General features: G+C 43.3%; 51 protein-coding genes and 1 pseudogene (2 of these 52 cut by a window edge). 43 read left to right on the top strand and 9 right to left on the bottom strand.

Translation table 11 applies throughout. The annotated features are described in order from the left end of the window. Nucleotides 1–1,176, top strand: the 3' portion of a protein-coding gene (locus tag NYE25_RS15780; RefSeq protein ID WP_341146348.1) for an extracellular solute-binding protein. 471 nt of this gene lie to the left of the window's left edge; 1,176 of the gene's 1,647 nt are visible here — the last part of the coding sequence; its start codon lies off the left edge, out of view; it ends in the stop codon at nt 1,174–1,176. Beyond that, a complete protein-coding gene (locus NYE25_RS15775) occupies nt 1,148–2,929 on the top strand; it encodes a family 10 glycosylhydrolase (protein ID WP_341146347.1) in 1,782 nt (593 codons plus the stop codon). The genes NYE25_RS15780 and NYE25_RS15775 overlap by 29 nt, the downstream gene beginning before the upstream one ends. Before the next feature lie 258 nt (nt 2,930–3,187). Here the strand turns inward: NYE25_RS15775 and NYE25_RS15770 are convergent, their stop codons facing one another. Next, on the bottom strand, nt 3,188–3,508 hold the full coding sequence (locus tag NYE25_RS15770) for a hypothetical protein (RefSeq protein WP_042191436.1): 321 nt from the start codon (nt 3,506–3,508) through the stop codon (nt 3,188–3,190). A 234-nt stretch (nt 3,509–3,742) separates the two neighbouring features. On the opposite strand from NYE25_RS15770, the gene NYE25_RS15765 reads away from it, so the two are divergent. From NYE25_RS15765 to NYE25_RS15750, 4 genes are all read left to right on the top strand, one after another. Then, nucleotides 3,743–4,057 carry a hypothetical protein gene (locus NYE25_RS15765; RefSeq protein WP_042191434.1) on the top strand — a complete coding sequence of 105 codons (315 nt, stop codon included), beginning with the start codon at nt 3,743–3,745 and terminating at the stop codon, nt 4,055–4,057. 258 nt (nt 4,058–4,315) lie between these two features. After that, on the top strand, nt 4,316–5,341 hold the full coding sequence (locus NYE25_RS15760; protein ID WP_149644956.1) for a helix-turn-helix transcriptional regulator: 1,026 nt from the start codon (nt 4,316–4,318) through the stop codon (nt 5,339–5,341). A gap of 171 nt (nt 5,342–5,512) precedes the next feature. After that, nucleotides 5,513–7,294: an ABC transporter ATP-binding protein gene (locus NYE25_RS15755; protein ID WP_341147735.1), complete on the top strand. Its 1,782-nt coding sequence runs from the start codon at nt 5,513–5,515 to the stop codon at nt 7,292–7,294. After that, complete coding sequence (locus tag NYE25_RS15750) at nt 7,291–9,030, top strand: ABC transporter ATP-binding protein (RefSeq protein WP_341146346.1); 1,740 nt, start codon at nt 7,291–7,293, stop codon at nt 9,028–9,030. The genes NYE25_RS15755 and NYE25_RS15750 overlap by 4 nt, the downstream gene beginning before the upstream one ends. A gap of 235 nt (nt 9,031–9,265) precedes the next feature. Here the strand turns inward: NYE25_RS15750 and NYE25_RS15745 are convergent, their stop codons facing one another. From NYE25_RS15745 to NYE25_RS15735, 3 genes are all read right to left on the bottom strand, one after another. After that, entirely contained in the window at nt 9,266–10,435 is a 1,170-nt protein-coding gene (locus NYE25_RS15745; protein ID WP_341146345.1) for a DUF4179 domain-containing protein, read from the bottom strand. Further along, nucleotides 10,422–10,955: an RNA polymerase sigma factor gene (locus NYE25_RS15740; RefSeq protein WP_076119439.1), complete on the bottom strand. Its 534-nt coding sequence runs from the start codon at nt 10,953–10,955 to the stop codon at nt 10,422–10,424. Before NYE25_RS15740 ends, NYE25_RS15745 begins: the two co-directional genes overlap by 14 nt. 283 nt (nt 10,956–11,238) lie before the next feature. Then, nucleotides 11,239–12,282, bottom strand: coding sequence for a helix-turn-helix domain-containing protein (locus NYE25_RS15735; protein ID WP_341146344.1), 1,044 nt, complete (start codon nt 12,280–12,282; stop codon nt 11,239–11,241). Between the two features lie 271 nt (nt 12,283–12,553). Between NYE25_RS15735 and NYE25_RS15730 the strand changes: the two are divergent. The 5 genes and pseudogenes from NYE25_RS15730 to NYE25_RS15710 form a co-directional block, all read left to right on the top strand. Further along, nucleotides 12,554–12,741: pseudogene (locus NYE25_RS15730) on the top strand (alpha/beta hydrolase); the annotation flags it as partial. A gap of 591 nt (nt 12,742–13,332) precedes the next feature. Beyond that, complete coding sequence (locus tag NYE25_RS15725; protein WP_341146343.1) at nt 13,333–13,977, top strand: hypothetical protein; 645 nt, start codon at nt 13,333–13,335, stop codon at nt 13,975–13,977. A gap of 150 nt (nt 13,978–14,127) precedes the next feature. Beyond that, nucleotides 14,128–14,685 (top strand): RNA polymerase sigma factor, encoded by a 558-nt coding sequence (locus NYE25_RS15720; RefSeq protein ID WP_341146342.1) that lies wholly within the window; start codon nt 14,128–14,130, stop codon nt 14,683–14,685. After that, the gene (locus tag NYE25_RS15715; protein WP_341146341.1) at nt 14,682–15,629 is read left to right on the top strand and encodes a hypothetical protein; all 948 of its coding nucleotides are present in this window, start codon (nt 14,682–14,684) and stop codon (nt 15,627–15,629) included. The genes NYE25_RS15720 and NYE25_RS15715 overlap by 4 nt, the downstream gene beginning before the upstream one ends. 103 nt (nt 15,630–15,732) lie before the next feature. Continuing rightward, nucleotides 15,733–16,056: a hypothetical protein gene (locus NYE25_RS15710; protein ID WP_076300430.1), complete on the top strand. Its 324-nt coding sequence runs from the start codon at nt 15,733–15,735 to the stop codon at nt 16,054–16,056. An 89-nt stretch (nt 16,057–16,145) separates the two neighbouring features. Here the strand turns inward: NYE25_RS15710 and NYE25_RS15705 are convergent, their stop codons facing one another. Further along, entirely contained in the window at nt 16,146–16,844 is a 699-nt protein-coding gene (locus tag NYE25_RS15705) for a YheC/YheD family protein (protein WP_341146340.1), read from the bottom strand. Nucleotides 16,845–17,105: 261 nt separating this feature from the next. Here NYE25_RS15705 and NYE25_RS15700 point away from each other — a divergent pair, with 261 nt between their 5' ends. Next, entirely contained in the window at nt 17,106–17,507 is a 402-nt protein-coding gene (locus NYE25_RS15700) for a collagen-like protein (RefSeq protein ID WP_339243375.1), read from the top strand. A gap of 50 nt (nt 17,508–17,557) precedes the next feature. Here the strand turns inward: NYE25_RS15700 and NYE25_RS15695 are convergent, their stop codons facing one another. Beyond that, nucleotides 17,558–18,250, bottom strand: a complete 693-nt coding sequence (locus tag NYE25_RS15695) for a DUF421 domain-containing protein (RefSeq protein WP_341147734.1) — start codon at nt 18,248–18,250, stop codon at nt 17,558–17,560. Between the two features lie 547 nt (nt 18,251–18,797). Here NYE25_RS15695 and NYE25_RS15690 point away from each other — a divergent pair. The 7 genes from NYE25_RS15690 (at nt 18,798) to NYE25_RS15660 (ending at nt 30,483) form a co-directional block, all read left to right on the top strand. Next, the gene (locus NYE25_RS15690; RefSeq protein ID WP_076286012.1) at nt 18,798–19,178 is read left to right on the top strand and encodes a FlxA-like family protein; all 381 of its coding nucleotides are present in this window, start codon (nt 18,798–18,800) and stop codon (nt 19,176–19,178) included. Between the two features lie 188 nt (nt 19,179–19,366). Further along, nucleotides 19,367–20,239: an AraC family transcriptional regulator gene (locus NYE25_RS15685; protein ID WP_341146339.1), complete on the top strand. Its 873-nt coding sequence runs from the start codon at nt 19,367–19,369 to the stop codon at nt 20,237–20,239. A 602-nt stretch (nt 20,240–20,841) separates the two neighbouring features. After that, on the top strand, nt 20,842–22,134 hold the full coding sequence (gene ltrA / locus NYE25_RS15680) for a group II intron reverse transcriptase/maturase (RefSeq protein WP_341144791.1): 1,293 nt from the start codon (nt 20,842–20,844) through the stop codon (nt 22,132–22,134). Between the two features lie 189 nt (nt 22,135–22,323). Continuing rightward, on the top strand, nt 22,324–23,718 hold the full coding sequence (locus NYE25_RS15675; RefSeq protein WP_341146338.1) for a hypothetical protein: 1,395 nt from the start codon (nt 22,324–22,326) through the stop codon (nt 23,716–23,718). 38 nt (nt 23,719–23,756) lie between these two features. Continuing rightward, entirely contained in the window at nt 23,757–24,965 is a 1,209-nt protein-coding gene (locus NYE25_RS15670; protein WP_341147733.1) for a hypothetical protein, read from the top strand. Between the two features lie 92 nt (nt 24,966–25,057). Beyond that, on the top strand, nt 25,058–25,195 hold the full coding sequence (locus NYE25_RS15665; RefSeq protein ID WP_341146337.1) for a hypothetical protein: 138 nt from the start codon (nt 25,058–25,060) through the stop codon (nt 25,193–25,195). Between the two features lie 383 nt (nt 25,196–25,578). Next, a complete protein-coding gene (locus tag NYE25_RS15660; protein WP_341146336.1) occupies nt 25,579–30,483 on the top strand; it encodes an RCC1 domain-containing protein in 4,905 nt (1,634 codons plus the stop codon). 263 nt (nt 30,484–30,746) lie between these two features. Here NYE25_RS15660 and pdxR read toward each other — a convergent pair whose 3' ends face one another. After that, nucleotides 30,747–32,177 (bottom strand): MocR-like pyridoxine biosynthesis transcription factor PdxR, encoded by a 1,431-nt coding sequence (pdxR, locus tag NYE25_RS15655; protein WP_341146335.1) that lies wholly within the window; start codon nt 32,175–32,177, stop codon nt 30,747–30,749. A gap of 172 nt (nt 32,178–32,349) precedes the next feature. Between pdxR and NYE25_RS15650 the strand changes: the two genes are divergently transcribed. From NYE25_RS15650 to NYE25_RS15635, 4 genes are all read left to right on the top strand, one after another. Then, entirely contained in the window at nt 32,350–32,898 is a 549-nt protein-coding gene (locus tag NYE25_RS15650) for a pyridoxamine 5'-phosphate oxidase family protein (RefSeq protein WP_341051943.1), read from the top strand. A gap of 326 nt (nt 32,899–33,224) precedes the next feature. Beyond that, the gene (locus NYE25_RS15645) at nt 33,225–33,623 is read left to right on the top strand and encodes a hypothetical protein (protein WP_341146334.1); all 399 of its coding nucleotides are present in this window, start codon (nt 33,225–33,227) and stop codon (nt 33,621–33,623) included. A 15-nt stretch (nt 33,624–33,638) separates the two neighbouring features. After that, nucleotides 33,639–33,842 (top strand): helix-turn-helix transcriptional regulator, encoded by a 204-nt coding sequence (locus NYE25_RS15640; protein WP_076286019.1) that lies wholly within the window; start codon nt 33,639–33,641, stop codon nt 33,840–33,842. Nucleotides 33,843–33,947: 105 nt separating this feature from the next. Continuing rightward, nucleotides 33,948–34,097: a hypothetical protein gene (locus tag NYE25_RS15635; RefSeq protein WP_445667134.1), complete on the top strand. Its 150-nt coding sequence runs from the start codon at nt 33,948–33,950 to the stop codon at nt 34,095–34,097. Nucleotides 34,098–34,213: 116 nt separating this feature from the next. Here NYE25_RS15635 and NYE25_RS15630 read toward each other — a convergent pair whose 3' ends face one another. Continuing rightward, on the bottom strand, nt 34,214–34,957 hold the full coding sequence (locus NYE25_RS15630) for a MerR family transcriptional regulator (protein WP_341146333.1): 744 nt from the start codon (nt 34,955–34,957) through the stop codon (nt 34,214–34,216). Between the two features lie 92 nt (nt 34,958–35,049). Here NYE25_RS15630 and NYE25_RS15625 point away from each other — a divergent pair, with 92 nt between their 5' ends. From NYE25_RS15625 to NYE25_RS15590, 8 genes are all read left to right on the top strand, one after another. Next, nucleotides 35,050–35,751 carry a CPBP family intramembrane glutamic endopeptidase gene (locus NYE25_RS15625; RefSeq protein WP_341146332.1) on the top strand — a complete coding sequence of 234 codons (702 nt, stop codon included), beginning with the start codon at nt 35,050–35,052 and terminating at the stop codon, nt 35,749–35,751. A 314-nt stretch (nt 35,752–36,065) separates the two neighbouring features. Further along, on the top strand, nt 36,066–36,995 hold the full coding sequence (locus tag NYE25_RS15620) for a phosphotransferase (RefSeq protein WP_341147732.1): 930 nt from the start codon (nt 36,066–36,068) through the stop codon (nt 36,993–36,995). Between the two features lie 285 nt (nt 36,996–37,280). Further along, nucleotides 37,281–38,945 (top strand): extracellular solute-binding protein, encoded by a 1,665-nt coding sequence (locus NYE25_RS15615; RefSeq protein WP_341051948.1) that lies wholly within the window; start codon nt 37,281–37,283, stop codon nt 38,943–38,945. 89 nt (nt 38,946–39,034) lie between these two features. Beyond that, on the top strand, nt 39,035–39,940 hold the full coding sequence (locus NYE25_RS15610; RefSeq protein WP_341146331.1) for an ABC transporter permease: 906 nt from the start codon (nt 39,035–39,037) through the stop codon (nt 39,938–39,940). A 33-nt stretch (nt 39,941–39,973) separates the two neighbouring features. Then, entirely contained in the window at nt 39,974–40,858 is an 885-nt protein-coding gene (locus NYE25_RS15605) for a carbohydrate ABC transporter permease (protein WP_042191389.1), read from the top strand. Nucleotides 40,859–40,903: 45 nt separating this feature from the next. Next, nucleotides 40,904–42,637: a sensor histidine kinase gene (locus NYE25_RS15600; protein ID WP_341146330.1), complete on the top strand. Its 1,734-nt coding sequence runs from the start codon at nt 40,904–40,906 to the stop codon at nt 42,635–42,637. A 13-nt stretch (nt 42,638–42,650) separates the two neighbouring features. Further along, nucleotides 42,651–44,333 carry a response regulator gene (locus NYE25_RS15595; protein WP_076286025.1) on the top strand — a complete coding sequence of 561 codons (1,683 nt, stop codon included), beginning with the start codon at nt 42,651–42,653 and terminating at the stop codon, nt 44,331–44,333. A gap of 92 nt (nt 44,334–44,425) precedes the next feature. After that, nucleotides 44,426–45,700, top strand: a complete 1,275-nt coding sequence (locus NYE25_RS15590; protein WP_341051955.1) for a Gfo/Idh/MocA family protein — start codon at nt 44,426–44,428, stop codon at nt 45,698–45,700. 227 nt (nt 45,701–45,927) lie between these two features. On the opposite strand, the gene NYE25_RS15585 is transcribed toward NYE25_RS15590, so the two are convergent. Next, nucleotides 45,928–46,113 (bottom strand): hypothetical protein, encoded by a 186-nt coding sequence (locus NYE25_RS15585; protein ID WP_042130754.1) that lies wholly within the window; start codon nt 46,111–46,113, stop codon nt 45,928–45,930. Nucleotides 46,114–46,638: 525 nt separating this feature from the next. Between NYE25_RS15585 and NYE25_RS15580 the strand changes: the two genes are divergently transcribed. From NYE25_RS15580 to dagF, 12 genes are all read left to right on the top strand, one after another. After that, complete coding sequence (locus NYE25_RS15580) at nt 46,639–47,550, top strand: dihydrodipicolinate synthase family protein (protein ID WP_341146329.1); 912 nt, start codon at nt 46,639–46,641, stop codon at nt 47,548–47,550. A gap of 4 nt (nt 47,551–47,554) precedes the next feature. Beyond that, nucleotides 47,555–48,196, top strand: a complete 642-nt coding sequence (locus tag NYE25_RS15575; RefSeq protein WP_341146328.1) for an SGNH/GDSL hydrolase family protein — start codon at nt 47,555–47,557, stop codon at nt 48,194–48,196. Nucleotides 48,197–48,209: 13 nt separating this feature from the next. Continuing rightward, on the top strand, nt 48,210–49,616 hold the full coding sequence (locus tag NYE25_RS15570) for an ABC transporter substrate-binding protein (protein WP_341146327.1): 1,407 nt from the start codon (nt 48,210–48,212) through the stop codon (nt 49,614–49,616). An 85-nt stretch (nt 49,617–49,701) separates the two neighbouring features. Beyond that, on the top strand, nt 49,702–50,577 hold the full coding sequence (locus NYE25_RS15565; RefSeq protein WP_341146326.1) for a carbohydrate ABC transporter permease: 876 nt from the start codon (nt 49,702–49,704) through the stop codon (nt 50,575–50,577). A 13-nt stretch (nt 50,578–50,590) separates the two neighbouring features. Next, nucleotides 50,591–51,433, top strand: coding sequence for a carbohydrate ABC transporter permease (locus NYE25_RS15560; protein ID WP_081390001.1), 843 nt, complete (start codon nt 50,591–50,593; stop codon nt 51,431–51,433). Between the two features lie 24 nt (nt 51,434–51,457). After that, a complete protein-coding gene (locus tag NYE25_RS15555) occupies nt 51,458–52,147 on the top strand; it encodes an N-acetylmannosamine-6-phosphate 2-epimerase (protein ID WP_341146325.1) in 690 nt (229 codons plus the stop codon). Between the two features lie 23 nt (nt 52,148–52,170). Further along, complete coding sequence (locus NYE25_RS15550) at nt 52,171–53,043, top strand: ROK family protein (RefSeq protein ID WP_341146324.1); 873 nt, start codon at nt 52,171–52,173, stop codon at nt 53,041–53,043. A 23-nt stretch (nt 53,044–53,066) separates the two neighbouring features. Further along, on the top strand, nt 53,067–53,921 hold the full coding sequence (locus NYE25_RS15545) for a MurR/RpiR family transcriptional regulator (RefSeq protein ID WP_076300453.1): 855 nt from the start codon (nt 53,067–53,069) through the stop codon (nt 53,919–53,921). A gap of 214 nt (nt 53,922–54,135) precedes the next feature. Then, on the top strand, nt 54,136–54,609 hold the full coding sequence (locus tag NYE25_RS15540; protein WP_341146323.1) for a YhcH/YjgK/YiaL family protein: 474 nt from the start codon (nt 54,136–54,138) through the stop codon (nt 54,607–54,609). A 437-nt stretch (nt 54,610–55,046) separates the two neighbouring features. Then, nucleotides 55,047–56,159 (top strand): amidohydrolase/deacetylase family metallohydrolase, encoded by a 1,113-nt coding sequence (locus NYE25_RS15535; protein ID WP_076286033.1) that lies wholly within the window; start codon nt 55,047–55,049, stop codon nt 56,157–56,159. Then, nucleotides 56,125–57,228 carry a DgaE family pyridoxal phosphate-dependent ammonia lyase gene (locus NYE25_RS15530; RefSeq protein ID WP_076286034.1) on the top strand — a complete coding sequence of 368 codons (1,104 nt, stop codon included), beginning with the start codon at nt 56,125–56,127 and terminating at the stop codon, nt 57,226–57,228. The genes NYE25_RS15535 and NYE25_RS15530 overlap by 35 nt, the downstream gene beginning before the upstream one ends. 1 nt (nt 57,229) lies before the next feature. Then, nucleotides 57,230–57,671: the 5' portion of a 2-dehydro-3-deoxy-phosphogluconate aldolase gene (dagF, locus tag NYE25_RS15525; protein WP_341146322.1), read on the top strand. 311 nt of this gene lie beyond the right edge of the window; 442 of the gene's 753 nt are visible here — the first part of the coding sequence; the start codon lies at nt 57,230–57,232; its stop codon lies off the right edge, out of view.

Raw genomic sequence — 57,671 nt, 5'->3', positions numbered from 1 at the left:
GATGACGGAAAAATCTATCAAATCCCCAACTGGTATACATCCGGGCAATTCGGCAACGGCGGATGGATGGTGAATAAAGATATTTATAATGAGCTCGGCAGACCGGCGCTGGAGACCTTTGATGATTTGTATCAATATTTACGCATGGTGCAAGAGAAGTATCCGGATGTTGTACCTCTGGAGGTTGGCGAGAAGGGGGCAGGTCTGGAAATTATGTATGGCGGTTTTAAGGAGAACTCCACCAGTAAGTTCATTTCACTCATGGGATATCCGGAAGGCGACAAGCTGTCATCTATCTTGGACGATCCCGCTTACGAGGAGATGGTGCTGTATATCAATAAGCTCTATCGTGAACGGCTGATTACGCAGGATGCACTGCAGCAAACCCAGGATGCGGTCAAAGAAAAGGTCAATACCAGCCGGGTAGCGGTCATGGTCGAATCCAATATCACTACGTATGGAGCCGAGGGACACCGTGCACTGACTGCGAACAATCCGGACAGCGGTTATGAAATTATTTGGCCGATTCATAAAGCCGGACTAGACAAAACACAAGTGTTTGTAAGCGGTTTCGAGACGCTGGGTTGGAACGTCAGTGTCATTACAAAAAAGGCCAAGGATCCGGAGGCCATCTTCGCTTACTTTGACTGGATTACGGGTCCGGAGGGACAGAAGGTGCTTTTCTTCGGTCCTAAAGGCTTGTACTGGGATGAGGAGGACGCAGACGGAGCACCAATTCCGAACGAGAAATACAAGACGACTCCTGCTAACGAGCGTACCGAAACGATGAGAAAATTCGAGGACTTTAACTGGGCGGGTAATACGACCTTTATTGATACGGCGAAAATGAGCTTAGAGGCGCTGCTTTCCGCGAACCAGAAATCATGGGAGACAGTGGCGCAGTCCACGGTGACCTGGAAAACCGCGCTGGACATTACGGAATTTGTGAATACCGATCCGCTACCGGATACGGAGATTGGCATCATCGCACAGAATGTAGGGGATATTTATACCCTTGCTTACGCACAAATGGTTCAGGCGAAGTCGGATGAAGAGGTATTGTCAGCACTGGAGACAGCCAAAAAGAACACCCAAAAAGCGGGGCTGGATAAGCTGCTTGAGTTCAGAACCGAAAAATGGCAGGAGAATGTCAAGAAAATCAACGCTACGAAATAAGATTATTGGAGGCGAGATTATGGCATTTGCGCTGAGATCGAGATTCATAGCAATGTTAAGCTTCGTGTTGGTTTCTTCGATAATGGGTGGTTCCGTTCCGGTTATGGCGGAGGAGGAGAGTAATCCCCCTTTCGAAACGGAAGTTATTGTACGGACCGTAAACCAGTTTAAGAACACGGCGGATGTCCAGAATTTCATCCAGCTGTCCACAAGCTACGGTGTCGATGTCATCAGCATGAACGTGAAGCAGGATGAAGATGATGAGGTTCCGTCTGGAAGTGTATTTTATCAGAGTGATATCGCTCCGATCGCGCAAGGCTACGAGAATTTCGATGCTCTGCAGGCTGTCATTACAGCAGCTCATGCTGCAGGAATTAAGGTTCATGCCTGGATTCCCCAGTTCCATGATCAGCAAGCCTTCCTTGCTAACGATGAGTGGCAGATGCAAGCGCTGGTTAATGGGGTTCAGACTCCGTTCACAGGTTCTAACGGCAACGAATACTTCGTCAATCCGATTCACCACGAAGTGCAGCAGTATGAGCGTTCCATCATTCAGGAAGTGATCGAGAATTATGCTGTTGACGGTGTTGTGCTAGACTGGATCCGCTTTGACAATTACAACATGGACGTCAGTGATTACACGGCCCTGAAGTATCAGGCGCAGTTCGGGTATTCCCCGCTCAGCATTGACTTCGATACGGATTCGCCTCAGCGTGAGCAGTGGAATGAATGGAGAACTGAACAAATTGGGCAGTATGTGGGCGATATTCGTCAGGATATCACCCAGTCCTCGAAGCCGTATGTGAAGCTCGGCGTGTATATTTTGCCGCCGGAATTTACAGAGGTTGGACAGAATGTAGCCAAATTCAAGGATGATATCGACTTTGTCGCACCGATGGCGTACTTTGATGACTGGGAGTTCAATAGTGATTGGGTATACAGCACTTCCTACGGCATTCTGAAGGATACGAGCGACCGGATCAGCGGCAGTGACGTGGAGATTGTAGCCACACTGGATAATGACTGGACTGATGATCAATATCAGGAGATTTACAAGGGAATCCGCGAGAATTATCCGGACGTGAAGCGCCTGTCGTTCTTTGCCTACGGGGCCTGGCCAGAAGATGAATTGGCCAATATCAAGGAACGTGAAACCTGGCCGACGCCAGGCTGGACGCCTCCGGTAGAACAAGACTATCCGGCTCAATTACCAGCAGGATGGAAGGCTCGAAATATCGGTTCTATGCCGGGAAACGTTACCTACAATTCATCCAATAAGCAATATACACTCAGCAGCAGCTCTACGGATATTTGGGGAAATGGAGATCAACTGAATTATATATACCAGTCCGTGAGCGGCAATGCGGAGATTATTGTTAAAGTGCAGTCCACTAGCCGATTGGACGGCTGGGCCAAGGCCGGCATTATGATTCGGGAATCGCTGGGTCATAATTCGAAGCACGCAGATATGATGCTTACCCCTGAGAATGGGGCAACCTTCCAGTATCGTGCAGAGACCGCGGGCAATATGGTCGACCATACTGCGGCTGCCTCGGCTCCAAGATGGCTAAAGCTGACCAGAAGCGGAAATACCTTCAAAGGGGCTATTTCGACGAACGGGAATAACTGGCAGACGGTTGGAACTGTTCAGATCCCGATGAATCGCAAGGTGTATATTGGCATAGCGCTCAGCAATCCGGGGGATGATTCGAGGAATAAGGCCGTATTTGGAAATGTGAAAATTACGGATTAAGACTAATACAATTACAACTATACATCATCATTCGCTTTATTTTCTATGGGCAAAGCAAAGATATCAGAGGCTTGATTTGTATTTAGACCTCCTGGAAAGCACCCGAAGCCTGGGGATTTGCTGTCAGGGAGAGAAAGAACGGATACCGGCTGACTTTGGAATCTGAGGATGTAATATAATCGGCAGAACACAGTGCAAAGCAGATTGGGTTAGAAGACATTCATCTCCGAAATACGGGTGAATGTCTTCTTTCTTTGCTCATAGTGTTCTGAAAATGTCATTTATCGTGTAATACAAAGCATTAAGTTCTTCCATATAAACTGTTTTTATTTTGGTTTTATCAGGATTGTCACTTATCATTTCCATAAAGACATCCGGATCATTAATGATACCATTAAGACTTGCGCGCTTTAACAATTCTGCATCGGAAATATCATCCTTAAACGACAGTCTTAAGATTTCCATAGTGTCGTTTACTATACCTTTGAAATTCTCTTCTTCCCCAAAGAAAGTTGCAATCTTATTCAAAAAGTCTGCATATTTATCTGGTATTTTTGAATTTTCTGAAAAAAATATCATTTATATCTTCTCCCTATATTAATCGAATTTTTAAATAGTTTTAAGTAATTGGCCAGTCTGAAATCATCTAATTATAGTCAGAAACATTATAATTGGATTTGGAACAATTGGCGGTTAAAAATGATACAGTAGTACTGTTTACACAGATTAAGTGAGTACGATATATCGGAAATTCTAACTTGTTTCATAGAGTTAAGTTATAGTTGACCAATTCGAAAGCGGCGGAGGCTGGGGATGCTAAAGACAGTATCAGTTATTTTTAATGAGCGACCAAAAAGGTGGGGATTAAGAGGGGATCCATATCTTTGGGATGAGCTAGAGAGGTACTTTCAGGAAGTGAATTATCCATGTACAGGTGAGGAGTTTGCAGAGATATTCAAATACGCATTTGAGGAATTAACAGGAAGTAGCTTAGGTGATTTAGATAAACAAATCTATTGTGAGAAATACAGTCATGGTGGTATGTCCAGTGGGCATGTTTGTCTGGAGTTTTGGATTGAAGTAGCGATTCCATTGCTAATTGAACGATTGGAGGGATTAGCAATTTAAATTGGTGAACAATCGGATGCATCTCACCTTCCCCCCACCACCAATGTAATGTAAAAACGAAACGTTAAAGGCCGTTCACAGGTGGTTATGGAGCTGAAAATATAGCTGGCCATGTCTTCAGAAGTGACGCGTTTAAGCCTTCTTCACCTTTAGGGGTGGGAAGGTTTTTTGTTGTTTATGCATATTTGCTAAAAGAACATTCAATTGATAATCATTCTCAATACATATATAATTAATCCAAAGTAAGGGGAAGTAGGGATGAGCATGAAGCGTAGCGATGGTCTGAATGAAGCGGAAACGATTGATGCCCATAAGACGCTTAGATGCGAAGGGTTTAGTATTACTTACCAGTTGGACGGAAGCCACTTTGAGATAAAACCACCGGTCGAGTTAGGGGAGGGCAGCTGCCGGAGCCTGCTTACTCAGCGTTATCTTCAGATGACGGATTTTGATCTCCAATTTAATCGGGATATCGAAGCGAAGGGCGAGTTTAGAACACCTCGTACGGAGCTGATATTCTGTATGGGACATGGAATTGAATGGGGGACCTCGCTGAAGCAGGACTATTTTGCCATAGATACAGGAGAAAGTGTGCTGCTTCACGGCGGAGTAAGAAGTGAAAATTGTATATACCTTAGCGGAGCGGGCTACAGATTCCTCAGCATAGATATGAGTCCGGCACAATTTGAGCGGATGACCAGCGGACTGACCGAGGATACACGGCTCCAAGCCGGAGGAGGAGCTGGGTTGTTTTTTGGCAAAAACGCTATCACACCATCTATCCGACTTATTCTGTCTCAAATTGCGGATTGTTCCTATAGTCAGGGTATGCGGGAACTCTATCTGGAGGGGAAAATGCTGGAGCTAATGGCTGTCTATCTCAATGAATCTTTATTTGAAGCTGATCGGATTTCCCACACGGTCAAGCTATCTAGAGATGATATGGAGAGCCTGCGACTAGCCAAGGAAATTCTGCAACGTGATTATTTACATCCACCGACGCTAGCAGGGCTCTCTCGCATTATTTGCCTCAATGAGTTCAAATTGAAGAAGGGCTTTAAGGAAATATTCGGTTATACTGTCCATGCCTATGTGATCGAACAACGGATGCAAAGGGCACAGCAGCTGCTAGAACATGGAAATATGACGGTAAGTGAAGCAGCATCCAGAGTCGGATACGTGAATGTCAGCCATTTCTCAGCAGCCTTTCGTAAAAAATTCGGTGTGCGTCCTGGAGAGTATCTGATCAGTGGTAGACAGCGTTCTTTAGGAACAAGGATGTAAGCTCGCATCGAAAACAGATGCTCCTGATTTGGTTGATTATAATCCCGGAAACGGTAGCAACCAGGAAGAGCGTTCCTATACACTAGTGCACAGAGAATCATTCTCAGTGCACTTTTTTTGTGCGTAATTATAAAGAGTGGGGGAACAGCTGTGAGTAAAACCAAAACTGGCATGTCGAGACTGTTGGAGATTGCCGGAGAGAAGCGAGGCCTGCTGATCCTGTCTGGTGTATTGTCATCGGTCAGCGCCGTGCTAATGCTGGTACCATTTTTATCAGTTTATTTCATCTTGGCCGAGCTACTGCGGCATGCAGCATCTCCTGGACAGGTTGACGGTGATGCAATGATCCGCTGGGGATGGATTGCACTCGGCGGCTTGGTTGGAGGGTTGGTGACCTCATATTGCGGTATTATGTGTTCGCATATTGCGGCTTTTCGTATTCAATATAATCTGCGTGTGCGAATGACCGAACATCTAGGCAGATTGCCGCTCGGCTTCCTGAATGGAACTTCGACCGGCGCAGTGAAGAAGACGCTGGAACAGAATGTTGACAAGGTGGAAAATTTCGTAGCGCATCAGCTCCCTGATCTGGTCAGCGCGCTGGCGTCTACGGTGCTGATGATTGTGGCGATGTTCTGGCTGAGTCCGCCGTTAGCTGTTGCCTGTCTTCTACCGATCCTCATAGGAATGGTTGTGCAGTCAGCACTTATGATGAGCAGTAAGGGAAAAACCAGTGTGAAGCAGTATCATGATTCTTTGGAGCAGATCAATGCTTCGGCGGTGCAGTATGTGCGGGGGATGCCAGCGGTGAAGGTGTTCGGGCAGACGGTGCATTCCTTCCGAAAGTTCTACAGTGATATGACCAGATACCGTGATTATTGTCTGGAGTTTACGGACCGTTATCAGTCAGGTTATGTTCTATTCAAAACATTGCTGGCCTCCTCGTTTACCTTTATTTTACCGGTGGGTGTTTTTATGCTAAGCGGTCAGCCGGATTCCATGTCCTTTGCGCTTGTGTTGCTGTTCTTTCTAATTATGGCACCAGGCGTATCATCTCCGCTCTATAAGCTACTTATGCTGGCTTCGAGCACCCGGGATATCGGCGAAGGCGTAGAGCGGATGGATCGTCTTTTGGCACAGCAGCCTGTACCAGAAATAGCAAAGCCGCTATCACCGCAAGCTTTCGACGTTGAATTTATGGACGTAACCTTCTCCTACAGTGAAGAAGAGGGGGCTGCGGCTGCGCTTAGCGAGGTCTCTTTCCGGGCAGTACAAGGGAAGGTTACAGCGCTGGTTGGACCGTCAGGATCAGGTAAATCGACGGTGGCCAGCTTGGTGCCGCGGTTCTGGGACCCGCAAGAGGGTGCGATCCGTATCGGTGGAGTGGATATCCGTCATATGGCGATTCATGAACTGATGAATACAGTTGCCTTTGTATTTCAGGAGACCTTCCTGTTCTATGACACTTTGTATGAGAATATTGCCGTCGGCAAACCGGGAGCCACGCTGGGTGAAGTCCAGGCTGCAGCAAGAGCTGCGCAATGCGACGAGTTCATCTCTCGGCTTCCGCAGGGATACGATACGTTAATCGGTGAAGGTGGCGTCTATCTCTCCGGTGGTGAAGAGCAGCGTATTGCGGTAGCCCGGGCTATCCTCAAAAATGCACCGGTACTTGTACTCGACGAAGCGACTGCTTTTGCCGACCCGGAAAATGAGCATCACATGCAGCTGGCACTAACGGAGCTTATGCGCGGGAAGACGGTTATTGTTATTGCTCACAGACTCTCCTCTATTCGTGAAGCCGCACAAATTCTGGTACTGCGAGATGGGCAAATCGTGGAGCGCGGAGATCACGATAGTTTAATTGATCTCGATGGACTTTACACTCAAATGTGGCATGCCTACAGTGACGCTGGAGATTGGCATTTGGAAAAAGGAGGGGAACAGCTATGAAGGTATTGCACAATATTACTGCTGGCAAACCGCAGCAGCTGCTGAAGCCTGTACTTTTTTCCTTACTGGCTAACATAGTTAGTGTGCTTCCGTTTGCGCTTGTAATTGAGGCGGTGAGGTTGATTTTTGCTCCTTATATTACGGTGGGTGCAGAGCTTCAGATAGAACGGCTTTGGTGGATTTGCGCGGGACTAGCCGCTGTTATGGTGCTGATGTTCCTGAGTGAGATCCCCGCATACCGCACTGCATACCGCGGGGCTTACAATGTTGCGGCACAGGGACGGGCGGAATTAGCAGAACATCTGCGTAAGCTTCCGCTAGGCTACCTGACGCGCCGGGATCCTGGTGATTTGGCCAATATGATGATGGGCGATTTCACGCTGGTTGAGACAGGAATTTCACATCTGCTGCCACAGCTTGCAGGGGCTTTTGTACTGCCGATATTCGCACTTGCGGGTTTACTATTCCTCGACTGGCGGATGGCGCTTTCCATGTTCGTGGCACTGCCGGTTGCCCTCCTAATTATGTACCTGTCAGGCAGACTGCGGCGCAGATTAGGGACGAATCATATGAAAGCTAAACTGAACGCCGCGAATCGGCTACAGGAGTATTTGAATGGTATTCGGGTGATGAAAGCCTACAACCTGACGGGAGAACGCTTTGTCCGTCTGGATAGCTCTTTTCGAACTTTGATGAAGGAAAGTGTGAAGCTTGAAGGGATATTCGGACCGGTCATTCTAACGGCTATGGCTCTTCTTCGTGCGGGTCTGACCTTGATGGTATACGTAGGTGTGCATCTATTGTTAGGCGGGGAGCTCGGTATTTTGCAGCTGGCGGTATTCCTTATTGTCGGCACACGCATCTATGATCCACTGACGACGGCGCTCGCCAACTATGCTGAATTCCGGTACAACGAACAAGCGGGTGAACGCATCGTAGACCTGCTTCGCCAGCCGGTAATGACAGGGACTACAGCTCCACTTCCCGAGAGCAGTACCATCCGCTTTGACAAAGTTACCTTCAGCTATGGAGGTGAGCCTGTTCTCAAACAATTAAGCATAGAAATGCCGCAAGGTTCATTAACTGCAATCGTGGGTCCCTCCGGCAGCGGAAAGAGTACAGTGCTGCGTTTGATCTCGCGTTTCTATGATCCTGACGAAGGAAGTGTTCTGCTAGGCGGACGCAATATTAAAGATATTGATCCAGAACATTTGCTAGGGTCTGTGTCGGTTGTGTTTCAGGATGTGTACCTGTTCCAAGATACCATTGGAAACAACATTGCCTTTGGACGGCCGGGCGCGTCGCAGCAGGATATTCAACAAGCAGCAGAAATGGCCCGTTGCCATGATTTCATTATGAAATTACCGCTAGGTTATGACACGCCGGTAGGCGAGGGTGGCAGTACGCTTTCCGGAGGGGAGAAGCAGCGGATCTCTATTGCTCGTGCGATTCTTAAGAACGCTCCGATTGTATTGCTGGATGAGGCTACTGCATCGCTTGACCCGCAGAATGAAGCCGAAATCCAGAAGGGAATTGATGCGCTGATTACGGGCAGAACCGTTATTGTTATCGCGCATCGGCTGAAAACCATACGAGGTGCAGACAACATTATTGTGCTGGAAGATGGCCGACTGGTGGAGCAGGGACGGCATGAAGCTTTACTACTACGAGGCGGATTGTACGACCGTCTCTGGAAGCTGCAGCAGCAATCCGTCGGATTCCGCATCACATCATAGGAAATGTCATTCACATTTTTAGGAGGGCAAACGTATGGCTATCACAAAGGATGAATCTAACTGGCCGATTATAAGCCTAAGTCTGAGAGTGATAAGGAAATGAGCCGTGCGGACAAAATATCGCAGCTGGCTTCAGCTAAATAAATTACAAAAGACGAAGCCCATTATGGCTTCGTCTTTTGTAGTTTTGCATACCCTTTTCATCCTAGAAAATAAGGTCCCTTTTACAAATGAACTATTGCACCGAAAATACAGTCTCCAGCTCAGGGATATATTCCTTGACCATATTGTTGTCTTCCCACAGTCCTTCAGTCCCAGCCGGGGCTTGACCTTCGGAAACGACTAAGTACGGTTTGATGGTTACGGTACTCGGTATAGTCTTGAAGGGTTCAAAACGAACATTATAAGATTCGCTTACGGGGTGAGCACCGATAGGCTTCAGTTGAACACCACGTTCATCCACAATGTCAAACTGAAGAGCGATGACGCCCCCGTTAGCACCCTTATATTTCGAAGGAATAGAAGCGAGCATTTCTTCTTTGCTCTGGCCCGGTTTGGTTTTGTACTCAATGGATAACTGCGTTGTGATTGGGGTGATTTCCACCTTACTGATCTGCAAGTTAATGTTATCGTGATGCTTGGTCTCCTCTGAAGTTAGTGCGGTAACGGGCGTTGATCTTGTAACAGGCAGAACGAATTGGAACGGGACATCGTAACCCTTTAACGTTACATTTACAGTCAAGTCAAACTGATCAGGGAACTGGACAGTCTGTATTGTTGTGCTCGGCTCATAATAAGTGTTCAAAACCTGAACCATTATGCTGGAAGCAGTCTCACCGTCCATATGTTCGTAACTCCAGAGCAGAGGTTGGCCTTTATAGAGAACCTCAAACTTATCCACCGCTCCTTTATTGGCATCTGAAGGCGGCGAATTGGGCTCCGAAGCCAGACTGTTTCCAGGAGTGGTTATGTTCATAAGAATTCGGGTCCCGTCAAATAACAATGTTGGAATATTCATAGTCACATCCCCATGGGTCACGCTTTGGTTTATGTTTGTGATTAAATCCTCGGCTTGTTGAACACCGGGATCTCCGTTGTTTTCGCCCCATAATGAATAGATTTGTCCCAAAACCGGAATTTGCTTGAGTGCATCAGCCATTGCGGGCGATACAAAGCCGGAAGCAAGGACTGTAACTCCAAGAATTGCAGCGGCTGCAGTGGAAATCAACCATTTATTAAAAGTTTTAGATACATTTTTCTTTTTCTGAACGGGGGAAATGGAATTATCGGTTTCCCTGATGATTTGGTAAGTCTCATTCAGTTTGGAGCGGGCAATATCCGATAACTGATCGGGAAGCAGGCTTTGGCAGTTTTTTAATTGTTCTTCTAACTTAGTGTTTACCATGTCGCAACTCCATTTCTTGATTGAATTGAGATAAATGCTTTAGCTTTTTGCGGGCGCGATGCAGCCGGGTCTTCACGGCTACCGTAGAAATTTCGAGAATGTCGGAAATTTGACTGATCGGCATGTCCTGTAGGTAATGAAGGTGAATGACAATCCGTAGATTCTCCTCAAGATGTTGAACGGCATCCCATATTTCGATTTTCTCATAATCCTTGGAAATGGAAGGGACTTCGGGAAGCTCTCCATAAGGGAGGGCTCTTGAGTTGTTTTTGATCATTTTGTTGCATTCATTAATCAGAATCCGGAAGATCCACGTTTTGAAAAAAGCGGGCTCTCTGAGTGTATGGATGGACCTAAAGGCTTTAAGCATCGTCTCTTGCAGGGCATCTGCACAATCTTCTTCTTTGTTGACGATGGACCTTGCAGTTCTATACAGAGGTAACTCTATCTCTTGCATCAACTGCACGAATGCTTCAGAGTCCCCAGCTTTGGCTTTGACGACAATAGGATTAATATGCAAAGATTTACCTGCTTTCTTGACTAAAAGTCTTAGGATGTTCGTAACGTTACTTAAATATTAGATCGGGTAGGTAGCTAGAAGGTTACAACGAAAGTAAACCTAAGATATCTGAGGATTGCACCGCTTGGGAAAATCAGCACACACGGGATTCTCCAAGCATTCTGGGTTTACAAAAATAATGTAGTATCTGGTGGGGCAGTTTTGCTTACTAAAAGCAAAAGCCCCCTCCGCCGTTTTGGCGGAAAGGACCAGTCGTACATGTTATTTGGTATTTTTAATAATGTTAGGTTTGTTTATTCAGCATTATCTTTAAATTTTCTATTTCTCTCTTATAAAAATCAACGGTCTTACCCTCTGTGACTCTCCAGTCCCTTTCTAGTAGCTCAATTATTTCGTGATGCTTTTCAATAGACTTATCATATTCCCCTTTTATTATATATATATGAGAAATAGCTTCAAATGCATCTGTATACTTTGGACTTGGCTGTAGTTCGTAACCTTTGGAATAGTATTCTATAGCTTCGTCGTACCTGCAAAGTTTAGCCATACAGTCTCCTCTGGAGGACCATGCAAGCCAATCCTCAGGATACAAATCAGTCATTTGCTCCCAGAGAGCCAGCGCCTGAGAAAGGTTACCCTCTTCCTTGCATATCAGCCCTCCATATTTTTGATATAAATGACCAGGATGGATTTGGTTCAATTGTTCCAGAATTTCTTTTGCTTCAATACATCTGCCGTCTGCGATTAAGTAGTTCATAAGCCAAACATAAGCCTGCCAGTAATCCGGGTGATTTGGCACGAAATTCTTATAATACGCAATGAGTTTATGGTGATTTGAAAAGTTCCAATCAAAAATGATTCCATTCTCCGCATCTCGCAAAGCATTATGATTACTTTTGCTGTCCGGAGCTAGTAGCAGTGCATCCTTGGCATAATGGGAAGCCAATTCACGGTGCTCATCTGAACGATGAATGTGTAACTGAGCTAGCAGGGTGAGACATGAGGACTTTTTTTGCGCATCATTTAGTTTTCCTTTTAAAAATTGATCAGCATAGTTAAAGTCGTCTTCAGATATAAAATGTTCAGTACTAATCATATTTCCAATTCGTTCTAAATGGATATCATCGGTTAATGCAAATAATTCATCAATTGTAACACCAAAAATCACGGATAAATCAGGAAGAATTTGAATATCAGGCATGGTTACATTATTTTCCCACTTAGATACTGCTTGGGATGACAGATTTAGTTTTGCTGCAAGTTCTTCCTGAGTTAGTCCTTTTTGTAATCGTAGTGTTTTGATTTTTTTTCCTATCTCAATATTCATTTGGATAACCTCCAATTTGTATCATTTCGACTAGTCAATTGAATTATAACTTTTAGTATAAAATATCCTCAATGACCGCTTGGTTAAGCGAATTAACCTATCAGGTTACCTTGGTAGGACGTTGGTTCAATTTATAAGAAGGGCCATCCTTTGACGGATGGCCCTAAAACTTACCGATATAGACAGTGCGGTGAATCGTATCATAAGTATCATCAGCTTAATAACGTGAGGCCATCACGATATTCTTCTCCAGTAATTCTCCCACCTGTTCATTGTAGGTGATAAACAAGGTGCATTTGGTTCATACAAAGATGGTCAGGAGCTGTATAATAGAGCGGCGTCAACGAAAAAGGACTTGTTCATTCTTGAAAATGTAAGCACTATGACCTATACGATCAACCAGAACCAGTTAGACAAGCTGTTGAAAAACTGAATGCCTTTTATAATGAAAATCTTTAAAAATAAATGAAACAAAGTAAACACCTTACGTTGAAGTACGGGTATTATATACCTTTAAATCAACGTGGAGGTGTTTTCTCTCGTTATGCCATTGCTTTTCAAATAAAATAGGTGATGAAATATACGGTATAAGCAGGAAAAATAAAGCCTATTTGTCGATCAAATATTTTCATTTGAAGAAGCTCAAAAGGTGATGGAGTATTCTGAATCGGGAAATAAAAGTCTCATAGAAGTTACGCAATCATTGTAGAGGATCATTAAAGACACTTCTATTAGAAATATTAAATAGTAAAATATACCATATGTAAACAATGACTGTTGGATGTGATTATACTGGAAAAGATAAGACTGCGCGCTGCTGTCTTATTCATTTGAAAAGGGTTCTATTTCACTAGTTAAGTTTGAGAACGATAATCTTGATGGTGTGCATTATACGCTAATAGGACTACCAACGCGTAGAATATAACTACTTGTGCCAAGAAAGGAGAATATCGATGTGTTTTCACTGTTATAGGAAGATAAGAATCCGCCACCTCTCCGAAACCAACGTGTTAAAGTAAGATACTACACAAAACATATGGGGTGTACCGGATGAAGATAAATAATAATTATTTGAAGGAACAATTAAAACATGTTTACTGGCTTAATGGGGGGCCTTGTGCTGGGAAGACTACCATGACCAAGAAATTTGTAGAGGAGCTAGGCTTTCAAACATTGGGGGATGATGTCTTAAAATACAGACCATTCACTAGTCCTGTTGAATACCCTGCCCTTCAATTTCCTAATCCTGATTTGGATTGGAATAAGTGGTTCAATAAACCCGTAGATGAGCATTGCGAGTGGCTATTTCAAATCGTCGAAGAGATGATGGACTTCTTTATCATTGATTTGTTAACAATTCCTAATAATAAACCAATTATAATAGATTTAGGAATAATGCCTGAACGTATACTACCGTTTATTTCAAAAGAGAGAATGATTTGTTTTTATACGTCCGATGAAGAGATAGAGAGATTATATTACTTTAGAGAAGATCATAAGATGATTTTAGATTGTATTAACGCCTACACGATAAATCCAGAAGAAACGATTAAACACGGTAACAAATCTATGGTTAAGTTCTCCAATGAGATTAAGACTGCTTGTAATAAAATGGGAATCAGAACCGTTGAAAGAATACCAAGTATGAGCGTGGAAGAACAATATAGGTTAGTTAGAGAACATTTTGGATTGTAGAGATGACCAAAAGGCAGATCTATTACAAAGACCCCTTCCTTGTTTAGGAGGGGGTTGTCTTTATATATTGGTGTAAATTTTAATATAAGTGCAACCCATCCTAAGAATTCTCTACTATATAGATAAGAGTGTTTAAAAGGAGAAAAACGAATGGAAGACCAAGGAATAATCCACCTATACTTACAGCGTTCACAGCAAGCCATTTTAGAGACTAAAAATAAATATGGGGCTTACTGCAGAGTCATTGCAAGAAACATTATTTCAAATTTCTCGGATGTTGAAGAGTGTGAGAACGATACATACTTAGCGGCATGGAATGCGATACCGCCCAATCTGCCTAGGAATTTTTCGGTATTTTTAGGGAGGATCACCCGTAATATTGCGCTTGATAAGTATGGTTATAATACAGCGAAAAAGCGTAATCGTGAGTTTGAAGTCATTCTAACGGAACTAGAAGAATGTCTAGCTTCGCCTGATACTGTAGAAACAGAGTATGAAGAAGGTGAGATCGCAAACTTAATAAATCAATTTTTATATGGCATAGATGAGCAAGCGAGAAACATATTTATTGAAAGGTACTGGTATTCCTATTCAATAGATGAGCTTTCTATGAGATTTAATATGAGTAGTAGTAAAGTGAAATCCATATTATTTAGGACAAGAAATAAACTTCGAGTTCATCTAGACAAAGAGGGGGTTAACCTATGAAAAAAGAAGATTTATTTAAGGAGATCGGACTCATTGATGAAAACTTAATTGAAGCGGCTGGGCACAATGGAACAGAGAAAAGGAAAAAAGGGATTTCTAAAAAGTGGGTTATTTTGGTTGCCTGTCTTGTCCTATATAGTTCAACCGCTTCAGCTTTATTAGCAACAGAATATTATAAAAATCAAAATTCAGAGCCTTACATACGTTATTTAAATGCTGAAGACATGGAGTTAGAGCCTACTACTCAATATGATGCGGAAAAATTTCTACATGCTTTAAAAAGTGATAATAATGAATATGTATATATTGCTATTAATAGGCTGGTAGAAAGCTTTAATGATCCCACGTTGAGAGTAAAAGCGTTAAAAGAACTTCAGCCATTTATAAAAAATGAGAATCAAAAAATCGCTGATGCGGCTGCTTTTGCCGTAGATATTTTGTCAAAAAGTTATCGGAGCCCTTATATTGTTAAGCTAGCAGACGGAAGTATGATATTTACGTTGTTTAATAATTATTCGGATTATGGAAGTCAAAATGTCATTTGGAGAATAAAAGACAATGTGCTTAAAGAATATTTAAGTTTTTCTGCACCATCTATGTATATTACAAAAATTATCCCTTCTCCAAATCATAAGTTAATTGCGATCGTAACATGCTCTAATAAAAGTAATTTCGTTCAAATTAGCAATATTGAAGAGGGAATGACAAGTCCAGAGTTAATAGAATCTGCAAGAGTCAAATATGGTGCACAAAAAGAATTAGATACATGGATTCGCACCGATCATGAGAATTATAGCTATGCTGATAACCTGGTGTGGAAAGACAATGATACATTAGTATTTGAAGGTTCTCTTGCCTACCAGAATACTGAGATTATTGAGAATGTTACTGTGAAGTATCAGTTTAGTAAAAAGATAATAGAAGTAAAAGAGAAGGGGTTGTGACCATCGGATAAACGTACTTTTTTTTCTTGTCCACATTTATACCTTACCAAAACGATGTAATTGCATTTAATGAATAATATCGATAATAAGGGAGGTTTTGAGGATGGGAAATAGAAAAGCTGGCGGTTATGACCCCGTACAGATCTTTAACTCCACATCGTTTAATGCATTTGGAAAAGTTGAATATGCATCCATCTTATGTAGTGATGACAATTATAATGTTCAGCGTGACGAGACTTGGAAAGCTTCTAGCCGTGGAGTCTGTTTGGTGACTAGAATCACTGCAACGGTTAGAACGCCGAGTGGAAATATTCAAGCGGAACCTTATACGTCTTCCGGCACTTCTTACAGCCAGTTTGCCATTATACAGGTAGGGGTAAATAAGTTCCAAGTGACGCGTGTTGTAAGTAACAAAAGACGTAAGTAAAATTGCAAGCGGGGGATTATCAAGGATACGCACCAAACATGAAAAGACGACAGGCCAAAGATAAGAGGCTGGTCGTCTTTTTTCTCGTTTTAATGGTTCTTATACCATAATATTCTGCGATGCATTGAGGAATCTTTCAAGAGCCGGAATGGGCGTAAGTCTGGTTGATAATTGCCTTCAATGATCCAAATCCGGAAGTTTTTGTCGATGCCTATATCGAACCCGACTTGTCTAAGCTTTGGGTAACGCTCTCCCAGTCGTGTGGCTGCCAATAATGCGATCTGTTCCGCTTTGACAAGCAAGCTCCGATCTCCGATTCGGGCTAATTTGAGTGCCTCAAGGACTGGAATGGTGCGGCTAGCCACATTCGTGACTAGATATCCTTGCGCCGCAACTTTCGCGTATGAGCCTGTCACGATCCAAGTGGATGAAGAGCTCTTTTGTCGCTGAACCATTATCCGAATGTCGAATGGCTTGTGTTGAATTTGGGCAAGCTGCAGACGCCTTTGGACAATATATCCACGACCTCTGTTTTTTTTACGGAACAATTTAAGTAACTTATCGCTGTCTGTCATGGTGAAGGCTTTCTTTTCGTTATGAATACGATAGGCGTTTGCACCGTTTCTTTTAATGAACAGGATATCCCTTCCGTAACTCCCGTTGCGGGGTTTCAATACGACGCTTTGATAGTGAAGCAGCATATTCGTTAATGCGTTCTTCTTAAGCAACTGTGTCTCTGGCAGCCGTCCGGCGAGAGAGGAACCTTTGCGAAGGATGCGATATTGCAACCATTTGTCTCTTCTGATTAAAATTAGAATCACAGCCTTTTTTAAACTTCTACGGTAATTCTAAGACAAATTAGGAATCAGCATAAGCGGATATTCGTCCATATTTATGAGCCGAAGCAGGTGAAAAAGGCTTTTAGGCGGCTAAATTTCATTACTGTTCAGCTTCGGCTGGGCGCGGATTATTTATTGGCATTCGCCCAAACACTCTTTCCGCGAATGCATATGATGATTGTGCCTACTCATTGAAAGGAGTGATCATATATGGGATTTTTTCCAACGCCGGGAAGCGGCCAATTCCCAGGGTTTCCGGGTGGACCAGGAGGACCAGGAGGACCGGGTGGACCGGGTGGACCAGGTGGACCAGGTGGATTTCCTGGGACTCCGGGACCTCCAGGAGCTGCACCGGGAGGCGTTCAAGCGCCGACGGCACCTCCACCGCAATTCGTACCGCAAATGTCGGCCACTGCATTTGCCATCGACCCCGGTGCGATCAGAGGCTGTTTGTTCCGCAACACATACATTTGGCTGAACAACGGCGAGCAATTCTGGTTCTTCCCGGTATTCGTCGGGCGTAATTCTGTTGCAGGGTTCAGATGGTTCGGTCTCTTCTGGGGGTACTTCGGTATTGATTTGAATCGGATTCGCTCGTTCACCTGCTTCTAAGGCAGACAGCGAAAGAGAACAGTCTGGGGGCTGTTCTCTTTGAGGGTCTTTTATGGATTTATATCCTGGTATTTGTCGATATACAGACTCCCGTCCAATTGGAGCTCTGCGTAAAATACTTGATCTAAAGAATAAATGTTGGCTTTCTTTAATTGTTGGTTGAGCCAGACAACGGAGACATCTATTTTATTAAGATTCTTTTCTACGATTTTACCATCAACGATAAGCTCAGTTGGGATATTGTGAATAGGTGCAACGTTTACTTTTATATCTTTTTTTGTTGCAGGCAGCAGTTCTTCTTTTATCAACACGCTAAGTTTACCGTCAGGTTCCAGAATTGCAAATTCGACTTCTTCGGGTGAAAAGACATCCTTATTCCGAAGTAACATGCTTAAATCGTCGATGTTGAGGTGCTGCTTAGCTAATGCCTCTTCCAGAATCTTGCCTTGTTTGACGAGAATCGTAGGTTGGCCGTCGAGAATCTCACGTGCTTTGACAGAGCGCAGTCCGATCAATGCAACGCTGAACGCCAAGAGCGACCATAAGACCAAGCTAGATATTCCTTGCAGCAGCGTGATTTGTCTGTTGACGATAATTTCCGCAGTGGTGGAGCCGAAGGTGATCCCTGTTACATAATTGAAAAACGTTAGATGTCCGACTTGTTTTTTACCGAGAAGACGCGTCAAAACTAGTAGAGCAACGAAAGACGTTGCCGTACGAAATAGAATTTCTCCATATGTCATATGCTGAGCCCCTTCTTGCATAACAGATAGTCTTAAAGTGACCCCCATTTTCCTCGCTTATACTTGTTAAGTGAAAGGAATCGAATGAACATGAACGGCTGGACGAACGTTTAGATAGGACATGACGTTGTGTTTTTAGTTAGAAACTGACAAAAAAGTATCCTGACTTTATAATTGTTTTATATATCCAAGTAGTGTCGCTGATCAGGAGGACGGAATGCAATTTCAACCAATGTATTATGACGGGAGATTTATTAAACCCCCTCCTCATTACCTTGGCATGGACAGTTGTGCTAACAGTAGTGTCTGTCATTTTGTATCAGCGGCGGTTGAAGGACGAGTAAGGGAGCTCTGAAGGGACTTTAGCCAGCCTTCGATGGGTCTTTGGTAGGGTCGAAACAAGCGGCCGACTGAGACTATATGACGATTATTCTCTAATTGAGGCTGTGATGTTGTCATGACGGGGCCTGCTGGGTAATAAAGATGATTAGAACTTTCAAATTTGGCTGAATTTGGATTGGGAGCCGAGGAAAGGGAGGGAAAGATCATGGCGGCACAGACAGTATCAGGCATCAGCTCTGTACAGACCATTGCGGCCTACGGCGGTACACAGAGTGATGTCAGTTCCCTGGAGAAACAGCGGAACCGGCTGATGATGGAACTGGATAAAGTGAATGCGGCACAAGGAAGTGAGATGCAGACTCCTTATCGCCGGGAGCAGCTGCAGCGGCAAATCCGGCTGCTGGAGTCCCAACTCGTACAGAAAAGCGGGAGTAGCGCCCCCGTAAATTTTGTACCGGCTTCTCCGCTTCAAGATCACCTCCCCCTCTCGCGGATTGAGTGGAAGGGAGGCCTCAAGGGCATCGGTCTGACCGATCCCCGGACGGCGACGGTGAACTCGGAGGGCCATTTCGACGCGTTAATTTAGGCAAGAGAGAGAAGGTGCGAAAAGCGTCCGGTGATGAACCGGCTTTTCGCACCTCTTTTTTGAATGCGCGGTGAACCGTATCTTAAGTAGCGGCAAGTTTCTCCTAGGTACCCAGCAAAACTGTGCATGAGATGTCGGATGGATGCCGACGATACTTGCTATATTGTTAGTGAAGGGAGGTCATTCGAATGGATTTGCTTGCAAATCTGAACGGGGCTCTACAATACATTGAAGAGAATCTTGCTGATGATATAGACCTGAAGGAAGCGGCTAGGTTGGCTTGTTGTTCCGAATATCATTTTTCTAGAATGTTCTCATTCCTTGCAGGCATCACGCTATCAGAATACATCCGTCGGAGACGCCTAACATCTGCGGCATTTGAGCTTCAAGCTGGAGAATTAAGAGTTATGGATGTGGCGGTGAAATACGGATATAGCTCAGCAGACGCATTTTCTAGAGCTTTCCAAGGCTTGCACGGTATTCCGCCCTCTTCGGTAAAGTTGCATGGCCCTTCATTAAAAGCCTATCCGCGCTTGACCTTTCAATTAACGATTCAAGGGGGAAGTGCAATGAACTATCGTATCATTGAAAAAGAGTCATTCTGTATCGTTGGCATTACGAGAAGGGTACCTATCCAATTTAATGGCGTAAATCCGGAAATCGCATCTATGTGGAAAAGCTTAACTAGCGATGACATCGACCAGCTCAAAAAGCTCTCAAATGTCGAACCTCAGGGACTGATTCAAGCATCGATGAATTTTTCTGAAGAGAGAATGGAAGAAAAGGGAGAACTTGACCATTATGTTGGCGTTGCTACAACCAAGGAATGCCCCGAAAAGTTAACGAAACTAGATGTTCCTGCAGCAACATGGGCTGTATTCGAAGCCGTTGGACCATTTCCCGATACATTGCAAAATGTCTGGGGACGCATCTATTCTGAATGGTTCCCTACCGCTAATTATGAGTTGGCAAGAGGCCCGGAGATTTTATGGAATGAGGGTAAGGATATATCTTCACCCACCTTCAGAAGTGAGATTTGGATACCGGTTTTGAAAAAATAATAAACGGTGATTACTATTGTACTTCTGATTTGTCAGGCCATCCCATAGAAGGATGGCCTTTTTTTGTTGGCGTGCCCAGAGGCACGCATTATCTAGTTGGTGAAAGTCCAACCAAAGGAGGGACCAAGCCACCTTTGTAGCTAGGATGCTTGCGCATGGCGAAATCTGTGTGTAAAAGCGCATCGACAAAAGTACTTATCAGAGATAGGGCGAGCAACAACCTAGGCCGCAACATGAAGTGAATCCTGCCGCGTCGTCAAAAAGGCCCTGCGAAGGGGAGAAGAAGGTGCCGAGTCTCGCAACAGTAGACGAAGGCCAAGGAAGCTGTACAGAACTTGGGTCAACAGTGAAGAACCTTCCGGCGTAAAGGGAACGGCATGGGTTGAAAGATAATGCAGTGAACTGGGGAGACCCTCCCCCACACAGATTTTTTTTTTTTTAGAAGTCCGTAAAAAGGTGCTCTATAAGTTCAAAAGACGAAGTGAACCGCCTGTGGGAAGGGAGTCCGAGGGGCACATAGTACCTAAGAACCTAAAGACAACATAACTTTAGGGAGGGAAGGAGTCCTGCTTTGTTTACGCTCTTAAAGGAGGTACGAGTGAGTGAATGCCAAAAGGCTAACGACACCAAAGGAAAAAGTTCAACAACTCCAGAGAAAGCTATGTCATGCTGCCAAGGAAAACAAGAAACGTAAGTTTCACGCACTATATGACAAAGTGTACCGAGAGGATATCCTTCTAGAAGCATGGCGAAGAGTCCGTGCGAATAAAGGCTCAGCTGGAGTGGATGCAATAACCATTGCAGAAATTGAAAGGCAAGGCGAAGTGGAATTTCTTCAAGAATGTCAGCAAGTTTTACGAGAGGGCAACTACCAACCGCAACCTGTCAGAAGACACTACATCCCGAAAAAGGATGGAAAACAGCGACCTTTAGGAATCCCAACGGTACGAGATCGAGTCATACAGATGGCAACGAAGCTCGTGATTGAACCCATCTTCGAAATGGATTTTCAAGAAGTATCTTTTGGTTTTCGACCAAAAAGAAGTGCCAAACAAGCGCTCGACCGCATCCGGAAAGCCTGTAACCGCAAAGGAAATTGGGTATTAGACGTCGATATCCAAGGTTACTTCGATAACATTAACCAAGAGAAACTCATGAAGTTGGTAGAAATGCGTATCAACGACAGAAGAGTATTGAAGTTAATAAGGAAGTGGCTTAGTGCAGGAGTTATGGAGGAAGGAAGTATCCGTCGGTCAGATTTAGGCACACCACAAGGCGGTGTAATCTCTCCACTACTAGCGAATATTTACTTAAATTATTTCGACTTGGTATGGAAAAAGCACGGAAATGGACTCGGGGAATTAACAAGGTATGCAGATGATTTGGTGATTGTTTGCAAGACGAAGAAAGACGCAGAACAAGCCTACAAGCTTGTCCAAACCATAATGGAGCGACTGGAATTAACCCTGCATCCAACCAAAACGCGAATAGTGGGCATATGGACGGGAGATGAAGGATTCGACTTCTTAGGAATGCACCACCGAAAAACAAAAGCGGAAACCTCGCAAGGAAAAGTATACTTTACAACTCAGCAATGGTTAACGAAGAAGGCAGAAGAACGTATTCGAGAAGTGGTCAAAGAACGATTAGCTCCGCCAAGAATGCGAGTGAGGTCGTTTCAAGAACATGTAGAATGGCTCAACCCGAAAATACAGGGATGGAGAAATTACTACTATACGAACTATAGCCAGAAGAGATTAGCCAAACTGGATTGGTATATTCTACAGAGGTTTGCAAGATGGTACGCCAAGAAAAGACAAAGAAGAAGATGGATAGGGACTTTAAACGAAGTGAAGTTCATTGCCAAACAGTGTGGATTAAAAACATTATTGTAGACCGTATGCGCATGAAAGAAGAACATCGGAAAGCCGTATGAGGGAAAACCTCACGTACGGTTTGATGAGGAGGGGCTGATTTTAATCAGTCCTTTACTCTAGTGGGGGATGGTTTGTAAAGTTGAGATTGACCCTTATTTTTACATATGAGAGAATAATGGAAATTTGAAAATGAAAGGAAAATAATGTATGAGCAATCTTTTCCGATTCATTCCTATTAGTCAACTAGCAGATAAATTTCCGGAAGGATCTTGGTGGGCGAAGTTTTACCAGGATTTCAGTGACGAGCAGCTAGCCGCTTATTATGAAGGGGATTTGACGCTGCCTTCTCTTAATCTGGATTGGGAGCAGGCTTTCCCGCAACAAAAAGAGGTAATCATCATTTTTATCGATGGGAATTTTACAGTAGACAATCTCTATAATAAAGAAACAGATGGTGCTATAGGGCTTATGGTAACCGGTAATTTGAATGCGAAAAATATAGCTGTAGGCGGTCAGGAAATCTATGTTTCGGGCAATCTGATGGTTGAGGAAATATTGTGCGGCACCTACAATCATGGGGAAACAATTGTTATAGGTGATCTTAGCGCTGCGGTTTTAGTTCAGGATGACGAGTACAGCATCAAAGTAGACGGGCAGAAATCTATTGCATGCTTAGTAAATGTATGGGAGGGAGACGGCGTATTTCAGGAGCTTCCGGTGGACATTCATGAGGTGTTGATTGATGAAGTTTTTCTGGATATGGATGAGGAGGACATGGAATTTTCCTTTTGCACGCTGGTGAATGTTATTGTAGAAGGGCGTTCCGCATTGAAAAAAGTAAATGAAACCCTCACGAGAAAGAAACCTGTTCATTTTTATTTTACCCATAACACGATCAATGAGGAAAATATATTGAAATTGACTCAGTGTATTTTAATGACGGATGACAAACCATCTTTTGATTTTCAGGAGCAAGGCGTATTTTTCAAAGTTCAACTGGAGCATATTGATGCAGACGGGGATGAGCGGGATCTCAGCGTTTATATGAAAGATCACCGGCATCACTATTATATTTGGCTGGAGCAAGATCATTCCATCGGTTTGTTGAGGAGAACCATAGATGAAGGGTCTGAGTGGGAGGATATTACAGAAGAGTCTCAGGAACAGCTAGCGGAGATTAGCGATTGCTGGACTATGTTGTTGACCTGTATTAATATGGCTGAACTTTATTTACGAAACATTGAGGTCCAATATGTGCAAGACATTTTGCAACACGATGTGATTCAGGAATTATATTCGGAAGAAGAGGAGGATGACGGGTTCTGGGACGGCTCAAAATATTACAGCTTCCGTAATGCGCATACGGACGAGGACGGAGACTACCTGCATGCTCGGATTGAAATCAAGACTCCAGATGAAGCGTATTATTTTTATACAGTGGATCATGGAACTTATGTTTCCCGGCATTATCAGCCGCCCAATCAATATGGCAAGCAGGACATGTCTTTTTTGGACCTTAGGCGCTGGGAGGCATCAGAGCAGTATTTTACAAGATTCAAGCAATTTATTGATCAGAAGATAGAGTTTGGCGTGGGTAGTTAGATCTTGACATGCTTAATTAAGAGGGAAGGATGATAGAAATGCCAAATGATAACCAAGCTTGTCTTTCAGCAGGTTCTGTTATAGAAGTTGGTAGTTATCCTATCAACCTGACAGGTCCACGCAGTCACACTCTTGTCCTTAAGCCCGGTGTAGGCAGTTTATCCATGGGTCCGTCGCAATTGGGGAAGAAGGCAGACCTTCATGTCGAGTCTGATGCGCATATCGATTGGACCGTATTCGATGTCTTTATCACACCGGCTGGCTCTCCCTGGCCGCGATTTCTGCATTATACAGGCAGTGATTCAGGCTTCTTTGACTGGGCACAGAAACGTCCCATTGAAGAGATGACATGGACTCCGATCCTGTCTCAAGACACGGTGGCGAACGCCAGTCAGTCTAATTTGCATGGCTTGCATGTAGAGTTGGGCCCATCTGGGAGGTCCCTTAGCCTAATGCTTCCGAAGCAGCCTTTCCGCCTGAGTGTGTCCGGCGATCTATCACGCTTCTCGGCCACAGGCGATATGCCATCTTCTCTGACACTAGCGCCGCGCACCGGGCGACGCAAGAATGATCCTCCTTTCTTGCTGCCCGACATGGGTGAGTTACACAAGGTAACGAGCCTGACGCTACAGAACACACCACTGGGACAACCCATCTCGCTGGAGTGTCTAAACAGGTTCCCAAACCTAACCTCACTGAGTTTGTGGGGAAACTTCTGCGACCTGGATTTATTGGCTCAGCATGCCCAGTTAACGAATCTGGAGCTACGCTTCATGCCTGATCTGGGGGACTTGCCGACCTTGAACGAGTGGCCGTTGCTTGACAGATTTATCGCTTACAATGTGGAAGAGATCACTGGTAAGCGTCTAAAACAGCAAATGAAAACACGCGCAGAAACCCGCCCTTGGACTGACCATGCTTCAGTGAGCCAATTACGAAAGCCTGAGTGGTGGACGACCGAGTTCGGGCGCCCGTTCTCGTCCTGGCCTAAACGTCTGGCTAAGCTTGCTAATGAAGCTTATAACGCTGCACAGGCAACTTTGTCTGAGGCCCGTAGCTTTGCCGAAGCCGAGGCCGCCATAACCTCTTTCACCGTACGCTTCAACAACGTCAAAGGCATCGACACCACCGAACGAGAAGATCTTGGTGAAGCGGTATGGCAACTCAGCCAGTCTGACCACCTGATTGGCCAGCCAATAGAAGAGGAGATGGCTCAATGCTGGTTCGATGCAGCGCGCGATTACTGAATGAAATGAAAGTTCAGTCTAACCTTGCTAAGTTCCTTTGTTTTTTGCCAAGTAGTTATCTGTCATTCTCATAAGCCTTTGAGTAGGAGCGAATGATGGATGATCAATCTAAAAGGAATGGGAGGTTCGAGGCGCTGCTGGAAATCGCGATTCACATTTACAAAAGAAATATTCCGGCTTTGCAGGCTGCGATTGCTGAGGCTCCTACGCCATCATTTTCTGACAAGTAATTAGAGTAGTCCTGCTACATTCGTCTGATATGGCTAAACTGATTTATTAGAACTTCCTCTAATGGCATTTTCTATCAAAAAACTGGGACCCGGATATCGGGTTTTAGTTTTTTTTTTTTGAATGGAGGTAAGAATCCATTATGCAAATTTCGCCTGGGGCCTTCATTTTAGGCCTCATATAAGGCTCTGTCTACAGATTTGATTCATCGGTTTCTATTAATTTTCCTCCGAAATATAAAAACAGATTACTTATGAGAATTTTGTGAGTGAGCTTTGATAGGATGATATTTGATGCTTTGTAAGAATTATCGGAAGTACCTGGTAGTAGTAGATCGTAAAAGGCTTACATACAAGCTAAGCTCAAAAAGGAGGAAATTAAAGTAATGAATCGGAGAAGTAGAAATCATTTTGCAGGGAAATTGTTCGTATGGTGCATGGTAATCTTGATGATTGCTACAACTCTATTTGCCTATCCTGCACTTGCAGCCAAGGGATGGAGTCAATATGGTAAGGCTGGATCAGAAAAAGGTACGAACCCGGGTGAGTTTGGGTACCCCGTCGGTGTGGCAACCGATAGCCTAGGTAATGTTTATGTCGCTGATTACGATAATAATCGCATCCAGAAGCTCGACATATCCACAGGTCTATGGGTGGAGTGGGGGAAAGGTGGCGGAGCAGCAGGCAGTGCCCTTGGAGAGTTTAATAGTCCAACAGGCATTGCTGTAGACAACAGCGGGAATATCTATGTTGCCGATAAATTAAACCATCGGATCCAGAAGTGGAACGCCGTCACAGGAAAATGGAGCAAGTGGGGAAAAGAGTACAATGGTAAATATGTTATAGATAATGGGTGGGGAATTGCACCCGGTGAGTTTCGCATTCCATCTGATGTGGCTGTAGACCAGGACGGAAATGTTTATGTGGCAGATACGACAAATCAGCGCCTCCAAATGCTTGATGCAGCAACTGGGAAATGGATCGTTTTTGGGAAAAATGGACAACGGACAGGAAGCCAGCGCGGAGAGTTTAATCAGCCAACCGGTGTGGCAGTGGACAGCAAAGGCAATGTATATGTGGCGGATCGTGATAACCATCGTATTCAGAAGGTAAAGATCGAAAAAAATAGAGTGGAGGATAATGGTGGGAATGTAACGTATGATTATACAACTAAATGGAGCGAGTGGAAGAAGGAAGGCGACGGTCCAGGAATTAATTTGGGTGAGTTTGATGAGCCCAACGGTGTTGAGGTAGATAACCAAGGCAATGTATATGTAGCGGATAGCAATAACCATCGCATTCAGAAGCTAAATATAGCATCGAATAAATGGACGAAGTGGGGAAAAGAATACGACGGTCCAGATCTCCCTAATAATGGTTATGGAAGCGAACTCGGAGAGTTTGACTATCCAACAGGTGTGGCGATCGATCGTATGGGAAATGTGTATGTAGCTGATTTCGGAAATCATCGCATCCAGAAATTGGCCAAATATTTGCCGCTCTCAGCCGGTCAATCTCATTCCGTGGCTTTAAAAACAGATGGTACTGTATGGACGTGGGGGGGCAATCAGAGTGGTCAGCTTGGATTGGGAGATGCAGGGCTTGAAACCCATCGCAAGACTCCTATGCAAGTAAAGAAAGAGGACGGGACTAATCTGGTAGCATTGCAGGTCGCAGCAGGAGGTTCTCACACTGTGGCATTAGATCCTGATGAACGTGTATGGACCTGGGGAAGTGATAACAACGGCCAATTGGGGGATGGTACTTCTGGATCAAGTCGAAACAAACCCTACATGGTAGATAGTATTACTGATGTAATAGCTATTGCAGCAGGCACATCTCATACTGCAGCTCTAAAGAGAGACGGTACTGTATGGACGTGGGGATGGAATGGAGAGGGTCAATTAGGGCTTATAAACACAGATCCCCAAGTTACCCACCCTAAGCAGGTCATGCTTGCAGATGGAACAACCCCGTTGATCGCCAAATCCATATTCGCGGGATATGACCAAACATTAGCAATCGATATGGATGGTACACTTTGGATGTGGGGTTCACAAGGTGATAATAAGAATAAATTTATACCAGAGAAAGTAAAGCACAGCGATGATTCAGACTTTAAAGCCCTATCTGCTTCAGCAGGTTCTAGATTTACGGTTGCTCTAGATAATGAAGGCAAGGTATGGACATGGGGATACAATAGTACTGAAGGAGCATTGGGAAATGGTAAAAGCGACAATGTTTCAGAACCTTACCCTCTCCAAGTAAGCGGACTTACGAATGTTATGGCGATTGATGCAGGCTCTATGCATACATTGGCTTTAAAGGAAGATGGTACTGTCTGGGCATGGGGATTCAATAAATATGGTCAGATAGGTAATCTGAGCAATGTTAATAGTCCAATTCCCGTATTCGTGCGTAATCAAGACGGGAACATCTTTCATGAAGCTATGGCTATTGCCGCGGGAGGTAATTATGCTGATCATTCTCTAGCAATGAAGGATGACGGTACAATCGTTGCCTGGGGTAATAATGGTGTTGGACAACTAGGAAATGGTAAGAACGTTAATAAAAATTATGCAGAAGATGTTCCAGGTCTTACCTTCACCGTAACCTTTGATTCGCAAAACGGAAGTGAAGTAACACCTCTATCCGATATTGCAAGGGATGCAAAGCTCACAGCACCAGATGCTCCAACAAGATCAGGTTATACATTTGCTGGTTGGTATAAGGACACTGAGTATAATAATCCTTGGGATTTCGAGGCTGATACTGTAACTGCAAATCTGATTCTCTATGCCAAATGGACAGAGAACCAAACCTATACAATTGCACCAATAAGTAACCAGACGTTAACGGAACTAACCGCTGGTTACGCGAATGGAACCCAGGAAGCAAATTCAATTACGATCACTCGCACGGGAACGGGCGACCTTGAGAATCTAACAGCAGCGATCAGTGGAACGAATGCAGGAAGCTTTGAAATTGCTGAGCCCGATGTGACCAAACTGGATAAAGATACGCCATCTGCGAATTTTACAATAAAGGCTAAGGATGGATTGGAAGCAGGAACCTATACGGCAATGATTGCAGTAAAAGCAACCAACATGACCGATGTAACGTTCACTGTAACACAGGTGGTAAAAGCATCATCAAATCCGGACCCATTGACCTATACAATTGCACCAATAAGTAACCAGACGTTAACGGAATTAACCGCTGGTTACGCGAATGGAACTCAGGAAATCAAGTCAATTACGATCTCTCGCACTGGGACGGGTGATCTTGAAAATCTAATAGCAGCGATCAGTGGAACGGATGCAGGAAGCTTTGAAATTGCTGAGCCCGATGTGACCAAGCTGGATAAAGATACGCCATCTGCGACTTTTACAATAAAAGCTAAGGATGGATTGGAAGCAGGAACCTATACGGCAATGATTGCAGTAAAAGCAAACAACATGACCGATGCAGTGTTCACTGTAACGCAAGTGATAAAAGCATCATCAAATCCGGATCCAATACCGACTTATACCATAGCACCAATTAGTAACCAGTCGTTATCTTTATTAACTGCTGGTTATGCAAATGGTACACAAGAAACCAAAACAATCACGATTACTCGTACAGGCACTGGCGACCTAGATAACCTGTACGTAGTGAATAGTGGAACACAAGCAGGTAACTTTGAAATTGCAGGGCCTGCTGTAACAAAACTGGACAATGGTACGCCGTCAACGACTTTTACAATAAAATCAAAAGATGGATTGGAAGCAGGTACCTTTACGACGACGATTACAGTTAAAGCAACGAACATGACCGATGTTGCGTTTAATGTAACTCAAACAGTAAAAGCACCTTCGAATCCAGAACCATATCCGAATCCTGATCCAACACCACCAGGAGTGCCTTCAACACCAACTAAAGAAGAGGTGTTGGTGGATGTGCGGGCTGGAGAAGGAGAAGTCATTTCCAAAACGCCGATTACCCGAACAACAGAACCAAACGGTACGGTAAAAGATGAAGTCACATTTACGTCGGAGCGTGCGAAAGAAGCGGTTGAACAGTTAAAGAATAAAACGGACAAAACCGCACGCATCGTCATTCCTGACGAGAAGGACAAAGTATCGCAGATCGATGTAAAGCTTTCTGCCAGTGCGGTAGGTACGTTGTCGGCTGGGCAAGCAAATCTCGAAATCTACACCGACAATGTCCGTATCGTCATTCCAAGCGAAGCCTTGAATGGCTTCGACAAGGACCTCTACTTCCGTCTTGTTCCGATAAAGCAAGCGAGTGAACGGAAAGCGGTGGAGGAACGGGCGAAGAAGGAAGAGCAAGTCCGGGAAATCATTAAGGGTCAAGAGATCAAGATCTTAGGTCGTCCGATGACGATCGAAACGAACATGCAGAGCCGTCCCGTGACGCTTGTTCTGCCGCTTAAGGACAGCTTGCCGCAGAATGAAGCCGAACGCCAAGCGATCTTGGACAATCTCGCCATCTTTGTCGAGCATAGCGATGGTACCAAGGAACTGATTCGTGGAGAATTGGTTGCGTACAAGCAAAACGAGATGGGCATCCGATTCAACATCAACAAATTCAGTACGTTCACCATGGTTTATATGAAAGGCTGGAAGGAATACTTTGTGTCGCAGCAGCAAGCAGAAGCGGGAACACATAAGCCGTATATTAAAGGGTTTGTTGACGGCACCTTCGGTCCGGAGAAAACCGTAACCCGTTCTCAAATGGCGGCAATGCTGGTACGTAATCTCGAAACAGAGTACAAAGGTAATGGAGCTTCGGTTTCTTCCTTCAAGGATACCGACGCAAAGCATTGGGCATTCCGAGAAATGGAGATCGTAAATCAGGTAGGCATAATGCAGGGATACATGGATGGACGCTTTGGCGCTGAGGATGGTATTACGAGAGCGGAGATGGCTGTCATCGTGGATCGCTGGATAGCGAAACAAGGAAAAACCAAGGCTAGAACAGATCACGAGATGATCTATACTGATCTTTCCGACAAACACTGGGCAAGCAAAGCGATTATGCGCATCCAAGGTTATGGCATTATGGAAGGTTATCAGGGCAATACGTTCAAACCAAATGAAAAGCTTACCCGCGCAGAAGCGGTGAAAATATTAAATCGCCTGTTCGATCGTGGGCCGCTGTATGGAGTCGAATCACCAAGTTTTACTGATGTACTAAGCACCCACTGGGCATTCTATGAAATCGAAGAAGCAGCCAAAGCGCATCAATGGGTGAAGGATAACCAAGGCAAAGAGAGTGAAAAATAGTATGACAGTTAGTGAAACATAGGAAGAGGATAGGATGAAACACAAGGACTCGTCGTATATGGATGATCAAGTTCTCTAACTTCAAAAAAAATGTGAAAGAGCTTCTCCGCTTTGAAAGCTGGAGAAGCTCTTTCGTGTCACCTTAGAAATGATACGCTGAGCTTTATTTTATGTAGCGACGAGTTTTTGGTAATAATGAGAGAAAAGAAGAGATGGAAATGAAGTATATCGTTGATTTCAAAAATTTGCCTGCGGAAATGATTTTATAGAATTATCTCCGCAAGGCGATGTATCCCCTGCTCAATTGATACTTCATCTACTTTTGCAAACCCCAATACCCATCCCTTTCTTTTGCTATCCAGACAATAGGATCCAAGAGGGTAAACACGTATTCCATGTTGTAGGGCTAAATTTGTCACAGTTTCTTCGTCGTATGATTCCTCAGCCTCAAGTAACATATGCAATCCTGTTTCTACTCCACTGAGTGTAAAACGCTCCCCTAAACCACTAGCCATAATAGCTTTTGTCATGACTTCGTGTCTTCTTCGATATACATTTCTGACTCTTCTCATATGCCGCATAAAATGACCCTTTTTAATGAAATGGTTTAGTGTTAGCTGATCCATAATCGGAAGATGACGGTAAGTCAGTTCTTGTACCTTCGCTAGTTGAGCAATTGCCTCGGATGAACCTATAATAGCCGAAATACGAATGCCAGGAGCAATCATTTTAGAGAAACTCATGAGATACAAAGTATTATTGGGTGCCTGACTAAACAACGTTGGCAGCGGCTCCCCACGATACCGGAATTCACTATCATAATCGTCTTCAATGATCCAAAACCGTTCTTGAACCGCTTTATGTAGCAATTGTTGCCGACGGGTCTCCGACATAACGACCCCTACTGCGCACTGGTGAGAAGGGGTGGCAAAGATCAGTTTGGATTGAGGGTGAATATGCTTCACCACCAGACCATACTCATCAACGGGAACAGGTACCACATTCATTCGTCGATATTTCATCGCCATCCAAGCAGCTGGGAAACCTGGATCTTCTACTGAAACTGTATCCCCATCAGCTAAAAGCGACTGTGCGATTAAGTCGATACTGTGTTGAGCTCCTGAGGTCAACAGAATCTGATTAGTTTGGATATGTATGCCCCGTTCAAGGGATAAATAACGCTGTATTTGCTCACGTAAAGGTGTGTAACCGTAGCAATTACCGTAAGCCCAGCTTGATAAATCCATTTCAGCAGATGCGTGGAGCAGCGATTGCCGCCAGTTCTTTTGGAATTGTTCATCCAAATAGGGTTCATGAGGACTGAAATCAATATCCACTTCTATCTGTTCTTTACCTCTGAACCAGTCATGTAAATGATCAACAGCTGAGTCTAACAAGGAGAGTGAAGGAGGTGTGGGACCCTCTGTTTCTATTTCCTTCGTTGACACATTGAATTGCTTCCATCTACTAACTCGCGTTCCTCCTCGGCGAGAGGTAACTGTATAACCTCGACTTAACAATTCCTCATAGACGATCTGTATAGTTGAGCGTGAGACACCTACGATGTGAGCAAGTTCGCGGGTAGGTATTAGTAATTCTCCTGGCGCCCAGACTCCGCTAGTAATATTATGAATTGCTTGATCAAGCAATTGCTGCCAGATCGCTCTCTTATCATTACGAATTACTTTCATCATCGTACACACCTCCAAATAGAAGCCCAATCATAATAATATTAATTATGGATTGCTTTAAACGGTCATTTTTGGATATTTTAATGCAATCCATTCATTGATATACTACCGTAACAACGCTGGTATTCGCAATTTGGTCGTTGCCGCACGCTAGAGTTAAAGGAGAGATATCGATATGAATTCGGTTCGTTACAAGAGCAGGGAATGCCTGGATCAAGAGAAGATTGAAGGGTTCCTTCAGCAAGCGAGATTGGGTTATCTTGGGTTGGCTGATGGCAAACTCCCCTATGTTGTGCCACTTAATTATGTATGGACAGAAGGGAAACTCTATTTTCACGGGGCTGGAGACGGAAGGCGGAATCAGGTGATGAGTGATAATTCAGAGGTGTGTTTTACGGTATGTGAGGAATATGGAACCATTACGGATCCGGTACCTGCGAAAACGGATACGGCTTATATGAGCGTAATGATATTCGGACAAGCAGAACCGATCACGGATTTGGATGAAGCCACTCATGTACTTCAGGAAATGATGAATAAGTATGTACCAGGTTACTATAATCGCCCCCTGTCCAAGCAGCATGTGGAGAAGTATAGATCAGCTGTATTCGGCGGTCCGGTTCAAGTTTATCGGGTAATTCCAAGCCATATGACGGCAAAAGAGAGTCCTATTGAAGCGGAAAAAATGTATAAAAAGGACATGGATACTGAGCGTCAAGTTTAACCACAGGATGTTCCCATTAACATTATTCAATAATGAAATTAGAGATTAGTCCTTAAGCTAAAGAGTATCAATAGCTCAATAAACAGGATAAGGCAGCCGATCAGTCAACGTGATCGACTGCCTTTATTCAGCTAACGGGCAGATTACTTAAACACTATTACAATAAAATTGTTCAAATGATGAAATAATCTGTTATTTAAAGCGCTATTATTTACCATTTGTTATTTACTTTGAAATAAGATATTATGAAGTTAACTTCACATGAAGTAAACTTCATATGAAACGAACTTCACTTCAGAAGAATAAGTTAGTTAGGAGAATTACATTTGAAAAAACTATTCATACAGCGACTTTTATTATCAATCTTGTTAATGGTATTGGGATTTATTCAATTATATCTCGATACATCGGAAGGATTTAATTATGGTTATGTCATGTTATTCATAGGTGGAATAATTTTGTTGATTTCAATAATTTCTTACCTTAAATCCCGCAATAACAAAATATTGGAACGGAACATGTCAAAGGAATATGATGAAAGAGATATTTTAATTGATGGAAAAGTTTCTCACTTTTCAATGCGTTTTTTGATGTATGTAATTATAATTATTATGTTTTTAACTAATTTTGTAGTAATTCCTACAAATACTGCATTATTAATTGTTTTAATATCTTTAATCATTAGTGAATTTGGTTCTAGAAAATATTATAATCATGTCCTTTAATCAAGGAGATATTTAATGAAAAATAGAGTGAAAGAATTACGACTAGAACAAGGAATAACTCAACAAGAACTAGCTGATAAAGTAAGTGTATCTTCTAGAACAATCATCTCATTAGAAAAAGAAAAGTATAATCCATCTGTGCTACTTGCGTATAAAATAGCTTCAGTTTTTAATTTATCAATTGAAGAAACGTTTATTTTTGATGAAGATGACAAATAATATTTTTCGTAAATATGCACATATGAAACAAATAATGGAGGAATATAATTGCTTAGTATATTATTTATTTTTGGGGTAGTTTTGATAGTTTGGGGTCTTTATCTTATGAGAAAAGAAGAGGGTTTATTTGGGAAAAATAGAAAAAGTAAAAACATATTCAATTTCATACTAATGGGACAAGCTTCAGGATTAGGACAATTTATAAGTGGGATTTTGTGTATTATAGTAGGGATTATCGCAATTATTATGAAGTAGTCATAAATATGAAGTTCGATTTTTTTAGTATGTGTTAGCGGCGGATCCTCCTTTAGAGATCCGCCGCTTATTCAGTTTAAAGGGGCTACTCATGATTTCAATAAATTCCTCAATTCCTATTTCTGTCCCGTCCCTTTTTCTTGAACGTGAGCAATGCTAATCTCCACAAAGTTCAGCACTTCGTCGGATACGGGATATAGTCCTGACTCTAATGTAGGGAGCTTCCTCACTTCCCAAAACTTCTCCATCAATTTCTCGTCTCCATTAAAGGTTTCGTGTGATAGCTTCATTAACTCGCAGGCAATGTTATAACCTTCATCAGATTCAGGTGGAACAGATTGCTGTATGCACCATTCAATCCGGCGCAGCAAAGAGGCATATTGCTGAGTGGTCTGGTCATTACTGTTGAGATTGGGTAGTGCATTCTGTAGAAATGCACTTTCTTCATCGTTGAAGTAATCGATCCACTGTTTAGAAATGGGTTGTACGTTATGGACCAGATGAGAAACCCGATCCCAGGAGAGTGTACCTTCTAGATCAATCATGTTGATCAAAGACGTAGTATTTGCAATACTGCCCTGAAGAGAAGTAAGCTGCTCCTGAAGATGATTATGATGTGCGATTAGAATATGACGAAAAGATAGCTTGTCCATTACATTTTGAATGTCTTCAAGCGGTAGTGATAGTGATTTAAGCAACGTTATCTTTTCGAGAGTGAATAAATCTTCCTCTGAATAATAACGGCGGCCGTTATCTTCCTTATAACTCGGTGTAAGAAGACCGATTTGATCATAATAACGTAGGGTTCGAACGGAAATGTTCCGCTGTTTGGATACTTGTCCTGTTGTCCATCTATTCATGTTTCTTCTTTCCTCTCGAAAATAATGCTTGTAGGTGACGTAACGTCACCTAATATCATTAAATTATATCACAGAGGATTGAGGGATTAAGGATGACCAGTACGGAAATGTGGAAGAAGATGGATCAGTGGACATGGCGTGAGTTTATTGCTTTACTTGCGCTTGAATTTGTATTCGTTATATTCGTTATCAAGTATGCGGTACAGTCAATGTATGAGCAATGGTTGGGGAATACTCTTTACTCAGGGACTCTTACAGGGCTTACCATCGCGATTGTACTTTTGTTAGGATTATATTTCATTGCTTTACGACCGAAGAAAATGTCCTGGACAGAGGTAGGAGTAAAGGGGTTTCCTGCGAAAGATTGGTGGAGGATTGCCCTGTGGACACTCATTCTCATCGTATTTAGTGTGGCCACTCTCTATCTCACGAGTTTTCTTGGGAATACGGTGGACAACAGCAAAACAGAGAGTCTGAAGCAAAATGTCACTCTATTTACTATAATTATTGGTATCGTGTCGGCAGGGATCGTGTCACCCTTTTATGAGGAGATATTTTACCGTGGATTTTTATATCGTTGGCTACGGGCTCGTGTTAGTATGAGATGGGCGATTGTGATTAGTTCGCTAATCTTTACTTTTGCACATTTTCCCACTATGAATGCCATGCCCGTGAATTTTATTAGTGGAGTTGTGCTTGCATGGACCTATGAACGTACGGGATCGGTCGTGCCTGGTATGATTGTTCACGGTGTGTTTAATACGATTGCCGTATTGTTAACAGCGATGAGTTAGAATGATGATTATATTATGTATACACGATGAGAGCTGATGACAGGACACGATAGTTGAGTAATTATAAATAACTTAAGGATATGCCGGTTTCGCTAGAAATTTCATCAAAAAAAAGCCTTTTGGAATAAAATCCAAAGGCTTTTTGTATGCTTATTTTTTCAAGACCTTATTCAACATCATAATTGATCAGAAAGAAAAAGTCTATACTTTGGGCTGGATTTTATTTACTATTGTGAAGCCGGCAAAACTTAATCAATGGAGTGTTGTTAATGGACGTTACCTATCATCTCGATCAGGCCGACTTACAGGATTATATTGGACGGATTTTTGGCACCAGTTATTTAATTACTCGTGTTTCACGAATGCATGGTGGCGCACAAAAGGTGGTCTACAAGATTGAGTGCAGTAATGGATTTTCCTGCGTTTTGTATGTGTGGGATCTTTCCATGAATTATTTTGAAGAAGAAAAAGCGAATGAAGATATAAATGAACAGTCCTATGGAAGTGATTTGTTTGAATTAAACAATAAGTATTTAACACAACATGGAATTCAGACCCCAGCACTTTATGATCTGAATAAGGAAAGAGACCGTTACCCATTTGATTATGCGCTTGTTGAATATATAGATGGACGTAAGGCAGAAACCTTTTTCCAACATTCCGAATTAGCTGTTCAAGATAAAGTGTTTCAGCAGTTGGGGGATATGCTTACTACAATGCATACCACCGAAAGGCAGATTTTTGGGAAAGCCAATGCTAACGAGATCAGTACAGAACAATGTCATTCATTACAAATGAAAAATGCGAAAGTACAGCTAGCTTACGCCTCTCAGCATATGGAGAAGATCGGGTCTAATCAAAGTAAACTGCTCGATAAGTTGTATGAGCTTGAATCAAGAATTAAGCCTAGAAAGCAGTATGGGTTTATTCATGGGGAACTGGGTCCTGACCATGTATTGGTTAATGATAAGCTGGAGCCCTTTCTGATCGATATCGAAGGAGCAGCGTTCTTTGATATTGAGCATGAGCATAGTTTTTTGGAGATGCGTTTTGAAGATTTCTATCGGTATCTTAAGAACGATAAGCTTGATCCGGATAGGCTGTTATTTTATCAATTGCATCACCATATATCATTAACTTCAGCGGGTTTAAAGCTACAGCATAGAGGATTTCCCGATCAACAATTCGCAAAAGGTCTAGCTGAATATCAATCAGAACGTGCGCTTAGGTTTATCGAAAAATGAAGCAAGAAGCGGCGCGTCATCTCTTGTCAAATATCGTGGGGAGCTGAATATTCGAGTTAATACACGGTAACGTTTCAACGAAGCGAAGGGGGAGTCAACCTAACCTAGGGAGACTCCCTCTCTCTTGTGCGTTCTAGGGACAAGCCTGACGGTAGTCAAGAGGTGTATACGAAAGTAAAGACTAGTATATAGATGGGGGTCCTTTCCTTTCCTATACTAGAACTAGGAAGAGAAGCAGCATGAAGTAGATTCACGACCTATTTTGAGACAATGTGGAGGGGTAATATGAAGAAAAAAAGTAGAATACTTCTGATCGTCGCATTGATCCTAAGTTTAACTATCACGGCATGCGGCAAAACCACAAATGAAGGGGAAAAGCAGCCTGAGAAGCAGCCTGAGACATCTGTGGAACAAAAAAATGAAGTGATTGAAGTTTCAACAGTTTCGGCAAGCGATCAGTATCTCAAATTCGATGAGGGCGAAAGCTTTGAGAAGAACTCGGTCTATGATGCGTATGAGAAAGATATCGGTGTGAAGCTCACGAATAAATGGGTGTCCGCCGATGACGTTCAATTCAAGGAAAAAGTGAAGATGTCCATCGCCTCCAATGATCTTCCGGACTTCATGAAGGTTAATGCTACACAGCTGAAAGAGCTGACCGAAGCGGATATGATTATGGATATCACGGACGTATATGACAAGAATGCGACGGATGAGACGAAGAAATTCTTGTCGATGGATGGCGGAATGCAACTGAAGACCGCCACTTTCGACGGTAAACTCATGGGGATTCCAAGTTCTTATAATCCGTACCAGTATCAGTTCCTCTATGTACGCACGGACTGGCTGAAGAAATTGAACCTGCCGGAACCGAAGACGATGGCAGATCTCTTGACGATCTCCGAAGCGTTCAAAACAAAAGATCCAGGCGGCACTGGGAAACCGTATGGAATTGTAATTAGCAAAGATCCATTTAACAACCAGTCCACAGCTGTTACAGGACTAATAGCATTCTTGAATAGTTACCATGCTTATGAAAATCTTTGGATGGAAGACGGAAATGGCAATTTGGTCAACAGTGACATTCAGCCTCAAGTGAAAGACGCACTTAAGGCGCTGCAGGAAATGTTCAAGAAAGGATTAATTGATCCTGAGTTCGTCGTTAAAGATGTGGAGAAAGCAGCAGAGCTCCTCTATAACAACAACGCAGGTATCGTATACGGCCAGTCTTGGGTACCGGCTCAGCTCGCAAAAGGCGCAGTAAAGGATGGTAAAGTCGTACAAGAGTGGGGCGTATTCCCGATTCCATCGGTGGATAGCGAACCTGCACTATCGCAGATAGGTTTGGGTGTTGACGAATATTATGTTATCTCCAAGCAAGCGAAGCATCCGGAAGGCGTTATTAAATTGCTGAACCATTGGATTGTCGTGGATAATCATCCGACGCCAGAACAGAAAGTGTATGAGTATGGTAAAGACCTGAAGGAGAAAGGCAACAACTACTGGCTTCTAAGCCCGCTTCGTGTTGGTAAACAAAAGGATAATAACGGTGAAATATTGCCAAAAGCGATCGAGAACAAAGACGAGAGCATTTTGGAGACGAAAGATCAAAAAACTCGTTACGAGCGTGCCATGAAGTATGTTGATGGTACCGATATCAACATGTGGTGGGAATATCTGATCTCAGGTCCAAAAGGTGCATATTCACTTGTTCCTGAAATTCAGAACAATAAACAGTACCTACAAAACAAGTTCTACGGCGCACCGACTCCAACCATGGCAGATCGACAAGAAATCCTGAAGAAGAAGCGGGATGAAGTATACTTCAAGATTATGATGAATCAAGTATCCGTGGATGAATTCGATAAATTCGTGGAAGAGTGGAAAAAGCTTGGCGGCGACGAAATGACCAAAGAAGTCAATGAATGGTACGCGACTCACAAACAATGATAGCAGGAGAATCGAGGGGTTGGACACAAACGACCTCTCTTTTCTTTAACCTAGTTCTTCATTTTTAGTCCTATAGCGAGGTGGATGGCATGAATGTATTAATGCGTATGTGGAAGAGGGAGTGGCCGCTTCACTTGATGTTGGTTCCTGGGATCGTATTGGTCCTCATCTTCAGTTATATCCCGATGGCCGGCATTACGATGGCCTTTCAGAAATACGTACCGAATAAAGGGTTGTTCGGCTCACCATTTATTGGTCTTAAAAACCTTCAGTTACTGATGGATTACCCCGATATCGGCCGGATATTCTTCAATACAGTATACATTGCGGTGATGAAAATTGTAGCAGGCATGGTCGTTCCGGTCACAATAGCGATACTGCTGAATGAGCTGCGGAAAGAATGGGTCAAACGGACCTTCCAGACGCTCGTGTACTTGCCGCATTTTCTATCATGGGTCTTGTTAAGCGGTATTCTAATCGATGTATTGTCTCCATCTTCCGGTATTCTCAATCAAGTGCTTGGCTTGTTTGGTATCGACCCTGTTTTTTTCCTGGGAGACAATAAGTGGTTCCCTTATGTCATGGTCATATCGGATGTATGGAAAGAGTTTGGATTTGGTACGATTGTCTATCTGGCTGCGCTTACCGGTATTAATCCGTCACTGTACGAGGCAGCGGAGATCGACGGTGCAGGACGCTTTAAGCAGACGTTACATGTGACGCTACCGGGGATGCTTCCTATTATCGTTCTCATGTTTACGCTTAGTATCGGGAATGTACTGAATGCCGGATTTGATCAAATCTTTAACCTATACAGTCCTCCGGTCTATGAGAGCGCGGATATTATCGATACCTTCGTATATCGTATGGGGATTGAGCAAGCACAGTTCGGTTTCGCTACGGCCGTAGGACTGCTGAAATCAGTCATCTCTTTCATATTCGTATCTATGTCCTATATCTTAGCCTATCGTGTAGCGAATTACCGCATTTTCTAATGCAATCGCGGTAATTCAGAAGGGAGACAGATCGTGCGTACTAACAGGTCATTCGGAAGAAAATTGTTTTTGATATGTAATTTCATTTTTCTGGCATCCGTATCTTTGTTATGCCTCATGCCTATTATTCATATTTTGGCGCTCTCGTTCAGCTCCGGGCAGGCAGCATCCGCCGGAAAAGTCATCCTGTGGCCAGTTGAATTCACAACGGCTGCTTATGCTAACGTATTTGGAAAACCTGAATATTTACGCGCATTCTGGGTATCGATTCAGCGGGTCCTTATGGGAACGACAATCAGCATGTTCCTGACGATTATCACGGCCTATCCATTATCCAAAGATTCTCGCCAATTTCGGCTGCGGACCTTCTATTCATGGTTTTTCGTATTCACGATTTTATTCAGTGGCGGGCTTATTCCAAACTATTTAACCGTGAAGAACCTTGGGATGCTCGATACAATCTGGGCTTTGGTGCTGCCAGGAGCGGTCACGGTGTTCAACGTTATTCTGCTGCTGAATTTCTACCGCAGTCTGCCCAAAGAACTTGAGGAATCTTCGCTGCTCGATGGGGCGGGTCAATTTACTACCTTATGGAAAATATATGTGCCGCTATCGTTGCCGGCATTGGCAACGACAGGTCTTTTCACCATGGTGGGGCATTGGAATAGCTGGTTTGATGGTATGATTTACATGAATCATCCCGAGAATTATCCGCTGCAGACCTTCCTGCAGACGATCATTATCAAAATGGATTTCCGCTTTATTAAACCTGAGAGGGCAGAATTAATGATCAAATTGTCCGATCGTACGAGCAGGGCAGCTCAAATATTCGTAGCAGCATTTCCGATTCTTATCGTGTATCCGTTCTTGCAGCGGTTCTTCATTAAAGGAATTGTGATGGGGAGTGTCAAAGAATAAAATAGGGCACTCAAACTATGACATTGCATTGCAGGAGAACAAACGATGAAAATCCGATTCTTGATTAAAGATTCCTCTATATTCCAGAAAATAATGGCTGCCTTTCTGGCAGCCTTGTTTCCGCTCATGGCGATTACCTGGTTGATTAATGAGAAGGGTTCGGACAATATTCGGAGTGAAATTTCCGAGTCTATTCTAAATACGACTCGCTTCTATCTGGATTCACTCGACAAGGAAGCAGACCGGATCAGCCGTTATTTGCCGAACTATGTGATGGACAAAGACTTGATGGAAATTGCAACTACAGGCAATTACATGAGTTATTACGATCGTGCGCAAAAAATACTAGATATCCAAAGACGGCTTGAATTGATGAAGAACTCAAGTCCATTTATTCAAGAAGCAAGGGCGTATATCCCTCTTATCGACCGAACGATTCTTAGCAATAAATTTGAAACTTCGATGAATAAGCAGGAATATGCTTCTATGCAGCAAAACAAGAGATTATACGAAGAACCTTTCATTTACTGGAACGATCGATTATTTATTTCCATGCAATACCCCATTAATACCGTTAAAAATCCGATTTATATCGTAGCGGTTGAATTATCGACTATCAAAATCCGAGAAACGTTATCTCAAATCGGCAGCTCGCGTGGTGGACAGAGCGTATTGCTCAATCTGGAACGTGGTTGGGAGATCGAGAGTGACATGGATCCGGAACTGCTGGAACAAATGAAATCCTTCGCTGCGGATAAGCGGAAATTGCAAAAAGACGAAGGATACGAAACGATTATGTATAATGGTAAGCGGTTTCTTACGGTATATAAATACTCCAGTCTCTGGAATTCCTATTCGATTATGTGCATTCCCGAAGAGACGATTTTGGGTTCTCTTGAGATTTATCGAACATTGTTCTGGTGGGCTTGCGCGCTAGCTGTGGGTATTGTCGTTTTCTTCTCCTACTTTCTATTACGATTTATCTATCGGCCATTAATGAAACTTGTGCATTCCTTTCGGCGCGTTCAGCAGAATAGGCTGGAACCGATCGTGATCGATCGTGGAGCCGATGAGTTCGGGTATTTGTACCAAGCTTTTAATAATACGATCCGATCCTTGAAAACACTAATCGAGGAAAATTACGAGCAGCAAATCAGGAACCAGCGTTCCGAACTGAAACGATTGCAATCGCAAATTAATCCTCATTTTTTATATAACTGTTTTTTTGTATTGTGCCGGTTAATTAAATCCGAGAATCAGAAGGAAAAAGCTTATCAATTCTGCCTGTACATCGGACAATATTTTCAGTTCATTACTCGTGATGACGAGGATGATATTCCGCTGGGGCTGGAGGTCAATCATTCTCGCACGTATGTAGACATGCAAACCATATGTTACGGAGACCGTATTCAAGTCAAGTTCGAAGGTGATGTTCCCGATCTCTTCGTGCCGAGGCTGATTCTGCAGCCGATCATCGAAAATGCTTATAAGCATGCCTTGGGCAATATGATTCAGCAGGGTGAGCTATGGGTTCATTGTGAGCGGGTGGGCGATGTATTCTCCATCTATGTCGAAGATAATGGCCGAAGCATCTCCGATGCGGAGATTGAACAGCTTCAGAAGCGACTGCGTCAATCCACCACTAGGATGGAGGAAACAACCGGAATCATAAATGTGCATCGCAGAATACAACTGCGGTACGGTGAGGAATATGGCATTACAGTGTCACGTTCTGCTCTTGGTGGACTTCAAGTAAGAATCAATCTAAGCGCGAACTAGAGGAGGAATCAGCATGTACCGACTGCTAATCGTCGATGACCTTCCCATTATTGTCGATGGTCTTCTGGAGCTATTCAATGAGACCGATCATTTACAACTCGAGGTTATGAAGGCATATTCAGGTGAAGAAGCACTGGAGGTACTGTCTCATCATCGTATTGATATCGTGATTTCCGACATTAAGATGCCTGGACTGGAAGGGATTGAGCTGCTTCGGGAAATCAAATCCCAGTGGCCAGCCTGCAAAGTTATTTTCTTAACAGGATACAATGATTTTCATTATGCAAGGAGCGCAATTACGTACGGTGGGTTCGATTATATTCTGAAGGTCGAAAGTGATGAGAAAATTATTCAGTCCGTAGAACGGGCGATTGAGAAAATTGAAGAAGAAAATAACCAAGAACAGATGATCGCTAGAGCGCAATCCAAAATGAGACTGGCATTGCCCTCCCTGCAAAAAGAGTATGTGTGGGAGCTCTTTCAAGGCAAGCATGTATCGGATAGCCAATTAAAGCAGGCGTTCAAAGAAATCGATATCCCGCTTGATGCGACATTGCCGGTTTACTTGCTCATAGGCAGGGTAGACGCATGGAAAGAAATGTTCACGACGCCGGATAAAGCGTTATTGACTTACGCCGTACAGAACATTTGCGATGAGTATTTGTCCACGCAGGTCAGATGCTATTCCGTTGTATTCGAGTTATCCAAAATCGTCTGGATGATTCAACCGAAAATCCCGGATGGATCGTCTATCGAATATGGGGATCAGGATTGGATCAGAGCTCATCGGTATACGAGCGGTATTCTGGAGACTGTGCAGGGAAATTGCAAGAGATTGCTGAGTTTATCGGTTTCTTTCCTTCTTGGAAGTGAAGCAACGACATGGGATAACATATCTGATCGGTTTCACTCGATCAAATACGGCCTGGTACAAGGACATGGATTATTTAATGAGGTCATATTGACCGATAAAGACATTCAAAGAGAAGTGAACGGTGATCTGAGTGGGAACTACCACGATGCCTTCTATCACGCCCGTGTTCAATTGCTGATGTCTTGTCTCGAGAATAATCATCGGGAGCAATTCAACAAGCTGTATGCCGAACTAACGTCCATTTGGAATGATGAGGAGTCGCCGAATGAGCGGAAGATCGAACTGTATCATTCGCTTTCAGCTATTTTTCTGTTCTATATCCATAAGAATCGGGAAATTCGGGATTACATCAATACGCTGATGGATCTGGATAAGTTATATCGCTATGGAGATTCCGCATCATGGTCGGAGCTGATTCAATACTTCTCGCAAATGGCGGATTGCTTCTTCGAATGGAATGCGCTGCGGGGTACGCAATTGCCGACAGAGGTCGTGAATAAAGTACATCGATATATTGAAGAACATATTTCCACTGATATCTCCTTAAATGCGCTGGCCGATTACGTGAGCTTGAATCCATCTTATTTGTCCCGACTTTATAAGCAAATCACTGGAATGGGGTTATCTAAATATGTGAACGACTATCGTAACCTGATTGCCAAGGATATGCTGCTCAACACATCGATGAAAGTGAATGAAATTGCTGCTGCCCTGGGGTACAACTCAGCACTTGCGTTTATTCGCTTCTTCAAGAAGCAGAACGAAACGACGCCGCAAGATTTCCGTATGGCAAGGATCCATATACAGAATCAAGGTCAATAAATGTATATGAAATGTCAGTAACGATCTCTTTTACCTCCGTTCCTACCGCCTTACAATGGAAGTACACTAGGTGCGCAAGAGGAGGAGTAGTCTTGAGAACATTAACAGCTGTATTACTTGGCGCTGGCAGTCGAGGAAGATATATTTATGGGCCCTACGCGGAGAAGTTCCCGAATGAATTAAAGATTGTTGCCGTAGCTGAGCCGGATGATGAACGTAGAAATCGATTTGCAGAGATTCATAGAATTGCCCCAGAACATGTCTACGATTCTTGGGAGAAAGTATTCGATCAGGGTCAAATTGCGGACGTGATGATAATTGCTACGCTCGATCGGATGCATTATATACCAGCGATGAAAGCGATGGAGCTAGGCTATCATGTCATGTTAGAGAAGCCGATGTCTCCTTCCATGGAAGAATGCATCGAATTGGAGCAAGCTTCGCTTCGGTATAAGCGATTGCTCGTCGTAACCCATGTCCTGCGATATTCCCCGTTCTGGTCTGGGATCAAAAAATGCATCGAAGACGGTGAACTCGGAACGATAGGTACGATTCAATTAACCGAAAATGTGGGCTACATGCATATGACACACAGTTATGTCCGCGGGAATTGGCGCAATTCGGAGGAGACGAGTCCCATGATCCTGGCCAAATCATGCCATGATCTGGATCTCATCTCATGGCTTATGAATCAACCGTGTACAAGCGTGAGCTCGTACGGATCATTACTGCATTTCAGGGCGGAGAACGCTCCGGAAGGCTCCGCGGATCGCTGTATCAACGGCTGTGAGGTTGAGAAGGAATGCGCCTTCTCGGCGATGAAAATATATATTCAGCCCCCGGAACACCCTTGGGCACGCTATATGACGAATGATTTGTCGCAAGAGGGGATCTTGAAGGCGCTGAAGGAAGGACCGTGGGGTCGCTGCGTGTATCGCTGCGATAATAATGTCGTGGATCACCAGGTAGTCAACATGGAGTTCGAGAACGGAGCGAATGCATCGTTCATCATGTCAGGGCTGACACAGAGCGGCACGCGCCGGGTTCAAATTATGGGAACACAAGGCGAGATCATCGGGGATATGGACAAAGGATCTTTCACGCTGTACCGCTATGTATCGGGCGAGAAGGTTGAGATTGGCTGCAATGTGGAAGGCGATGGCCATGGAGGCGGCGATGACCGTATGGTAAGCTCATTCCTGCGGAATGTGCGTCAATTCGACAGCAATCCATCGCAAGGTTTGACCTCGGCGACGGCATCCCTGCAGAGTCATTTGATCGCATTCGCGTCGGAACATTCGAGATTGAACGCAGGTCAGGCGGTCAAGCTTTCGGACTTGCAGAAGAAAGGAGAAATGTCTGTATAAGATCAAATGATACTAGGAAGCCTCTTTCGAAGTGATGGGATGCCGTCATGGAGAGGGAGGTTTTTTAGTATGTATTTGATTCAAGAAATCGAGTCAATATGGAAAAGGTTTTTCGTTACATAATCTCAAGGCATAATAAAAGACCGCTCTACTGGAATGATTTCCGGATCTGCGGCCTTAGGACAAGATTCTATTATAGGGTCAATCTGTATCTAAAGGTGGTGAGATTAATGGAATTTAACAGTCTTGATACGAGCTTCTTCTTCATAGGTGAGTGGTTTTGGGGATCTTGGAGTGTGCAAGTGGCGTTGCACAGAATATTCCATTTTTTGATAATCCTCATTACCTGAATTCATCGTTGGATTCCAATTTTCCGTTACCCAATTTTTAAGTTCTTTAAGACCTGCTAGCATTTCCTCCAGCCTCCTTTGGCGAAGAAACAATATATTTTGTATTGTTCTGGTTACGCTTTCATTATATCATAGAAATTAGTTTTTTAAAGCTGTGTCCACGTGAAAAACACAGTTTTTAAGTGAACATTGTGTGTTAATTAGGGTTTGTGCTTCCTGTGGAGAAAAGTGTCTCCTTGTAGGAGACACTTATATTAAATTTAAAAGGATAATCTATTGCCCTTGAGAGTTGCAAAGGATTTCTAGTAATTACCAATCCGGCAGATGACTTTAAGGTCGTAGATAGTGTTACTCTGATTATAACTAGAGCTGCATATATCGTCCGATATTCTATTTTTAATTGGAAATTATAAGGTCTTATTTTATGGGCGTTCACTTAAATGAAACTATTTTTCTAGTATGACCGTTCTTTTGGTGGAAATAAATTTTATTTTTAAAAAAATAGAGAAAATAATTTACAGAACCTAATTTAAGTGATATCTTGAATATGTAGAAAAGAAACCGTTCACATCTTAAGGGGGATTATCAATGACACTCAACAAGTTCCACGGAATTATACCTGCCTTCTATGCTTGCTATGACGATCAAGGAAATATTTCTGAATCCCGGACACATGCCTTATGTGATTACTTATTTGAAAAAGGAGTTCAAGGTGTTTATGTGGGAGGCAGTTCTGGAGAATGTATTTACCAGAGTCTGGACGAACGCAAAGCGGTACTTAGCTATGTAGCTAGTAACCTGAAAGGTAAAATGACACTGATTGCTCATGTAGGAGCCCCTTCCACTAGAGATAGTATCGAATTAGCAAAACATGCGGCGAGCTTAGGATATGATGCACTATCCGCAATCCCACCTATATATTTCAAATTACCTGATAGTGCAGTAACTAAATACTGGAGCGAGATTATGGAGGCAACTCCTCTACCGTTCATTATCTACAACATTCCTCAGACTACGGGATATACACTAACTCCAGCTTTATTCGAGAAACTGCTTACTAATAAAAAAGTTATCGGCGTTAAGAATTCTTCTATGCCACCTATGGATATTGAACGCTTCAAAAGAGTGGGTGGAAAAGATGTAGTGGTCTTTAATGGACCGGATGAACAGTATGTTGCGGGAAGAATCATGGGAGCCGATGCTGGCATTGGTGGTACTTATGCAGTTATGCCGGAGCTGTTCTTGCAAGCTAATGCATTTGTACTTGCCGGCAAGTTTGAGGAAGCAGGACAACTTCAAAGTGAGATCAACGATATCATCATCGCGCTTTGTTCCCTCAAGGGTTCTATGTATGCGGAAATTAAAGAGGTTCTGAGATTAAGAGGCGTAAACATTGGTAGTGTAAGAGCACCGCTTGAAGGGGTAGCCGCTGAAGATGCTGGTCCAATCGCAGACATTATGAAATTGATTGATCAAGCGATCGAAAAATATTGTGGTTAATGCAATGAAGAGAACCATCGTATGCTTTGGTGATTCCAATACTTGGGGCTACGACGCAGAGACGGACCAAAGGTTTAATGATGAAATACGTTGGACCGGACTTCTACAATCAGAAGTGTGCAACACTTACCGAGTCATAGAGGAAGGGCTTCCTGGTAGAACTAGTGTTAGTGACGATCCGCTATTTGAAGGGTTAGCCGGAATAGCTTATCTCTATCCATGCCTCATGTCACATGCACCACTTGATTTGGTGGTGATCATGCTTGGGACAAATGATACGAAAGAAAGATTTGCACTAACTTCTTATAACATCGCACAAGGTGTTGTTAGACTCGCTCATAAAGCTAGAGGGAGCGGGGCAGGTCCAGCCGGGAAAGCTCCAGAAGTGCTTGTGATCGCTCCTCCCCCCATTGGGGCAGAGTATTTGAATACTCCTATTGGTAAGCCAATGGGAAGTAATTGTAGCGAGAAATCTTTGGAGCTCTCTCAGCATCTTGCAGCTTTGCTTTCGGGGACAGATATCCACTTTATTGATTCCAGAGAATATGTATCGATGAATGAAATAGATTACATGCATCTTGATATACAAGGACATCGGAACATGGCTGATTTAGTGAAATATCATGTCAAACGGATACTAGAATAGGGGAGGATTTAAAATGAAGAAGAAACGTTTACTTTCGACAATGGTTGCATTAATGGTAATTATTTCACTGATTTCAGGATGCTCTGGTAACAACGCAGCAAGCTCTAATACATCCGATAATACTGCTAAATCTGGCAAGGAAAAAGTGGCGATTAAAGTATGGCTGACCCCTCAGTGGAAGGGTGTTGTGGATGCAACGGAACAAGGTGCTGACTATGATAGCTTCCTTAAGGCTGCTGCTGAGAAATTCAAGGCACAATATGATAAATATGATGCTGACATTCAGGTCGAAGTCATTGCCGGAGATCAGCGAGACCAACTCCTCAATGTTAACTTGAGCGGAGGAACGCCACCAAATGTCTTCTTTGAAAGCGTATTCCCAATGGGCGATTATGTTCACCGTGGAGCTTTGGAGCCTTTGACTGACATCATCGATGAGGACGCAAAAAGTGATATCGCACAAAATTACTGGGATGCAGTAACGTTCGGAAAAGATGTGTACTTCTACCCATTCCAACACAATCCAGGCACTTTGGTCTACAACGCAGACATGTTTAAAGCGGCTGGTTTAGAAAAGTTCGTCGGTGGAGAGTCCGAAATTAAGACTTGGAACTTGGATGAATATCAACAAATCTTGGATTGTCTGAAAAATAATCTTCCGAAGGACAAATATTCTAATGCCTATCCAATGGCACTGTACGCTGTGAATAATCAAGGAGATACGTGGAACCTTGCATACTTAAGAATGTTCGGCAACAAGTTCTTCGATGATCAAGGGAATATTGTTCTGAATGATGCGAATGGAGTTAAAGCTGCTACATGGTTGAAAAAATTATATGACGGTGGATATACAAATCCAGGTGCTGAATCTGTATCCTCCAATGATGCCAATGCCATGTTCCAGAATCAGCAGCTAGCGATCAGTTTCACCAATCCAATCTTGTTCAATGGAACAAAAGCAAATATGGAATCCGGCACGTCTCCAAAGTTTGATATGCGTCTTGCTAATATTCCGTCCGAAAGCGGAGATCCTCTATCCTTTACTTATGTAGTGGGTGCTAGTGTATTCAAGTCTAAAGATGCGAAGAAGACTGAAGTAGCTAAAGATTTCGTGAAGTTCTTTTCAAGTGATCCTGAATTAGTTAAATCCTCTAAGAATGGTATTCCTGTGAGAAGCTCCGTGGCTGAAGAACTTAAGTCGGAGAATCCTCTCTTTGCTGCTTATGATGCCAACTCAAAATATTTGTTTAACTTCACGGGCAATGTTCCAGGATATAGCCAATTAAGAGAAGTTTTGTACCCTGATCTACAGGCGCTTTACATGGGAGCAAAGACACCAGAACAGTTTGTACAAGATTATCAGACCAATGGTAATAAAGTGATTGATACGAATAAAGCTAGCTCTGTCATTTTCCAATAATCTAAGAACAGGTAAACAATAAACGATTAACAGCCTTTAGAGTCTGAAGAGGCTCGAAGGGCTGTTAATTAGAAAGGTAAACGATATGAAACTACGTAGTAATTACCTAAAAGAGAATATTACAGGTTATCTGTTTATTTTACCTCAGATGTTAGTATTCTTAGCCTTTCTTGTCTATCCGATCTTAGAAGGGATGCGCCTGAGTTTATACCAAATTAATTATGATAGTGAGAAGTTTGTGGGTCTGGCTAATTACACCACATTGTTTAATGATCCGGTATTCTTCAAGGCGATCTTCAATACGATTATATTCGTAGTCTTTATCGTCCTACTTACAGTGGGCTTTGCATTATTTGTAGCCTCGGCTGTATTTGATAAGAACGCTAAGTACGTTTCCTTTATAAGAGGGAGCTATTATATCCCGGTCATGGTATCCATGGTTGTAATGAGTATGGTGTGGAGTTTCCTGCTGAATCCTGCTAATGGACTTATTTCTTTTATATATAAAGATATGGGTCTTGGGACGATCAATCTTCTAGGAAATCCAAAGACAGTTTTGCCAGTGGTGATCTTTGTGACCTTCGCGACTAACGTGGGCCAAGCCATTATTCTGTATATTGCTTCGATGATTGGTGTATCTAAAGAGCTTTTTGAAGCAGCAGAAATCGACGGTGCAAGCAGATGGCAAGTAATTTCGAAGATCCTCATTCCTTCTGTAGGACCAACAACGACCTATATTACGATTATCAATATTATTGCTGTTCTAAAAATATTTGTAGTCATCCAGTTATTAACCGGCGGCGGACCGAACAACTCATCGGTAACCTTGATGTACTACCTCTATAATAATGCCTTTAAGTACAACCAACTCGGCGTAGCTTCTGCGGTAGGCGTTATCATGTTCGTGATTACATTGTTATTATCTGTGCCTCAGCTACGAAGCATGATTAAGGTGAAGTGAGGGGGAATACAACATGTCGAAAATAAGAAATAAGAAGAAGAGAGAGAAGTTTGATGTGATATCGAATGTGATCATTGTCCTCTTCGCGCTCCTTAATCTTTTTCCATTGTATTGGTTATTCACTAGTTCGCTTAAGAACAGTTCAGATGTTGTGAAGATGCCTCCAGACTGGTGGCCTAAATCGATCACATTCTCCAACTATGTGGATGTGTTTCAGAACCAACCGGCCTTGAGATGGACGTTTAATAGTATTTATGTCTCAGGCGTATCTACGATTATCGTTATTATTGTAGGCGCTATGGCTGCCTATGCATTCTCAAAGATCAATTTTAAAGGTAAAGATATCATCTTCATTATTTTCATATCGAGCTTGATGATTCCTAAGGAAATTATGATCGTGCCTTTATTCCGGATTACACAGCAATTTGGAATGGTGAATTCGTATAACGGTATGATTTGGCCGAACGTTGCGGGCGCATTTGGAGTGTTCCTATTAAAAGGATTCTTCGATTTAACCCCTAACGCTTTGAGAGAAGCCGGGAGAATAGATGGTGCAAATGAATGGAGAATCTTCACTCGCATCATGGTGCCTATTATTAAACCTGGTATTGGAGCCTTATTTATTCTGAATTTTGTGCAAGTCTGGAATGATTATTTGTGGCAGCTGGTTATAGGTCAAGAGAACAAAATGAAAACATTAATGGTTGGTACTGCAACCTTAATGCAGGATCTGAATCCTAATTTCGCATATAAAATGGCCGGAGCCACCATTGCTGCAATTCCGATGTTGCTAGTGTTCATGTTATTCCAACGGTTCTTCACCAATGGAATTACAGCAGGAGCAGTTAAAGAATAAATAAAGATGTGGAGTGGGTTACTGATGAATACTGAAAATAATGTACTTAAAAAGATAAAACATAAACTAGTCGTCTCCAGTCAAGCCTTACCCGAAGAACCGCTGCATAGTCCGTTTATAATGGGAAGAATGGCTTATGCAGCATACTTGGGCGGTGCTTCAGGCATTCGGGCAAATAGCGTAGCGGATATTCAAGAAATTAAGAAAACAGTGGATCTACCTATCATTGGGATCATCAAAAGGGTATATGAAGGTTCTGAAGTGTTTATTACACCAACCATGAAGGAAGTAGATGAGCTTTACCGCGAAGGGGTAGATATCATTGCTATGGATGCGACGGACCGGACTCGTCCGGATGGATCAACCATCTCAGAACTATTTCCTCACCTAAGAGAGACCTATAAAGATCAACTGTTTATGGCAGATTGCTCTACATTTGAAGAAGCTGCTAAAGCCGTTGAGCTGGGGTTTGATCTTGTGGGAACTACCTTAAGCGGATATACAGAATACACCAAAGAGCGGTCACTTCCAGATTTCGAGCTAGTTAAACAAATCGTAAGCAAATTCTCTGTGCCTGTGATAGCTGAAGGCGGTGTTTCCACTCCTGAAGAACTGAAGACAATGTTCGATCTAGGTGTTTATTCAGCAGTTGTCGGCTCAGCGATTACAAGACCAATGGAGATTACCAAAAGGTTTGTAAACGCTATTCAGTAGATTGCCGGAGAGGGTAGATAAGGATGAGAATTCTCGCTGTAGATATTGGCGGTACCAATACCAAGATGTGTATATGCGATAAACTTGGGAATGTTCATAACTTTAAGGAGTATGCAACTGAGAGCCACTTGGGAGGGCCGCATGTAATCTCAAGATTGCTTGATAAAATTGCAGAAAATGATGATTTTGATGCCATTGCTATAAGTACGGCCGGTCAAGTCAATGCTGAAGAAGGAATTATAGTCTATGCTAACGAAAATATACCTAGATATACAGGGATGAAGATTAAGGAAATTGTAACTAATCATTTTCATAAACCTGTTATGGTAGAGAACGATGTGAATTCAGCAGCATTAGGCGAGGCTCATTATGGTGCTGCCCAGAACTTTAACAATTTTTTATGCTTGACGTTTGGCACGGGCATTGGTGGTGCCATTGTATTGAACCACCAAATCTATAAAGGAGCAGATGGGGTAGCGGCCGAATTTGGTCATATCCTGACACATCCATTGTCAGATGCGGTGGAGGGACTGCCTTTTTATGAGAAGTATGCTTCAACCACTGCTTTAGTCAAGATGGCTCAGCAGGCAGATCCCGAATGTACAGACGGAAAAGTCCTTTTTGATAAAATTCACAAAGGGGACGAAGCTCTGAAACAGATCTTGGATTCATGGGTAACTGAGGTGTCCGTGGGTTTAGCCTCAATTATTCATATTTTCAATCCATCCGCTATAATTATTGGGGGCGGTGTTATGGAGCAAGAAGATTTAGTTCAAAGGGTCGAGGAACGGACGAAGTCTTTAAATATGGAGAGTTTTGCGGGTGTAAGAATTGTTAAGGCCTCACTTGGGAATAAGGCAGGCTTGCTTGGCGCTTCCTCTTTATTCGCACATTAAATCATTGTAAAGGAGGGGCTTATTTGCGAACAATCAGTATTTTTTCTTCTATTCATTCCAAGTACAATAATTTGACGAATACGGAGAAAAAGGTAGCGGACTACGTCCTGGAGAACACGAGAAGTGTTGTCTATATGTCGATTACTGATCTTGCAGATGCGTGCGATGTAGGTGAATCAAGTATTTTTCGATTTTGCAAATCTTTAAGTTATAAAGGGTATCAAGAGTTCAAGATTGCACTCGCTCATAGTATCACTGTAGAGAATGAGATCCCGCAGCTTACGGATCAAATTCTAATGGACGACACTACTGAAGCTGTGGCTTCCAAAGTGCTGACCACAAATGTAAGTGCACTGAACGAGACCTATAATTTAATTGATATACAGAAAATCAATGAAGCTATTGATTATATGATAAACGCGGAACGAGTATCATTTTTCGGCGTGGGCTCTTCATTAATCACGGCGATGGAAGCCAAAATTAAATTTATGCGCATTACAAACAAAACGGAGTGTTTGATGGATTCACATCTTCAGATGATGTCTGCGGCGCTAATGTCTAACCGAGATGTAGCTGTAATCATTTCTTACTCCGGTTCAACGAAAGATAGTATCGAGGTTGCAAGAAAGGCGAAGGAACGAGGCGCTAAGGTGGTGTCCATTACGAGATTTGAAAAGTCACCTTTAACGTCGTATTCGGATCTTACCTTACTTTGTGGTGCTAATGAGGGTCCTCTGCAGGGCGGTTCATTATCTGCTAAGATCTCACAACTCTATCTGCTGGATATTTTATATGTGGAATATTTCAAAAAGACTAGTGAGCAGTCCATTATCAATAAAGAAACAACAGCTGCAGCAGTTAGTGAGAAGCTCCTATAAGTGCGTGTTCAAAAAGTATGGTTTTCAGCACCGAGAAGATTGGATGAAGGTAGAAACTGAGGAGCGGAGCGTAGTGGAAGCTACGTGAGCACCGGAAGTTTCGCCTGAATTTAATATTCAATGTCAAGTAAGCTTCTTGGGCTACTTCGTGATCAAAAGCGGACTTTTTGAACAACCTCTGTAGATAATTGAGATGTGAGGAGAATGAGACAATATGATCTTAGGTTCATTGTCATCTTGGGAAGAGCATAGCAGATACGAGAATTCAGTCATTGTAGAGGCAATTGAGGAATTGAAAGTCATCTTACAACATGAACCTGATCTCGGACGAATCGAGATCCGCGGTAACGAGATATACGTTTCGATTATGGCGCTTGAGGCGAAGTCGCTAGAGGAACAGGTTGCTGAAAAGCATGAGGCTTATATTGATGTGCATTATCTGATCGAAGGTGAAGAAACGATCGGTTGGTCCCCTCTGCAAGAAGGGGTCGAGGCTACTAAGCCTTACGATGCCGAAGCAGATTATGCGCTTTATCCTCCGTCATCCGATGAAATTTTGTTAACTTTGAAGTCGGGGATGTTCGCTGTCTTTTTCCCGCATGATGTACACAGACCTGGTATGGGTCAACCGGGCATGAAGATTAAGAAGGCTGTTATTAAGATACATGTAGGTTTATTAAATTCATAGATTGAGAAAGCAGCGATTCTCCTTTTTATTGGAGGATCGTTGCTTTGCGTTTCGGTCATTTGCAGCTTGCTTCTGTAGATTATGGGCAGGTAAAAGCCAAATCGACTTCTAGGACTACTGAAGAAGTGAAACGGAAGCTCTGATAGATAATTAGGGAAAATCTCCCTCTAATTCAACTGATTCGTTGGTGAATAGATATTACCACGATTTTTAGGTAGGAATTCCCTAATTCTATTCATTAAAAGCAATTATCGGCTATAATCAGGGAGATTTTCCCTAATTACTCTCTACAAAGAATCCGTCCGATAATCAGGTTTCTCTAATTTTGTGACAACCACGTCTAATTTTACGTACAAACATTATAACGTTATATTTACTTAACGCGCTATTCGTGTTATTTTAAACATTATAATGTTATATGGAAAAAGGTGAGAACAATGGATGAAAGATACGTGCTCCGTCAGGTGAAACGAGTAAGCGGAGAAGAGATCGACATTGTAATCGAAAATGGCAAGATCGCTGAGATCACCCCGGCAGGTGAGGCGCATGGGGGGCAGGAGTGGGAAGGTTCAGGCGCGTACGTATCCAGTGGCTGGATCGATATGCATGTGCATGCCTTTCGCGAATTTGATCCGTATGGTGACGAGATCGATGAGATCGGTGTCCGGCAAGGGGTGACCACTCTAGTCGATGCCGGTAGCTGCGGGGCGGATCGGATAGGTGATCTGGCTCTGGACGCGTCTCAGGCTAAGACGAATGTGCTGGCTTTTTTAAATATCTCGCGGATCGGACTGCTAAGAATTGATGAATTGTCCAACTTGGAATGGATTGATAAGGAGAAGATCCTGCAATCCGTCCGAACCTACGGGGAGATAATCGTGGGATTAAAGGCTAGGATCAGCAAGAGCGTTGTCGGCGCGAGCGGGATTGAGCCGCTGCATATTGCACGAAGCCTTTCAATGGAGACGGGCCTGCCGTTAATGGTACATATCGGTTCAGCACCGCCAGATATCAGAGAGGTTATGCCCCTTTTGCAGCGTAAGGATATCGTGACCCATTATCTCAACGGAAAAGAGAATAATTTGTTTGCTGCGGATGGTCAGCCGCTTCAGGTACTGACTGAGGCCATTGAACGGGGAGTTCATCTCGATGTGGGACATGGAACAGCAAGCTTCTCTTTTAAGGTAGCTGAGGCTGCTAAACGTAATGGTATTGGACTGAATACGATTAGCACGGATATCTATCGAGTGAACCGAATGAAGGGACCAGTCTTTAGCATATCTAATGTACTTTCCAAGTTTCTATGTTTGGGCTATGCTCTGGATGAGATTGTGGCAGCGGTTACTTCCAATGCGGCGGAATGGCTGGGCAGGCCGGAGCTGGGCCGAATTCAGGTGGGAGATCCTGCAAACTTGACTCTCTTCACCCTGCAGCATAAGTCTGCAGTGCTTGTGGATTCTGAAGGAGAAGAAAGAATGACGGATAAAGTAATCCATGCAAAAGGAGTGGTTATAGGTGGGGAATTCATTAAATGCGAAATACGGGCTTAAACGCGTAATCAATGCAAGCGGCAGAATGAGTATCTTGGGGGTGTCGGCTCCGTCTGACACAGTGATGGAGGCTATGAAGCAAGGCGGACAGAGTTATGTGGAAATAGCGGATCTGGTGGATAAAGCCGGAGATTACACGGCACGAATTCTCGGCGCTGAAGCAGCGCTTATCGTTAACTCAGCCTCCAGCGGTATTGCATTGTCCGTTGCGGCGCTAGTGACCCAAGGCAATCGGCGCCGCAGTGAACGTTTGCACCAAGAAGCCATTCCACGCAATGAAATCATCATTCTGAAGGGGCATAATGTACAGTACGGAGCTCCTGTGGAAACGATGGTCTATCTAGGTGGTGGGAAACTAATTGAGGTCGGTTATGCGAATGAAGGCCGTGCTGAGCATATAGAGGATGCCATTTGTGAGCAGACGGCTGCCATTCTATACGTGAAGTCCCACCATGCGGTGCAGAAGAATATGTTATCCGTCGAAGAAGCATGGGAGATCGCAAAACGTAGGGGCATTCCACTAATCGTAGATGCCGCAGCGGAAGAAGACCTCTGTAAATATGTGAAATACTCTGACCTGGCAATTTATAGTGGTTCTAAAGCTATTGAAGGGCCTACATCCGGTATTATCGCCGGCAAACGTAATTATGTGGAATGGGTTAAGGTCCAATTGTATGGAATAGGACGCAGTATGAAGGTTGGTAAAGAAACTTCCTTTGGTCTGCTGCAAGCACTAGAGGAATACATGGTCAAGGAAGACAAGAGTGACACCGAGAAAGCGTCTTTGCAGGGATTGATGGTGTTGAATGAACTTCCGGGAATTCGTGTAACCATTGTGCAGGACGAGGCGGGCCGTGCCATCTATCGCGGCCGGGTTCAGGTTGATCCACAGCAGGCCGGAATTACGGCGAAAGAATTGGTGGAGGGGTTGCAGAAGGGCGAGATTGCGATCTACACCCGCGATTATGGAGTGAAGCAGGGATATTTCGATATTGATCCACGGCCGCTTCTGGGGGATGATCTGCACGTGATTGTAGACAGCATTCATAAATTAATAGGGGGACAATAAGATGACGATTTCACAACGTTTTTATAAGGGCCGCACCGCATTAAATGTACTCGCTAAAGATATCGCTAATGCTAAAGAAATTTATGAAGCGGCGGAAGGTTATGTACTGGTCGGTGTGCTCTCTAAGGATTATAAGACGGTAGAAGAAGCCGTAACCGCCATGAAGCAATATGGTCAAGAGATTGAAGATGCGGTATCCATTGGCTTAGGTGCAGGGGATAATCGCCAAGCGGCAATTGTGGCCGAGATTGCTAAGCATTATCCGGGTAGTCATATTAACCAGGCATTCCCGCTGGTTGGAGCTACACGCGCTAATCTTGGTGGGAAAGACAGCTGGATCAACAGCATGATCGCCCCTTCTGGTCACGCTGGTTATGTGAATATTTCTACAGGAGTCTTCAGCGCTGCGCAGAGTGAAGCGGCGATTGTACCTATAGCATCGG

Source organism: Paenibacillus sp. FSL E2-8871 (assembly GCF_038000345.1).
GTDB lineage: Bacteria > Bacillota > Bacilli > Paenibacillales > Paenibacillaceae > Paenibacillus_AQ.
Note: the sequence above shows the minus strand (reverse complement) of the source record. Positions and strands in the feature narration are given on the sequence as shown.

What these genes read in the sequence shown, in the direction of transcription:
- NYE25_RS15615 (WP_341051948.1), top strand. Translation starts at nt 37,281, where the DNA reads ATGAAGAAAAAAAGTAGAATACTTCTGATCGTCGCATTGATCCTAAGT.
- NYE25_RS15610 (WP_341146331.1), top strand. Translation starts at nt 39,035, where the DNA reads ATGAATGTATTAATGCGTATGTGGAAGAGGGAGTGGCCGCTTCACTTG.
- NYE25_RS15710 (WP_076300430.1), top strand. Translation starts at nt 15,733, where the DNA reads ATGGGAAATAGAAAAGCTGGCGGTTATGACCCCGTACAGATCTTTAAC.
- NYE25_RS15755 (WP_341147735.1), top strand. Translation starts at nt 5,513, where the DNA reads ATGTCGAGACTGTTGGAGATTGCCGGAGAGAAGCGAGGCCTGCTGATC.
- NYE25_RS15715 (WP_341146341.1), top strand. Translation starts at nt 14,682, where the DNA reads ATGAAAAAAGAAGATTTATTTAAGGAGATCGGACTCATTGATGAAAAC.
- NYE25_RS15595 (WP_076286025.1), top strand. Translation starts at nt 42,651, where the DNA reads ATGTACCGACTGCTAATCGTCGATGACCTTCCCATTATTGTCGATGGT.
- NYE25_RS15540 (WP_341146323.1), top strand. Translation starts at nt 54,136, where the DNA reads ATGATCTTAGGTTCATTGTCATCTTGGGAAGAGCATAGCAGATACGAG.
- NYE25_RS15640 (WP_076286019.1), top strand. Translation starts at nt 33,639, where the DNA reads ATGAAAAATAGAGTGAAAGAATTACGACTAGAACAAGGAATAACTCAA.
- NYE25_RS15670 (WP_341147733.1), top strand. Translation starts at nt 23,757, where the DNA reads ATGCCAAATGATAACCAAGCTTGTCTTTCAGCAGGTTCTGTTATAGAA.
- NYE25_RS15685 (WP_341146339.1), top strand. Translation starts at nt 19,367, where the DNA reads ATGGATTTGCTTGCAAATCTGAACGGGGCTCTACAATACATTGAAGAG.
- NYE25_RS15745 (WP_341146345.1), bottom strand. Translation starts at nt 10,435, where the DNA reads ATGGTAAACACTAAGTTAGAAGAACAATTAAAAAACTGCCAAAGCCTG.
- NYE25_RS15630 (WP_341146333.1), bottom strand. Translation starts at nt 34,957, where the DNA reads ATGAATAGATGGACAACAGGACAAGTATCCAAACAGCGGAACATTTCC.
- NYE25_RS15750 (WP_341146346.1), top strand. Translation starts at nt 7,291, where the DNA reads ATGAAGGTATTGCACAATATTACTGCTGGCAAACCGCAGCAGCTGCTG.
- NYE25_RS15650 (WP_341051943.1), top strand. Translation starts at nt 32,350, where the DNA reads ATGAATTCGGTTCGTTACAAGAGCAGGGAATGCCTGGATCAAGAGAAG.
- NYE25_RS15735 (WP_341146344.1), bottom strand. Translation starts at nt 12,282, where the DNA reads ATGAATATTGAGATAGGAAAAAAAATCAAAACACTACGATTACAAAAA.
- NYE25_RS15700 (WP_339243375.1), top strand. Translation starts at nt 17,106, where the DNA reads ATGGGATTTTTTCCAACGCCGGGAAGCGGCCAATTCCCAGGGTTTCCG.
- NYE25_RS15660 (WP_341146336.1), top strand. Translation starts at nt 25,579, where the DNA reads ATGAATCGGAGAAGTAGAAATCATTTTGCAGGGAAATTGTTCGTATGG.
- NYE25_RS15775 (WP_341146347.1), top strand. Translation starts at nt 1,148, where the DNA reads ATGTCAAGAAAATCAACGCTACGAAATAAGATTATTGGAGGCGAGATT.
- NYE25_RS15760 (WP_149644956.1), top strand. Translation starts at nt 4,316, where the DNA reads ATGAGCATGAAGCGTAGCGATGGTCTGAATGAAGCGGAAACGATTGAT.
- NYE25_RS15555 (WP_341146325.1), top strand. Translation starts at nt 51,458, where the DNA reads ATGAATACTGAAAATAATGTACTTAAAAAGATAAAACATAAACTAGTC.
- NYE25_RS15665 (WP_341146337.1), top strand. Translation starts at nt 25,058, where the DNA reads ATGATGGATGATCAATCTAAAAGGAATGGGAGGTTCGAGGCGCTGCTG.
- NYE25_RS15570 (WP_341146327.1), top strand. Translation starts at nt 48,210, where the DNA reads ATGAAGAAGAAACGTTTACTTTCGACAATGGTTGCATTAATGGTAATT.
- NYE25_RS15585 (WP_042130754.1), bottom strand. Translation starts at nt 46,113, where the DNA reads ATGCTAGCAGGTCTTAAAGAACTTAAAAATTGGGTAACGGAAAATTGG.
- NYE25_RS15765 (WP_042191434.1), top strand. Translation starts at nt 3,743, where the DNA reads ATGCTAAAGACAGTATCAGTTATTTTTAATGAGCGACCAAAAAGGTGG.
- NYE25_RS15625 (WP_341146332.1), top strand. Translation starts at nt 35,050, where the DNA reads ATGACCAGTACGGAAATGTGGAAGAAGATGGATCAGTGGACATGGCGT.
- NYE25_RS15675 (WP_341146338.1), top strand. Translation starts at nt 22,324, where the DNA reads ATGAGCAATCTTTTCCGATTCATTCCTATTAGTCAACTAGCAGATAAA.
- NYE25_RS15575 (WP_341146328.1), top strand. Translation starts at nt 47,555, where the DNA reads ATGAAGAGAACCATCGTATGCTTTGGTGATTCCAATACTTGGGGCTAC.
- NYE25_RS15580 (WP_341146329.1), top strand. Translation starts at nt 46,639, where the DNA reads ATGACACTCAACAAGTTCCACGGAATTATACCTGCCTTCTATGCTTGC.
- NYE25_RS15690 (WP_076286012.1), top strand. Translation starts at nt 18,798, where the DNA reads ATGGCGGCACAGACAGTATCAGGCATCAGCTCTGTACAGACCATTGCG.
- NYE25_RS15695 (WP_341147734.1), bottom strand. Translation starts at nt 18,250, where the DNA reads ATGACATATGGAGAAATTCTATTTCGTACGGCAACGTCTTTCGTTGCT.
- NYE25_RS15725 (WP_341146343.1), top strand. Translation starts at nt 13,333, where the DNA reads ATGAAGATAAATAATAATTATTTGAAGGAACAATTAAAACATGTTTAC.
- NYE25_RS15560 (WP_081390001.1), top strand. Translation starts at nt 50,591, where the DNA reads ATGTCGAAAATAAGAAATAAGAAGAAGAGAGAGAAGTTTGATGTGATA.
- NYE25_RS15635 (WP_445667134.1), top strand. Translation starts at nt 33,948, where the DNA reads ATGAGAAAAGAAGAGGGTTTATTTGGGAAAAATAGAAAAAGTAAAAAC.
- NYE25_RS15770 (WP_042191436.1), bottom strand. Translation starts at nt 3,508, where the DNA reads ATGATATTTTTTTCAGAAAATTCAAAAATACCAGATAAATATGCAGAC.
- NYE25_RS15720 (WP_341146342.1), top strand. Translation starts at nt 14,128, where the DNA reads ATGGAAGACCAAGGAATAATCCACCTATACTTACAGCGTTCACAGCAA.
- NYE25_RS15550 (WP_341146324.1), top strand. Translation starts at nt 52,171, where the DNA reads ATGAGAATTCTCGCTGTAGATATTGGCGGTACCAATACCAAGATGTGT.
- pdxR (WP_341146335.1), bottom strand. Translation starts at nt 32,177, where the DNA reads ATGATGAAAGTAATTCGTAATGATAAGAGAGCGATCTGGCAGCAATTG.
- NYE25_RS15565 (WP_341146326.1), top strand. Translation starts at nt 49,702, where the DNA reads ATGAAACTACGTAGTAATTACCTAAAAGAGAATATTACAGGTTATCTG.
- NYE25_RS15600 (WP_341146330.1), top strand. Translation starts at nt 40,904, where the DNA reads ATGAAAATCCGATTCTTGATTAAAGATTCCTCTATATTCCAGAAAATA.
- NYE25_RS15535 (WP_076286033.1), top strand. Translation starts at nt 55,047, where the DNA reads ATGGATGAAAGATACGTGCTCCGTCAGGTGAAACGAGTAAGCGGAGAA.